The organism is Stenotrophomonas sp. PvP093 (assembly GCF_017876915.1).
Classification (GTDB): domain Bacteria; phylum Pseudomonadota; class Gammaproteobacteria; order Xanthomonadales; family Xanthomonadaceae; genus Stenotrophomonas; species Stenotrophomonas muris.
Genome location: NZ_JAGIOX010000004.1, coordinates 3,447,953 through 3,504,824 on the forward strand (window position 1 = coordinate 3,447,953; position 56,872 = coordinate 3,504,824).

At 67.3% G+C, this 56,872-nt stretch carries 51 protein-coding genes, 1 tRNA gene and 1 pseudogene (2 of these 53 cut by a window edge); 25 read left to right on the plus strand and 28 right to left on the minus strand.

Annotated features, from left to right (window positions below):
* Together J3A72_RS18710 and ffh are read right to left on the minus strand one after the other, a co-directional pair.
* A protein-coding gene (locus J3A72_RS18710; protein WP_075076185.1) for a nitronate monooxygenase crosses the window boundary here: on the minus strand, positions 1-708 show its 5' portion. The gene continues 369 nt to the left of window position 1, outside the view; only the first 708 of its 1,077 coding nucleotides appear in the window; it begins with the start codon at positions 706-708; the stop codon falls past the left edge of the window.
* A 127-nt stretch (positions 709-835) separates the two neighbouring features.
* Positions 836-2,212 carry a signal recognition particle protein gene (gene ffh, locus J3A72_RS18715; RefSeq protein ID WP_014036403.1) on the minus strand — a complete coding sequence of 459 codons (1,377 nt, stop codon included), beginning with the start codon at positions 2,210-2,212 and terminating at the stop codon, positions 836-838.
* Between the two features lie 122 nt (positions 2,213-2,334).
* On the opposite strand from ffh, the gene ccsA reads away from it, so the two are divergent.
* Positions 2,335-3,129, plus strand: coding sequence for a cytochrome c biogenesis protein CcsA (ccsA, locus tag J3A72_RS18720; protein WP_075076184.1), 795 nt, complete (start codon positions 2,335-2,337; stop codon positions 3,127-3,129).
* A gap of 100 nt (positions 3,130-3,229) precedes the next feature.
* Here ccsA and J3A72_RS18725 read toward each other — a convergent pair whose 3' ends face one another.
* The 4 genes from J3A72_RS18725 to radA all read right to left on the minus strand — a co-directional run bounded on the left by J3A72_RS18725 (position 3,230) and on the right by radA (position 9,529).
* The gene (locus tag J3A72_RS18725) at positions 3,230-3,694 is read right to left on the minus strand and encodes a hypothetical protein (RefSeq protein ID WP_075076215.1); all 465 of its coding nucleotides are present in this window, start codon (positions 3,692-3,694) and stop codon (positions 3,230-3,232) included.
* A 107-nt stretch (positions 3,695-3,801) separates the two neighbouring features.
* Positions 3,802-6,108: a tetratricopeptide repeat protein gene (locus J3A72_RS18730; RefSeq protein WP_075076183.1), complete on the minus strand. Its 2,307-nt coding sequence runs from the start codon at positions 6,106-6,108 to the stop codon at positions 3,802-3,804.
* A gap of 48 nt (positions 6,109-6,156) precedes the next feature.
* Positions 6,157-8,016: an ATP-binding protein gene (locus tag J3A72_RS18735; RefSeq protein WP_014646396.1), complete on the minus strand. Its 1,860-nt coding sequence runs from the start codon at positions 8,014-8,016 to the stop codon at positions 6,157-6,159.
* A 136-nt stretch (positions 8,017-8,152) separates the two neighbouring features.
* On the minus strand, positions 8,153-9,529 hold the full coding sequence (gene radA, locus J3A72_RS18740) for a DNA repair protein RadA (protein ID WP_014646395.1): 1,377 nt from the start codon (positions 9,527-9,529) through the stop codon (positions 8,153-8,155).
* Positions 9,530-9,678: 149 nt separating this feature from the next.
* On the opposite strand from radA, the gene J3A72_RS18745 reads away from it, so the two are divergent.
* Complete coding sequence (locus J3A72_RS18745) at positions 9,679-11,736, plus strand: bifunctional diguanylate cyclase/phosphodiesterase (RefSeq protein ID WP_075076182.1); 2,058 nt, start codon at positions 9,679-9,681, stop codon at positions 11,734-11,736.
* Positions 11,737-12,094: 358 nt separating this feature from the next.
* Here J3A72_RS18745 and cyoD read toward each other — a convergent pair whose 3' ends face one another.
* From cyoD to cyoA, 4 genes are read right to left on the minus strand one after another with little or no spacing between them, the layout of a single operon-like run.
* A complete protein-coding gene (gene cyoD, locus J3A72_RS18750) occupies positions 12,095-12,436 on the minus strand; it encodes a cytochrome o ubiquinol oxidase subunit IV (RefSeq protein WP_005415725.1) in 342 nt (113 codons plus the stop codon).
* Entirely contained in the window at positions 12,436-13,074 is a 639-nt protein-coding gene (cyoC, locus tag J3A72_RS18755; protein WP_014646393.1) for a cytochrome o ubiquinol oxidase subunit III, read from the minus strand. The genes cyoD and cyoC overlap by 1 nt, the downstream gene beginning before the upstream one ends.
* Positions 13,071-15,068 (minus strand): cytochrome o ubiquinol oxidase subunit I, encoded by a 1,998-nt coding sequence (gene cyoB / locus J3A72_RS18760; RefSeq protein WP_032956371.1) that lies wholly within the window; start codon positions 15,066-15,068, stop codon positions 13,071-13,073. Before cyoB ends, cyoC begins: the two co-directional genes overlap by 4 nt.
* Before the next feature lie 2 nt (positions 15,069-15,070).
* On the minus strand, positions 15,071-16,111 hold the full coding sequence (cyoA, locus tag J3A72_RS18765) for a ubiquinol oxidase subunit II (protein WP_014646391.1): 1,041 nt from the start codon (positions 16,109-16,111) through the stop codon (positions 15,071-15,073).
* Positions 16,112-16,466: 355 nt separating this feature from the next.
* Here cyoA and J3A72_RS18770 point away from each other — a divergent pair, with 355 nt between their 5' ends.
* Both J3A72_RS18770 and J3A72_RS18775 read left to right on the plus strand, forming a co-directional pair.
* Positions 16,467-17,102: a GyrI-like domain-containing protein gene (locus J3A72_RS18770; protein WP_075076106.1), complete on the plus strand. Its 636-nt coding sequence runs from the start codon at positions 16,467-16,469 to the stop codon at positions 17,100-17,102.
* 13 nt (positions 17,103-17,115) lie between these two features.
* Entirely contained in the window at positions 17,116-17,451 is a 336-nt protein-coding gene (locus J3A72_RS18775) for a hypothetical protein (protein ID WP_075076107.1), read from the plus strand.
* Positions 17,452-17,568: 117 nt separating this feature from the next.
* Here the strand turns inward: J3A72_RS18775 and J3A72_RS18780 are convergent, their stop codons facing one another.
* From J3A72_RS18780 to J3A72_RS18795, 4 genes are all read right to left on the minus strand, one after another.
* Complete coding sequence (locus J3A72_RS18780) at positions 17,569-18,003, minus strand: hypothetical protein (protein ID WP_069117424.1); 435 nt, start codon at positions 18,001-18,003, stop codon at positions 17,569-17,571.
* A 188-nt stretch (positions 18,004-18,191) separates the two neighbouring features.
* Positions 18,192-18,267 (minus strand) — tRNA-Thr (locus J3A72_RS18785).
* A 50-nt stretch (positions 18,268-18,317) separates the two neighbouring features.
* Positions 18,318-19,322 (minus strand): 2-hydroxyacid dehydrogenase, encoded by a 1,005-nt coding sequence (locus J3A72_RS18790; RefSeq protein ID WP_075076108.1) that lies wholly within the window; start codon positions 19,320-19,322, stop codon positions 18,318-18,320.
* Positions 19,323-19,419: 97 nt separating this feature from the next.
* The gene (locus J3A72_RS18795; RefSeq protein WP_075076109.1) at positions 19,420-22,293 is read right to left on the minus strand and encodes an autotransporter domain-containing protein; all 2,874 of its coding nucleotides are present in this window, start codon (positions 22,291-22,293) and stop codon (positions 19,420-19,422) included.
* A 230-nt stretch (positions 22,294-22,523) separates the two neighbouring features.
* Here J3A72_RS18795 and J3A72_RS18800 point away from each other — a divergent pair, with 230 nt between their 5' ends.
* Genes J3A72_RS18800 through J3A72_RS18820 form a run of 5 tightly spaced genes read left to right on the plus strand, consistent with a single transcriptional unit; the run spans position 22,524 to position 28,541 of the window.
* Positions 22,524-23,057 (plus strand): sigma-70 family RNA polymerase sigma factor, encoded by a 534-nt coding sequence (locus J3A72_RS18800; RefSeq protein WP_075076110.1) that lies wholly within the window; start codon positions 22,524-22,526, stop codon positions 23,055-23,057.
* Positions 23,054-24,022, plus strand: a complete 969-nt coding sequence (locus J3A72_RS18805; protein ID WP_075076111.1) for a DUF4880 domain-containing protein — start codon at positions 23,054-23,056, stop codon at positions 24,020-24,022. The genes J3A72_RS18800 and J3A72_RS18805 overlap by 4 nt, the downstream gene beginning before the upstream one ends.
* 14 nt (positions 24,023-24,036) lie before the next feature.
* On the plus strand, positions 24,037-26,835 hold the full coding sequence (locus J3A72_RS18810; protein WP_075076112.1) for a TonB-dependent receptor: 2,799 nt from the start codon (positions 24,037-24,039) through the stop codon (positions 26,833-26,835).
* 45 nt (positions 26,836-26,880) lie between these two features.
* Positions 26,881-27,837: a hypothetical protein gene (locus J3A72_RS18815; protein WP_046429530.1), complete on the plus strand. Its 957-nt coding sequence runs from the start codon at positions 26,881-26,883 to the stop codon at positions 27,835-27,837.
* The gene (locus J3A72_RS18820; protein WP_014646381.1) at positions 27,834-28,541 is read left to right on the plus strand and encodes a hypothetical protein; all 708 of its coding nucleotides are present in this window, start codon (positions 27,834-27,836) and stop codon (positions 28,539-28,541) included. The genes J3A72_RS18815 and J3A72_RS18820 overlap by 4 nt, the downstream gene beginning before the upstream one ends.
* Before the next feature lie 59 nt (positions 28,542-28,600).
* Here the strand turns inward: J3A72_RS18820 and J3A72_RS18825 are convergent, their stop codons facing one another.
* From J3A72_RS18825 to murJ, 7 genes are all read right to left on the minus strand, one after another.
* The gene (locus J3A72_RS18825) at positions 28,601-29,290 is read right to left on the minus strand and encodes a lysoplasmalogenase (RefSeq protein ID WP_053494916.1); all 690 of its coding nucleotides are present in this window, start codon (positions 29,288-29,290) and stop codon (positions 28,601-28,603) included.
* Positions 29,287-31,170, minus strand: a complete 1,884-nt coding sequence (locus J3A72_RS18830) for a M61 family metallopeptidase (protein ID WP_075076113.1) — start codon at positions 31,168-31,170, stop codon at positions 29,287-29,289. The genes J3A72_RS18825 and J3A72_RS18830 overlap by 4 nt, the downstream gene beginning before the upstream one ends.
* 198 nt (positions 31,171-31,368) lie before the next feature.
* Positions 31,369-32,319: a 4-hydroxy-3-methylbut-2-enyl diphosphate reductase gene (ispH, locus tag J3A72_RS18835; protein ID WP_005408565.1), complete on the minus strand. Its 951-nt coding sequence runs from the start codon at positions 32,317-32,319 to the stop codon at positions 31,369-31,371.
* Positions 32,320-32,346: 27 nt separating this feature from the next.
* Complete coding sequence (lspA, locus tag J3A72_RS18840; protein WP_032956391.1) at positions 32,347-32,871, minus strand: signal peptidase II; 525 nt, start codon at positions 32,869-32,871, stop codon at positions 32,347-32,349.
* A complete protein-coding gene (gene ileS / locus J3A72_RS18845; protein ID WP_075076114.1) occupies positions 32,871-35,702 on the minus strand; it encodes an isoleucine--tRNA ligase in 2,832 nt (943 codons plus the stop codon). The genes lspA and ileS overlap by 1 nt, the downstream gene beginning before the upstream one ends.
* Positions 35,699-36,646, minus strand: a complete 948-nt coding sequence (locus tag J3A72_RS18850; RefSeq protein WP_014646375.1) for a bifunctional riboflavin kinase/FAD synthetase — start codon at positions 36,644-36,646, stop codon at positions 35,699-35,701. The genes ileS and J3A72_RS18850 overlap by 4 nt, the downstream gene beginning before the upstream one ends.
* A gap of 75 nt (positions 36,647-36,721) precedes the next feature.
* A complete protein-coding gene (murJ, locus tag J3A72_RS18855) occupies positions 36,722-38,326 on the minus strand; it encodes a murein biosynthesis integral membrane protein MurJ (RefSeq protein ID WP_014646374.1) in 1,605 nt (534 codons plus the stop codon).
* 117 nt (positions 38,327-38,443) lie between these two features.
* On the opposite strand from murJ, the gene rpsT reads away from it, so the two are divergent.
* A complete protein-coding gene (rpsT, locus tag J3A72_RS18860) occupies positions 38,444-38,713 on the plus strand; it encodes a 30S ribosomal protein S20 (protein WP_005408560.1) in 270 nt (89 codons plus the stop codon).
* Positions 38,714-38,878: 165 nt separating this feature from the next.
* On the opposite strand, the gene cgtA is transcribed toward rpsT, so the two are convergent.
* The 3 genes from cgtA to rplU all read right to left on the minus strand — a co-directional run bounded on the left by cgtA (position 38,879) and on the right by rplU (position 40,714).
* Positions 38,879-39,931, minus strand: coding sequence for an Obg family GTPase CgtA (gene cgtA, locus J3A72_RS18865; protein ID WP_014646373.1), 1,053 nt, complete (start codon positions 39,929-39,931; stop codon positions 38,879-38,881).
* A gap of 192 nt (positions 39,932-40,123) precedes the next feature.
* A complete protein-coding gene (rpmA, locus tag J3A72_RS18870; protein WP_005408558.1) occupies positions 40,124-40,387 on the minus strand; it encodes a 50S ribosomal protein L27 in 264 nt (87 codons plus the stop codon).
* Positions 40,388-40,405: 18 nt separating this feature from the next.
* Positions 40,406-40,714, minus strand: a complete 309-nt coding sequence (gene rplU / locus J3A72_RS18875; RefSeq protein WP_005408557.1) for a 50S ribosomal protein L21 — start codon at positions 40,712-40,714, stop codon at positions 40,406-40,408.
* Positions 40,715-41,033: 319 nt separating this feature from the next.
* Here rplU and uvrA point away from each other — a divergent pair, with 319 nt between their 5' ends.
* The 4 genes and pseudogenes from uvrA to J3A72_RS23260 form a co-directional block, all read left to right on the plus strand.
* Entirely contained in the window at positions 41,034-44,027 is a 2,994-nt protein-coding gene (uvrA, locus tag J3A72_RS18880; RefSeq protein WP_049441204.1) for an excinuclease ABC subunit UvrA, read from the plus strand.
* The gene (locus tag J3A72_RS18885; RefSeq protein WP_032956469.1) at positions 44,027-44,434 is read left to right on the plus strand and encodes a thioesterase family protein; all 408 of its coding nucleotides are present in this window, start codon (positions 44,027-44,029) and stop codon (positions 44,432-44,434) included. The genes uvrA and J3A72_RS18885 overlap by 1 nt, the downstream gene beginning before the upstream one ends.
* Positions 44,435-44,531: 97 nt before the next feature.
* A complete protein-coding gene (locus J3A72_RS18890; protein WP_014646370.1) occupies positions 44,532-45,257 on the plus strand; it encodes a hypothetical protein in 726 nt (241 codons plus the stop codon).
* 45 nt (positions 45,258-45,302) lie between these two features.
* A pseudogene (locus J3A72_RS23260) lies at positions 45,303-45,383 on the plus strand (enolase); the annotation flags it as partial.
* A 72-nt stretch (positions 45,384-45,455) separates the two neighbouring features.
* On the opposite strand, the gene J3A72_RS18900 reads toward J3A72_RS23260, so the two are convergent.
* On the minus strand, positions 45,456-45,902 hold the full coding sequence (locus tag J3A72_RS18900) for a copper chaperone PCu(A)C (RefSeq protein ID WP_053494919.1): 447 nt from the start codon (positions 45,900-45,902) through the stop codon (positions 45,456-45,458).
* 34 nt (positions 45,903-45,936) lie between these two features.
* On the opposite strand from J3A72_RS18900, the gene J3A72_RS18905 reads away from it, so the two are divergent.
* The 4 genes from J3A72_RS18905 (at position 45,937) to J3A72_RS18920 (ending at position 49,630) form a co-directional block, all read left to right on the plus strand.
* Positions 45,937-46,713, plus strand: a complete 777-nt coding sequence (locus J3A72_RS18905) for an enoyl-CoA hydratase/isomerase family protein (RefSeq protein ID WP_209572132.1) — start codon at positions 45,937-45,939, stop codon at positions 46,711-46,713.
* Positions 46,714-46,812: 99 nt separating this feature from the next.
* The gene (gene tesB, locus J3A72_RS18910) at positions 46,813-47,721 is read left to right on the plus strand and encodes an acyl-CoA thioesterase II (RefSeq protein WP_005412623.1); all 909 of its coding nucleotides are present in this window, start codon (positions 46,813-46,815) and stop codon (positions 47,719-47,721) included.
* Between the two features lie 4 nt (positions 47,722-47,725).
* Complete coding sequence (locus tag J3A72_RS18915; protein WP_075076116.1) at positions 47,726-48,235, plus strand: pathogenicity-like protein; 510 nt, start codon at positions 47,726-47,728, stop codon at positions 48,233-48,235.
* A 177-nt stretch (positions 48,236-48,412) separates the two neighbouring features.
* On the plus strand, positions 48,413-49,630 hold the full coding sequence (locus J3A72_RS18920; RefSeq protein WP_075076117.1) for a sigma-70 family RNA polymerase sigma factor: 1,218 nt from the start codon (positions 48,413-48,415) through the stop codon (positions 49,628-49,630).
* A gap of 51 nt (positions 49,631-49,681) precedes the next feature.
* Here the strand turns inward: J3A72_RS18920 and J3A72_RS18925 are convergent, their stop codons facing one another.
* Positions 49,682-50,242, minus strand: coding sequence for an EF-hand domain-containing protein (locus tag J3A72_RS18925; protein ID WP_014646365.1), 561 nt, complete (start codon positions 50,240-50,242; stop codon positions 49,682-49,684).
* Between the two features lie 156 nt (positions 50,243-50,398).
* Between J3A72_RS18925 and J3A72_RS18930 the strand changes: the two genes are divergently transcribed.
* Positions 50,399-51,154, plus strand: coding sequence for an arginyltransferase (locus J3A72_RS18930; protein WP_075076118.1), 756 nt, complete (start codon positions 50,399-50,401; stop codon positions 51,152-51,154).
* Positions 51,155-51,192: 38 nt separating this feature from the next.
* Positions 51,193-52,407, plus strand: a complete 1,215-nt coding sequence (locus J3A72_RS18935) for an endonuclease/exonuclease/phosphatase family protein (protein WP_075076119.1) — start codon at positions 51,193-51,195, stop codon at positions 52,405-52,407.
* Positions 52,408-52,490: 83 nt separating this feature from the next.
* Here J3A72_RS18935 and purT read toward each other — a convergent pair whose 3' ends face one another.
* Positions 52,491-53,678 carry a formate-dependent phosphoribosylglycinamide formyltransferase gene (purT, locus tag J3A72_RS18940; protein ID WP_014646362.1) on the minus strand — a complete coding sequence of 396 codons (1,188 nt, stop codon included), beginning with the start codon at positions 53,676-53,678 and terminating at the stop codon, positions 52,491-52,493.
* Between the two features lie 137 nt (positions 53,679-53,815).
* Here purT and J3A72_RS18945 point away from each other — a divergent pair, with 137 nt between their 5' ends.
* Genes J3A72_RS18945 through J3A72_RS18965 form a run of 5 tightly spaced genes read left to right on the plus strand, consistent with a single transcriptional unit; the run spans position 53,816 to position 56,514 of the window.
* A complete protein-coding gene (locus J3A72_RS18945; protein WP_014646361.1) occupies positions 53,816-54,697 on the plus strand; it encodes an SPFH domain-containing protein in 882 nt (293 codons plus the stop codon).
* A gap of 45 nt (positions 54,698-54,742) precedes the next feature.
* Entirely contained in the window at positions 54,743-54,922 is a 180-nt protein-coding gene (locus J3A72_RS18950) for a hypothetical protein (protein WP_014646360.1), read from the plus strand.
* A complete protein-coding gene (locus J3A72_RS18955; protein ID WP_014646359.1) occupies positions 54,919-55,098 on the plus strand; it encodes a DUF4177 domain-containing protein in 180 nt (59 codons plus the stop codon). The genes J3A72_RS18950 and J3A72_RS18955 overlap by 4 nt, the downstream gene beginning before the upstream one ends.
* Before the next feature lie 3 nt (positions 55,099-55,101).
* Positions 55,102-55,695, plus strand: coding sequence for a PH domain-containing protein (locus J3A72_RS18960; RefSeq protein WP_014646358.1), 594 nt, complete (start codon positions 55,102-55,104; stop codon positions 55,693-55,695).
* A 9-nt stretch (positions 55,696-55,704) separates the two neighbouring features.
* Positions 55,705-56,514, plus strand: a complete 810-nt coding sequence (locus tag J3A72_RS18965; protein WP_140222747.1) for a M15 family metallopeptidase — start codon at positions 55,705-55,707, stop codon at positions 56,512-56,514.
* 154 nt (positions 56,515-56,668) lie between these two features.
* Here the strand turns inward: J3A72_RS18965 and J3A72_RS18970 are convergent, their stop codons facing one another.
* On the minus strand, positions 56,669-56,872 hold the 3' portion of the coding sequence (locus J3A72_RS18970; RefSeq protein ID WP_014646356.1) for a DUF423 domain-containing protein. 168 nt of this gene lie beyond the right edge of the window; only the last 204 of its 372 coding nucleotides appear in the window; its start codon lies off the right edge, out of view; its stop codon occupies positions 56,669-56,671.

Genomic DNA, 56,872 nt, shown 5'->3' on the forward strand with positions numbered 1-56,872 from the left:
CCCCAGGGTGAGTGCGGCAGCAATGCCACGGCCATCGGCGATGCCACCGGCAGCGATCACCGGAATCTGCAGGTGATCGGCCAGGCGCGGCAACAGCGCGAACAGCCCGACCAGCTGGCGTTCGGCCATTGCCGGATCAAACGCACCGCGATGGCCACCGGCCTCCATGCCCTGCGCCACCACGGCGTCGGCACCGGCGTCCTGTGCGGCACGCGCTTCGGACAAGGTGGTCGCGCAGGCGATCCAGGCAATGCCGGCGTCCTTCAGCTGCTGCACGTGGCGCGGCAGCAGCACGCCCATGATGGTCGACGCCACCGCCGGGCGTGCCGCAAGCAACGCAGCGAACTGTTCTTCGAAATCGGCAGGCGTGGGGTCGCCGGCGCTGGCCGGCACGTCCGGGCCCCACTGCGCGAGGAATGCGCGGCTGGCGGCCTCGGCAGCGACATCACGGCTCGGTGCGGGGTCCGGCAGCCACAGGTTCACCTGCGCCGGGCCGGTGGAGGTCGCGCGGAAGTCCTCCATCCAGCGACCGATATCGGCCGACGACGACAGCACCGCGCCCATCGCCCCCATGCTGCCCGCATTGGCCAGCGCGGCGGACAACGGTACGGGGCAGGCACCGGCCATCGGTGCCAGCAGGATCGGAACGGAAATGCCAAAGCGCCGGCAGAACGCCTCGACGCGGGAAGTTACAGCGGAACTCTGCATGACGGCCCATCGTTTCGTACAGGCCCCCATGGTGCGCGCGGGACAGGGGAAGAGTCGAGCCTGCTGCTGCGCGCCGCCGCCCGAGCGTGAGCTCGGGCGCTACATCACACTGCGGACGGGGCCGTCATCAACGGAACGGCATGCCGCGGCCGCCCATGGCGCCCATCATGCCCTTCATGCTGCGCAACATGCCCTTCATGCCACCGCCGGCCATCTTGCTCATCATCTTTTCCATCTGCATGTACTGCTTCATCAGCTTGTTGACGTCGGCCGGGGTCACGCCCGAACCCTTGGCGATGCGCGCGCGGCGCGAGCCGTTGAGCAGGTTCGGGTTGCGCCGTTCCTTCTTGGTCATCGAGCCGATGATGGCGATCATGCGCGGCACTTCCTTGCCCTGGCTGACCTGCTGCTTCAGGTGGTCGGGGATGTTGCCCAGGCCCGGCAGCTTGTCCATCAGGCCGCCGATGCCGCCCATGTTCTGCATCTGCTCGAGCTGGTCGCGCATGTCGTTCAGGTCGAACTTCTTTCCCTTCGCGACCTTCTCGGCCAGCTTGGCGGCCTTGTCCTTGTCGACCTGCTGCTCCACCTGCTCGACCAGCGACAGCACGTCGCCCATGTCGAGGATGCGGCTGGCGATGCGGTCCGGATGGAACACGTCCAGGCCTTCCGGCTTTTCGCTGACACCGACGAACTTGATCGGCTTGCCGGTGATGTAGCGCACGCTCAGCGCGGCACCGCCGCGGGCGTCACCGTCGGTCTTGGTCAGCACCACGCCGGTCAGCGGCAGCGCATCACCGAAGGCCTTGGCGGTGTTGGCCGCGTCCTGGCCGGTCATGGCGTCGACCACGAACAGGGTTTCGGCCGGGTTCACGGCAGCGTGCAGGGCCTTGATCTCGGCCATCATCGCTTCGTCGATGGCCAGGCGGCCGGCGGTATCGACCAGCAGCACGTCGACGAACGACTTGCGCGCGTCGTCGATGGCGGCGCGGACGATGGCCTCCGGCTTCTGGTCGGCGCTGGACGGGAAGAACAGCACGCCGACCTGCTCGGCCAGGGTCTTCAGCTGCTCGATCGCGGCCGGGCGGTAGACGTCGGCCGAAACCACCATCACCTTCTTCTTGCGCTTTTCCTTCAGGTGCTTGGCCAGCTTGCCCACCGTGGTGGTCTTGCCGGCGCCCTGCAGGCCCGCCATCAGGATGATCGCCGGAGCGGGCACATTGAGGTTCAGGTCGCTGGCCTCGGCACCCATCACCGCGGTCAGCTCGTCGCGCACGACCTTGATCAGGGCCTGGCCCGGGGTCAGCGACTTCAGCACTTCCTGGCCGACCGCGCGCACCTTGATGCGCTCGATCAGGGCCTGCACCACCGGCAGCGCGACGTCGGCTTCGAGCAGCGCGATGCGCACTTCGCGGGTCGCCTCGCGGATGTTCTCCTCGGTCAGGCGGCCGCGGCCACGCAGGCGCTCGATGGTGCCGGAAAGGCGCTGGGTCAGGGACTCGAACATGCGGCGCAACCTGTCTGAAAGCGGGGGACAATAAGGCAGACAGTATAACGGGTCCGGCTGTCCGCCCGGACTGCGACCACCGGGCCGTCGCCAGCATCACAGGGGTATGCGAAACTGCAACGATGACAATCGTTCTCATCGCCGTCCTGCTCTACCTGGCTGCCAGTGCCCTGCTGGTGCGCGCGCTCGGCCGCGATGAAAGCACCGGCTCCCCCACCTGGCTGTGGCCGGCCCTGCCAGCGATGCTGCTGCATGGCGGTTACCACGTGATGGTGGCGATGCGCACCAACGGCGGGCCGGACATGCACTTCTTCGCCGCGCTGTCGCTGGTCGGCCTGGGCATGGCCTGGCTGACCTCGCTGGTGGGCGCGCGCGGCCGCATGTCGGCGCTGGGCGTGGTGGTGTTCCCACTGGCCGCGGTACTGCTTCTGGCCTATCACGGCTACGGCCACGAGCCGAGCAAGGTGCTGGGCTGGCGCCTGGCCAGCCATGCCTGGCTGGCGCTGCTGGCCTACGCCACGCTGAGCATCGCCGCGCTGCTGGCGATCATGCTGTGGCTGCAGGAACGCGCCCTGCGCCGCCGCGAGTTCCGCCCGTGGCTGCGCGCGCTGCCACCGCTGGCCGACCTGGAATCGCTGTTGTTCCGGGTGATCACGGTCGGCTTCGCGCTGCTGACCCTGACCCTGGTCACCGGCGTGCTGTTCGTCGACGACCTGCTGGCGCAGAAGCTGGTGCATAAGACCGTGCTGAGCGTGCTGTCGTGGATCGTGTTCGGCGTGCTGATGATCGGCCGTCGCCGCTACGGCTGGCGCGGCATGAAGGCGGTGCACTGGACGCTGGCGGCAATGCTGTTGCTGCTGCTGGCGTTCTTCGGCAGCCAGTTCGTGATCGAACTGGTGTTCGGGCATACGCGATAGAAGCGTGCCGCCCAACGGTCGGCACCCACCCCAACATCACCGGGTAGTGCCGGCCGCTGGCCGGCAACTGAACCACGCCCTACGTGGATGCCGCAGACGATCAAGGCAGCGGCTGCGCCAGTATCTTCCGTACCGAGCGTCCACTGTTGGTGAGAATGTCATCGACCTGCCAGCAGCCCTGGCCCTGGCGCACCATCGGCAGACGGGTCACGTAGGCCTTCTTCCATACCGCATAGCGCATCTCGACCTGGCCGGCAGTGGCCGAGGCCTCTTTCCAGCGGTAACGCACCGGGGTTTCAATGTCGCCGTCCTGCGCATCCAGCCACGGGTCGGAATCGATCGTGCAGATGCCCTCTTCGCGCTGCTGGCAGGCACGCTCGCCACGCAGTGCCTTGCCGAACGCCGGGCTGACCAGCGCGGGCGGTGGCTCCAGCAGGTCGCCATTGCCGGTCGTGGCCTCGAACAAGGCACGGGCAACGGCCATGGGTTCCTGGCAGGCCGGTGCGGCCTGCACGGTGGGGGCCAGCAGCAGCCCGGCGATCACGAACATCCCTGTCTTTCGCATGTATTCCATTCCCTGGTGGTGATGATGATCCGTTGTAGAGCCGAGCCCATGCTCGGCTGCTTTCCGCGTGGGCCGAGCGCAGGCTCGGCTCTACAGGAGCGTGCAGCTTACAACCCGTAACGCTCGATCACGTCCAGATGCGGCTGGCGATCCTGGTCACAGGCTTCAGCCAGGCGCAGCCAGCAATGCGGATGCGGCCACGTCGCGGTGTGCTGCTGGAGGAAGCGGTGCAGCGCCAGCGGCGCATGGTCCTGCGGCTGGGCGACGGTGAACAGCAGGCCGGGCAGCGTGCCCTCCTCCCTATCGGGGTCGGTGACGGTGTAGTCCGGGCGGCTGTGCGACCACACCTTCCAACCCTGTGCTTCGGCCGCCTCGACGAAGGCATTCCACGCCTCTTCGCCCGGGTGCGCGCCATCGATCATCCAGCTGCGGGCGAAGCCGCCGCGCTCCAGCACATGCACCTGCGCATAGGTCGGGATGAAATGCTCGCGCGCTTCCTCCTCCTCGGGTGCCGGATGCACCAGTGCGGCATCGAACACCACCCAGTCGCCCACCTGCTGTGCGCGGTTGGACGGCGCATTCTCGACGATGCGCGCGGTCACCGGGCCGCTGCGGCGGGCGTAGTACTCCATCGGTTCGCCGTTCTCTTCGCTGCGGATGATCACCCAGCCCCAAGGCTCGTCGACCACGCCCTCGTGGCTGGACAGCTCCATGCCGATCGCCGCGGCCGAGCGGCGCACCGCGTCCCAGTCGCGCGCCGCGCTGGCCGCACTCATGTGGTCCCAATGCGCGGCGTTCGGCTCGTCCAGCAGCTCCACCAACTGCGCATAGCAGGCCTGGGCCTCGCTGAAGCGGCCGGTTTCCATGTACATGCGCGCCAGCGTGCCGCGCGCGCCGTGCGAGCCCGGAGACAGCTCCAGAAGCGATCGGGCCGCCTGCTCCAGCGCCGGCCAGTCGGACACCCGGCGTGCGCGCTGCACGTCGCACCAGTGCGCGAACACCGGCACGCTGCTGCGGTAGACCTCGGCCAGCTGGCGCAGGCCGTCGTCGTCCCCCTGCTCGGCCAGCCAGCGCATCAGCGTGTAGGCTGCGGGACCATCGTTCTGCGCATGGCTGCGTACGAACCGCCACAACAGCGCTCGCGCCTCGGCCTGCGCGCCGCAGGCGCTCAGCGCCGAGGCGGCCATCTCGGCCAAGGCCTCGTCATCGGGCAGCTGCGCCTGCGCCTGCAGCAACCACTGCGCCTCGCGCTCGGGGTCGCGCGCCTGGTTCTGTTCACCCTGCGCGTCCAGCCATGCCAGCAGCTCGCCGGCCGGCACCGGCAGCGGTGCGACATCCGGCAATGCATCGATGCGTGCCGCCAGGCCGGCCACCAGCGCTGCCGCCCCCCGGTCCTGGCGCAGCTGCGCCAGATGGGTGCGGGCCAGTTCCAGCTGGCGCAGCGCCACCCAGCGCGCACCACGCTGCAGGGCAAGCTCCAGGCTCAGCGCTGCCACTTCGATCAGCAGGCGATGCGATCCGACCCGGGCGAAGTGCTCGATGATCGTGTTGAAGCGCGTGCCCAGGTCCCACGTATTGCGCGCAGGGTCACGCTGGCACAGCGCTGCGGCGGTGTTCGCCCACAGCCGCCAGTAGTTCGGGGTCAGCTCGCTCCACGGCACCAGCTGCTGCAGCGCTTCTTCGTCGCGGCCCAGCTGGGCCAACGCCCATGCCTTGGACAAGCGGCGCGGCACCGTGCAGTTGGCCGGCTCGTACTCCCCGGAGGCGGCCACTTCGGCTTCGCGCTTCTCGATCAGCGCCAGTGCCTCGTCGGCGCGGCCGACAGCGAGCAGGATCTTGATCTGCATCTCCGGGAAGCTGTCGAACACTTCCTTGCCACAGGCCTCCACGGCGTCGGCCTGCGCCTGCAGGTAATCCAGCGCCTCCTGGCCACGGCCATCGTCGAGCAGCGCATCGGCTTTCTCGCAGCTCAGGCACTGGAAGCAGGCCCAGCTGGGATCGATGCGGCCGAGGGTCTCGTCGCACACCTCGATGCGCTCGGGCACCCAGCCCGGGCCATCGATGTTGCCGTAGCAGGCGGCCAGGTCCTGGGTCACGCAGATCGACTGCGGGCATTCCAGGGTGTCTTCGCGGTGTGCCCGCTCGAACAGCGAAACGGCTTCGCCAAGTGCGCTCTCGCCTTCAACACGGTTGCCGACGCGGTTGCGCAGCGCCCAGTGGCCGACGTAGACGTCGACCCAGGGGTTGTCGAGCGCCTTGCCCAGTGCGCGTGCTTCGGGCAGCAGTGCATCGACGCGGTCGATCTGCAGTTCACTGACCTCGTCGGCGAGGCGGTTCAGCAGGTGCGCGTTCTGCGCCTGGCCGGCCTGGCGCAGGTCGCCCTGCAGTTTTTCGACCCAGTTCCAGATGTCCATGGGGTAAGTACTCCTGTCTAGCGAAGGCTGGATGAGAGGGCGCGGTGCTCAGCGCAGCATCTGCTGCAGAGCACCGGCGATATCGGTAAAGGCGCCGTTGAGATCCGGGCCCTGCGTGGCGGTCGTTGCCCGGGCCAAGGGACGGCCCTGCGCAGCGACGATGATCTTCAGCGAGCGCAGCAGGCGCGCCGCCGCTTCGGCCTGCGGGTGGCCCTCGCGCTGGGCGCGCAGCAGCGCCTGCACCGCCGGGTTGTCGAGGTTGAGGTACAGCCGCGAGGGTGCGCGCGATTCGATGCGTGCGGTGAACTGGCGCGCCAGGCGCAGCGCCGCCATCGAAACGCGCTTGTCGTTCTCGTCGTCTTCCAGGCGCTGCTTCAGTTCGGCCTCGCGGTCGGGCACCACCACCACCGGCAGTGCTTCCGGGCTGAAACGCGCCGGCAGCAGCTGCTCGCCATCACCCAGCTGTTCGCGCAGCCATGCGAGCTGCGCGTCGTCGAGGCTGTCATCGCTGCGGAACAGTGCGCGATTGCCCTGCTCGGTGCCGAGTTCAACCAGGCGCAGGCCCTTGGCCTGGGCCCAGCGCCGCAGGAACGGCACCACCGCGTAGCGATGGCCATGCGCGACCGGCACCCCCATCGCGCGGAACAGCATCTCTTCGAAGCCACCGCCATTGTCGAGGATGACATGCACGGCACCGCGCGCCGGCAGGGCACTGGCCGGCAGGTCGCCCTGCGAGGTCGGCACGCGCACATGCTCCATCAGCAGGTCGAACAGGCGGTCATCGCACAGCGCCGCGCCCAGCAGCGCCTCGTTGTGGCGGCTCAATACGCGTCGCCACGCCTCCGGCTGCTGCCGCGCAACGTCGGCCAGACCATCGATCAGCGCCTCCAGCAAGGCATGTTGCACAGCGCGGTACTGGTCATCGCGCTGCAGGTCTTCGCGGCTGGCGGTGGGAGTCAGCCGCGAGGATTCGATCACCCCGCCGATGAAGCCAGCCCACGGCGGCAGCAGGTCACGGGCATCGTCATCCAGCAGCATGCCGCGCACGAACACCGACAGGTTGCGGTTGTCGCTGGTGCCATAGGTGGCACCATCCTGCACCCACAGCAGGCCGGTGGCATCGCTGTTGCCGTCGGCACGCAGCGGCACGGTGACGATCGGCTCGAAATCGTGCTCGAAGCGCGCGGCGAACTGCAGTGCCTGGCGGCGTGCCTGCACCGGGTGCACGGCCACGTCACCCTGCCCCCGCCACGGCGGCGGCTCGGGGTTGAGCGCTTCGGTCGCAGCACCGATGAAGATCGGTTCGGACAGCAGCGCGCAGTAGCGGCCCAGCACCTCGTGCAGGCGCGCCTCGTTGGCCAGCGGCAGGAAGTCCGGATGCAGCTCCAGTTCCACCTCGGTGCCGACCGCACGTGCCGGCACTTCGCTGACGGTGTACTGCTCGGCATTGCTGGACACGTACAGATGGCCCAGCTCCGGCGTCTGGTACGAGGTGGTACGCACGCTGACCCGGCGCGCCAGCACGAAGGCCGACAGGAAGCCGAGGCCGAACATGCCGATCAGGCCTTCATCATCCTCGCCGCCCTGGCGCAGGCCACGGGTATAGCCGACGCCGACGGTGGCCAGGTAGTCGTGGATCTCCTGGCGGGTCAGGCCGGCACCGGTATCGGTGATGCGCAGCACGCCGGCACCGGCATCGACCTGCACCGAAATGCGCGAAGGCACCTGGACGCCGGGCTGCTCGATGCGGCGGCGGATGATCGAGTCGTGCGCGTTCTGCACCAGTTCGCGCAGCGCCACCACCGGGGTGGAATACAGGTGCTTGCCCAGCACCGTCATCAGTCCATTGAGATCGACCCCGGCACGACGGATCTCGGCGTTGGGGGCGGTGAGCGCGGTGTCCTGCATGTAATCGTTTACTCCTGGGCACGGAAAGGCGCCAGAGGGCGCCTTCGTCGAGCGGGAAAAACTAGCACAGCCAGCCTGACCGTTGCCGTATATGACGTATGTAGAGGCAGGCCCCGCAGCAGTCCCCCCCCGTGCCTCACGCCGCGTCGATGGCCTCGGACAGGCGCTCCACCGCGATCACTTCCATGCCTTTCACCGATCCGCCCTTGGGCGCATTGGCCTTGGGCACGATGGCGCGCTTGAAGCCATGGGTGGCGGCCTCGCGCAGGCGGTCTTCGCCATTGGGCACCGGTCGGATCTCACCGGACAGGCCCACCTCGCCGAACGCAATCGTCTTTTCCGCCAGCGGCCGGTCCTGCAGCGAGGACAATACGGCCAGCAGCACCGGCAGGTCGGCGGCGGTTTCCTGCACGCGGATGCCACCGACCACGTTGACGAACACGTCCTGGTCGCCGACCAGCACGCCACCGTGGCGATGCAGTACCGCCAGCAGCATGGCCAGGCGGTTCTGCTCCAGGCCGACCGCGACACGGCGCGGATTCGACAGCGGCGACGCATCGACCAGCGCCTGCACCTCCACCAGCAGCGGCCGGGTGCCCTCGCGGGTGACCATCACGCAGCTGCCCGGCTGATGGGTGCTGCCGCCGGACAGGAAGATCGCCGATGGGTTGGAGACCTCCTTCAGGCCCTTGTCGCCCATCGCGAACACGCCCAGTTCGTTGACCGCACCGAAGCGGTTCTTGAACGCGCGCAGCAGGCGGAAGCGGCTGCCGCTCTCGCCCTCGAAATACAGCACTGCATCGACCATGTGCTCGAGCACGCGCGGGCCGGCGATGCCGCCCTCCTTGGTCACGTGGCCGACCAGGAACACGGCGGTGCCGGTCTCCTTGGCAAACCGGACCAGCCGCGCCGCGCTCTCGCGCACCTGGCTGACCGAACCGGGCGCGGCGGTCAGGCTCTCGGTCCACAGGGTCTGCACGGAGTCGGCCACGATCAGCCGCGGGCCGGCCTTGGACGCATGCTGCAGGATCGATTCGACCCCGGTCTCGGCCAGTGCGTTGACCCCGTCCAGCGGCAGCTCCAGGCGGTGCGCGCGGCCGGCGACCTGCGCCAGCGATTCCTCGCCGGTGACGTACAGCACCGGCAGTTCGGCCGCCATCTTCGCCACCGCCTGCAGCAGCAGGGTCGACTTGCCGATGCCCGGATCGCCACCGACCAGCACCACCGCGCCCTCGACCAGGCCACCGCCCAGCACCCGGTCGAACTCGCCGATGCCGGTGGAGACCCGGCGATGCTCGGTCTGCTCCACGTCCTTCAGGGCGGTGATCTTCGGCGGGTCGATCTTGCCGGCCCAGCCGGCCCGGCGCGAAGCCGGCGCCTTGGCCGCCGCCGCGCTTTCCAGCACGATCTCCGACAGCGAGTTCCAGGCGTTGCACTCGGTGCACTGGCCCTGCCACTTGCTGAATTCGGCGCCGCATTCATTGCAGACGTAGGCGGTGCGGGCTTTTGCCATCGGATGATTTCCAGCAACGGGAACAGGCGTGGCAGGATAGCCGAGCCGGGTCGCAGGTGCTGCGACCACTCAAGTCCTGCCCACCTGCGCCGATAGGGGTCGCGGGCGTGCGCCTTGCGGGCGCCCCTCCCTCCCCCACTGGATTCATCATGACTGGCAGCTACAGTCAGAGCCTGGTCATCATCTCCCTGCTGGTGGCCATTCTTGCTTCGTACACGGCGCTGGACATGGCCGGGCGCCTGGCCACGGCCGAGGGTCGCGTGGCCCGCTGGTGGCTGGCCGGCGGCGCGGCGGCCATGGGCCTGGGCATCTGGTCGATGCACTTCATCGGCATGCTCGCCTTCGACCTGCCGATTCCGGTGGGTTACGACCTTGGCATCACCCTGTACTCGCTGGCGGTCTCGATCGGCGCCTCGGCCTATGCGCTGTGGCTGGTGTCGCGGCCCAGCCTGCCGTGGCGCCGGCTGCTGGCCGGGGCCGTGCTGATGGGCCTGGGCATCGCCACCATGCACTACCTGGGCATGGCGGCGATGCGCATGCAGCCGGGCATCGACTACCACCCGGGCTGGTTTGCCGCCTCCATCGCGGTGGCCATCGGTGCCGCCGGCGCCGCACTGTGGATCGCCTTCCGCCTGCGCACCGAGCGGCGCAACACCCTGCTGCTGCGCGCGCTTGCTTCGCTGGTGATGGGCCTGGCCATCGTCGGCATGCATTACACCGGCATGGCGGCGGCGCGCTTCCCCGAAGGCAGCATCTGTGGCGCCGTCGGCAGTGGCGGCATCGACACGCGCTGGCTGGCGGTGCTGGTGATCGTCACCACCGTGGCCACGCTGGGCATCGCCCTGGTCGCCTCGCTGTTCGACCGGCAGATGCGCGTGCGCACCGGTCTGCTGGCCGATTCGCTGGCGCACGCCAACGACAAGCTGATCCAGGCCGCGCTGCACGACCCGTTGACCCAGCTGCCCAACCGCATGCTGCTGCAGGACCGCATCGAGCAGGCCATCGAGAAGGCGCGGCGCCGCAACCATGCAGTGGCGGTGATGTTCTGCGACCTGGACGGCTTCAAGGCGGTCAATGATGCGTACGGCCACCAGCTCGGCGACCGCCTGCTGGTGGCGGTGGCACAGCGCATCGGCGGCCAGCTGCGACCGCAGGATACGTTGGCCCGCCTCGGCGGCGATGAGTTCGTGATCGTGCTGGCCATCGACATTCCCGACGATGCGGTGGTGGTGGCCGAGCGCATCATCGCCGCGGCCGGCGAACCGTTCCTGCTGGATGCGGCCGAACTGCAGGTCAGCGCCAGCCTGGGCATTGCCCTGTACCCGGATGACGCCGGCAACGAGCGCGAGCTGATGGCCCACGCCGATGCGGCGATGTACCACACCAAGGAAACCGGGCGGAACGGCTACACCTTCTTCACCCCCTCGATGCAGCTCAGTGCCAACCGCCAGCTGCGCCTGCTGCAGGACCTGCGCAAGGCCATCGCCCGCGACGAACTGATCCTGCATTACCAGCCCAAGTTCCCTGCCGCCGGCGCACCGGCCACCGGGGCCGAAGCGCTGCTGCGCTGGCAGCACCCGGAGCTGGGACTGCTGGCGCCGGACGTGTTCATCCCCATTGCCGAGCGCAGCGGCCTGATCCTGCCGATCGGTGACTGGGTATTGGACCGCGCCTGTGCGCAGCTGCGGGCATGGCACCAGGCCGGGCATACGGAATGGACAATGGCGGTGAACCTCTCGCCGCTGCAGTTCGCCTCGCCGGCACTGCTGGACAGCGTGCGCGAGGTGCTGCACCGGCACCGGATCGAACCGGCGCGGCTGACCCTGGAGATCACCGAGACCACGGCGATGAAGGACGTCGATGCCAGCCTCGCGATTCTCAACGACCTGACCGCGATGGGCGTGCACATCGCCATCGATGATTTCGGCACTGGCTATTCCAGCCTGCTGTACCTCAAGCGCATGCCGGCCACCGAACTGAAGATCGACCGTGCGTTCGTGCACGACCTGGAGCGTAATGACGAGGACGCCGCCATCGTCTCGTCGATCATCGCGCTGGGCCGCACCCTGCAGCTGCAGGTGGTGGCCGAGGGCGTGGAGACGCAGGCGCAGCGCGAGTACCTGAGCGAACTGGGGTGTGATCAGTTGCAGGGTTACCACCTGGGCCGACCGATGGACGCCGAGGAATTCCTGCGCCGGGTGGGGTGAGGCGCCAGGTCCGGGGTCGGATCCCTTGCCGCAGGCAAGGGCTCTGACCCCATCCACGCATGGCGTGGATCTCCTGGTAGAGCCGGCCGCTGGCCGGCTTCGCGTAATTGCCGGCCAGCGGCCGGCACTACCACCCTGTGCCGGCCATGCCGGGTCGGATCCCTTGCCGCAGGCAAGGGATCTGACCCCATCCACGCATGGCGTGGATCTCCTGGTAGAGCCGGCCGCTGGCCGGCTTCGCGTAATTGCCGGCCAGCGGCCGGCACTACCAGCCTGGTGGGTGCATGAAACGCGCAACCACAGCGAACAGAAAGGCCGCCCGAGGGCGGCCTTTCTGCGTGGCAACGTCGCGAGGACGTCAGTGCATCATGTGCACGTTCATGTTGTGCATGACCCACAGGGTGCCGATCACGATGATGCCGATCACCACAACGGTGAAGGCCGCAGCGTTGACGTTCCAGCGGCTTTCCGAAGAGCGGTCCAGGTGCAGGAAGAACACCAGGTGGACCAGCATCTGCAGCACCGCGGTGACCGCGATCACCACACCGTTGACGGTGCGCGAGAAATCACCCGACATCACCATCCAGAACGGGATGACGGTCAGCACCACCGCCAGCACGAAGCCGATCAGGTACGACTTCACGCTGCCGTGGCTTTCGCCGCCGGTGCCGTGGTCGTGTGCGTGGTTGTCATGTGCCATTACAGCGCTCCATTGAGGTAGACGACGGAGAACACGCCGATCCAGATCAGGTCCAGGAAGTGCCAGAACAGGCTCAGGCACGCCATGCGGGTCTTGTTGGTCGGGGTCAGGCCGTACTTCTTCAGCTGCACGAACATCACCAGCAGCCACAGCAGGCCGGCGCTGACGTGCAGGCCGTGGGTGCCGACCAGGGCGAAGAACGCCGACAGGAAGGCACTGCGGTCCGGACCGTAGCCCTGATGGATCAGGTGCTGGAACTCATAGACTTCCATGCACATGAAGCCGAAGCCCAGCAGCCAGGTAACCGCCAGCCACAGGAACATCTGGCCAACCTGCTTGCGGTGCATGGCGATCATGCCCAGGCCGAAGGTCAGCGACGAGGTCAGCAGCAGCGCGGTTTCCCACGCCACGAACGGCAGTTCGAACAGGTCCTTCGCGGTCGGGCCACCATCGGTACCGCCTGCCAGCACCACGTAGGTGGCGAACAGCGAGGCGAAGATGAGGCAGTCGCTCATCAGGTACACCCAGAAACCGAAGACGGTGTTGCCGCCGGTGTCGTGGTGCTCGTGGTCGTCATGGCCATGGGCCGCCGCGTGCGCGGCGTGCCCGTGGCTCAGGGTCGAGGTATTGGTGCTCATGCCTTCAGCTCCGACTTCACCAGGCCCTGGGCTTCCAGGTGCTTGCGGTGTTCGTTCTCGATGCGTTCCACCTCGGCGGCCGGGACCCAGTAGTCCACGTCCTGGTCGAAGGTGCGGTAGATGAACGTGGCGATCATGCCGACGAAGCCGACGATGGCCAGCCACCAGATGTGCCAGATCATCGCGAAGCCGAACACCAGGCTGAAAGCACCGATGACAACGCCCGTGCCGGTGTTGCGCGGCATGTGGATGTCGGTGTACTTGGCCGGCTTCGGCCAGGCTTCACCACGCTGCTTGCGCTCCCAGAAATCGTCCAGCTCGGTGACTTCCGGCAGCGTGCCGAAGTTGTAGAAGGCCGGCGGCGAAGAGGTTTCCCACTCCAGCGTACGGGCATCCCACGGGTCGCCGGTCAGGTCGACGGTCTTCTTGCGGTCGCGGATCGAGACGGCCACCTGGATGATCTGGCACAGGATGCCGGCGCCAACGATGAAGGCACCTGCGGCGGCGATCAGCAGCAGCGGCTCATAGGCCGGGTTGACCGTGCTCTGCAGGCGACGGGTCATGCCCATGAAGCCCAGCACGTACATCGGCATGAAGGTCACGTAGAAGCCGATGAACCAGCACCAGAACGCGCACTTGCCCCAGAACTCATTGAGGCGGAAGCCGAACATCTTCGGCCACCAGTAGGTGATGCCGGCGAACATGCCGAACACCACGCCGCCGATGATGACGTTGTGGAAGTGGGCGATCAGGAACAGGCTGTTGTGCAGCACGAAGTCGATGGCCGGGATCGCCAGCATCACGCCGGTCATGCCGCCGATGACGAAGGTGACCATGAAGCCGATGGTCCACAGCACCGGGGTGGTGAAGTGCACGCGGCCGCGGAACATGGTGAACAGCCAGTTGAAGATCTTCACGCCGGTCGGGATCGAGATGATCATCGTCGTGATGCCGAAGAAGGCATTGACGTTGGCACCGGAGCCCATGGTGAAGAAGTGGTGCAGCCACACGATGAACGACAGCACGCCGATGCAGGCGGTGGCGTAGACCATGCCCTTGTAGCCGAACAGCGCCTTGCGCGAGAAGGTCGCGATGACTTCGGAGAACACACCGAACGCCGGCAGGACCAGGATGTACACCTCCGGGTGACCCCAGATCCAGATCAGGTTGATGTACAGCATGGCGTTGCCGCCACCGTCATTGGTGAAGAAGTGCGTACCCAGGTAACGGTCCAGGGTCAGCAGCACCAGGGTGATGGTCAGCACCGGGAAGGCAGCGACGATCAGCACGTTGGTCACCAGGGCGGTCCAGGTGAACACCGGCATCTGCATCAGCTTCATGCTGGGGGTACGCATCTTCAGGATGGTGATGAAGAAGTTGATACCGCTCAGCGTGGTACCCAGGCCTGCGACCTGTAGACCCCAGATGTAGTAGTCCATGCCGACGCTTGGACTGTATTCGATGCCCGACAGTGGCGGGAATGCCAGCCAGCCGGTGGCAGCGAACTCACCGATCCACAGCGACAGCATGATCAGCACCGCACCGGACACGAACAGCCAGAAGCTGAGCGAGTTGACGAACGGGAACGCGACGTCGCGCGCACCGATCTGCAGCGGCACGGCCAGGTTCATCAGGCCGGTGATCAGCGGCATCGCCACGAAGAAGATCATGATCACGCCGTGGGCGGTGAAGATCTGGTCGTAGTGGTGCGGCGGCAGGTAGCCCTCGGAGCCACCGACGGCGATGGCCTGCTGGGTACGCATCATGATGGCGTCGGAGAAACCGCGCAGCAGCATGACGAAGGCGACGATGAGGTACATCACGCCGATCTTCTTGTGATCCACCGAGGTGAACCACTCCTTCCACAGATAGCCCCACAGCTTGAACTTGGTGATCAGGGCGACGACGCCCAGGCCACCAAGAACCGCGCCGATCAACGTCGTCAGGACGATCGGATCGTGGGGGATCGACTCAAGAGAGAGTTTTCCCAACATGTTCATTCTCCCGAACCCGCGTGGCCGGCATGGCCTGCGTGTTCGTGTTCGTTGGCATCCAGGTTTTCACCCGATTCCTTGGAATCATGCGCATCACTGGGGGCATGGCCCTCGTGCGCTTCATGGGTGGCGGCATCGGCAGCGGCGGCACCGGCATGCGAGTGCTTCATGCCGTAATGCTTGTTGTCGCCCATGTGCTTGGCGATGACCCAGTCGAACAGGCCTTCTTCGGTCTTGCCGAAGTAGGTGACCGGATACCACTCGGCGTTGCGTGCTTCACCCAGCGCCTTGAACGAGGCCTTGTCCAGGGTCTGCTCACCGGCGCGGACCTGGTCCAGCCACTGGCGGTATTCGGCATCGGTGACCGAGTAGGCGGTGAAGTGCATCTTGGCGAAGCCCGCGCCGCTGTAGTGCGAGGACATGCCCGGGAATTCGCCGGTCTCGTTGGCGATCAGGTGGAGCTTGGTCTCCATCGCAGCCATCGAGTAGATCATGCTGCCCAGGTGCGGGATGAAGAATGCATTCATCACCGAATCGGACGTGATCTTGAAGTTCAGCGGCGTGTTGACCGGGAACTTGATTTCGTTGACGACCGCCACCTTCTCTTCCGGATAGATGAACAGCCACTTCCAGTCCAGCGAGATCGCCTCGATGGTGACCGGCTTGACGTCCGAATCCAGCGGACGATACGGGTCCAGTGCGTGCGACGAACGCCAGGTCAGGACCGCCAGCACCAGCACGATCATGCAGGGAATGGACCACACCACCACCTCGATCGCCGTCGAGTGGGACCACTTCGGCTCGTAACGGGCCTTGGTGTTGGAGGCGCGATACTTCCACGCGAACGTCAGGGTCATGATGATGACCGGGATGACGACCAGCAGCATGAGCACGGTGGCCGTGATCAGCAGGGTCTTCTCATCCTGGCCGATCTGGCCCTTCGGACTGAGGATGGCCACCGCATCGCAACCGGTGAGCATCACCAGCAACGACAGCAGCAGGCCCGGGCGCAACCAGCGCCCAAGGGTTTTCAACGGAATCATCGGTCGATCCAATTGCGAGGGAATGCCGTTCCCCGTCCCTGCCTGTTCCGGCCAAAAGCCGGTCCCACCGGTCCGGAAGACAGGCAGGGAGGTGGGGTCGAGTCAGCCTTTCAATTTTAGGCCGTCACCCACCATTTAAGAAAGGCATTGACATTGATCGAGCGCAGGAAAGGCCCGATTCTGGCTGCGACACGTTGTCGCACCGCGCAGGTGTGACGGGCCCATGACCCAGGACTGCGTGCCGGCCCCGCGCGCTCGTGGGGCCATTCGCCCTCGTTCGGCAAAGTTACCTGAACCGGTTCAGCGTACTGGCGGGTACCTGGCGTGGGATGCTCTGCACAGGAGGAAGCCCCCGATGGACAAGATCGACTTCAAGAAGCGCGACCGGGCGCTCTATCAACCGCCCGCCGGCAGGTTCGTACCGGTCGATGTGCCGCCCCTGCCCTACGTGATGGTCGATGGTCGCGGCGACCCGAACACGGCCCCCGCCTACCTGCAGGCCGTGCAGTGGCTGTATTCGGTGAGCTATGCATTGAAGTTCGCGCTGAAGGCCGAAGGGCGCGACTACGTGGTGCCACCGCTGGAGGCGCTGTGGAGCGCCGAGGACCCGGCCAGCTTCATCGCGCGACGCAAGGATGAGTGGGCCTGGACCGTGATGATCCGCACGCCTGAGGATATCCGGCCTGCGCAGTGGCAAGCGGTGATCAGCAAGGCGCGCGCGAAGCTGGGGGATGCGCCGCCCAGCCTCCGCCATGAAATCCTTGCCGAGGGCCCCAGCCTGCAGACCTTGCACGTGGGCGCCTACGACGACGAAGGCCCCGTCCTGGCGCATCTGCATGACGAAGTGATGCCCGCACTGGGTTACACCTTCGCCGGCCCCCATCACGAGATCTACCTGAGCGACCCGCGCAGGATCGACGCGGCGCGGTTGAAAACCGTGCTGCGGCAGCCGGTGCGGCCGATCGGGCCTGATGAGGATTCCGGCACATGACACAAGGAATGCCATGCACCTGATCAACCGACTGCTGCACTGGACCACCCTGCCCGCCGGGCGCCGCCTGATGGCCGTGCTGGGTGCCGCGCTGGTGATCGTGCTGGCCTGCAATCCGGATCTGCTGCCGTTGTTGCCGGTGGTGGATGCGCTGGGCCTGGACGTACTGATGCTGTTGCTGGGTGCGCAGGTGGTGGCGGTCCTGCCTTGGGTGCGGGAGCGGGCCGCGCGTGGGATCAGGGTGCTCGCACACCTGCTGATCGGTGCATCGGCCGGAGCAGCAGGTGGCTATCTCCGGCAGCTCGGGTGGTGGCTGGCACGGGGTCCGGTGATCGCTGGACGTAAATGAAGGCGTGTTTCCATCGGTTACGTTGCCGCCCCCCCTTTTCCTTGGGCAGAAACAGAAAGCCCCCGCGAGGGCCGGGGCGTTCTGTTGATGGACCTGCTCGCCTTGCGTGGAGCGCGCCTAGAACGCGGTCGGACCGATCTGAATCACGCCATCATGGGCCAACGCGAGACGGATCTTGGTTCTGCCACCCGCCGTGACCATTTGGGAAATCTCGCGCCTGTGCGCCGATTCATCCCCCCACGAACAGAGACCTTTGCCTGCGAAACTTGCGCTGACAATGCGATTCCCGGCGGGAACAGACAGCGAGACAGACTCTCCCCGCTGCAGATGGGCTGCCAGGGTGCCGTCGATATACAGTGCAAGCGGGCACGCCCCACCAACCGCGCCAACGTCGCGCGTAACAATTACCTGTCCGGAAGCAGTGTCACCGATCCCATTGAAGGCGAAAACCCGCTCGGCGGGCACCGGTTGCGCCTGTTCGGAGCTGATCTGGCGGGTTGCACAGCCGGCAAGAACGACGCACGCAATCAGACTCACCACGATCTTCTTCATGAGATCCCCCGTTTATTGAAACTGTGTTGCCCGGTCCAGCGCCGCAAGCAATACACCTTGGCAATGTTAACCCCGACCAAGCAGGTACATGCCCGCGGTTCCATCGGACGCTGGCGCGGGCCCTGGGCCGGCGCCAGCACAGCCCAAACAAAAAGCCCCGACCAAAGGCCGGGGCTTTTCATTGCAACTGGTGCCGGAAACAGGAGTCGAACCTGCGACCTACGCATTACGAATGCGCCGCTCTACCAACTGAGCTATTCCGGCGTAGCCCGCGATTTTACGGGCTGGGCGCCCCGGCGGTCAATCCACCCCGCTCAGCTCACCTCCACCCGGTTCGCACACACCCGCCCCTCCGCAAAATCCCGCAGGTTCCCCAACGTGATCGCCGAGATCTCCTGCAGCGCCTCCACGGTGAAGAAGCCCTGGTGGCCGGTCACCAGCACGTTGGGGAAGGTCATCAGGCGTTGGAAGGCCTCGTCGTCGATGATCTCGCCGGAAAGGTCCTGGAAGAACAGCGCGCTTTCCTGCTCGTAGACGTCGATGGCCAGATGACCCAGCCGCCGCGATTTCAGCGCGCGGATCACCGCTTGGGTATCCACCAGCGCGCCGCGCGAGGTGTTGACCAGCATCGCGCCGGTCTTCATCCGCGCCAGCGAGGCGTCGTTGATCAGGTGCTGGGTATCGGGCGTCAGCGGGCAATGCAGCGATACGATGTCGGCCCGCGCCAGCAGTTCATCCAGACCAACCCTGTCGCCCACGCCGGCAAAGGCCGGCGACGGATACGGATCATGCCCCAGCACGGTGCAGCCCATGCCCTTGAAGATGCGCGCGGTGGCCAGGCCGATCTTGCCGGTGCCGACGATGCCGACCGTGCGCCCATGCAGGGTGCGCCCGAGCAGGCCATCGAGCATGAAGTTGCCCTCGCGCACGCGGTTGTAGGCGCGATGGGTCTGCCGGTTGAGCGTCATCACCAGCGCCAGCGCGTGCTCGGCCACGGCTTCGGGGGAATAGGCCGGCACCCGTGCGACGAACAGGTCCAGCGCTTTCGCGGCGGCCAGGTCCACATTGTTGAAACCGGCACAGCGCAGCAGTACGGCGCGTACGCCCAGCGCATGCAGCGCGTGCAGTACCGGCGCGTCGAGGCGGTCATTGACGAACACGCAGACGACGGCGCAGTCCTGTGCCAACGCAGCGGTATGCACGTCCAGCGCGGCATCGAAATACACGAACGCAAAGCCCTGCCCGGCCGCATCGCGCTGGTTGGCCTCGTCGAGGAAACGACGATCGTAGGGGCGGGCACTGAAAACGGCGATCTGCATGACGGGGCCTGGCTGGATTTCCCTGCCGACCATACCGCAGCACCTGCCCTGATGGGATGGCCCCGGCGATACGCATATCGCCGGGGCCGGGTACCGCTTAGAACCGGTAGCCCAGGCCCAGCATCACGCCGTTCTGGATCTGCCCGTCGCGGCGCTCACCCACGTAGTCGGCCATGATCGACAGGCGCTCGCTGGCGCGACTGGTCACGCCCACGTTCCAGGCCAGTACCTGCTCGCCCACGGCCTGGCTGCTGGCGCCAAACACCAGGTCCGGGGCCGCAGCAAAACCGGTGCTGTAGCGCGCCTGTGAATCGCCCAGCTCCTTCTGCCAGACGACGCGGGCACGCGGGGTGATGCGCTCGCCGTTGTTGCCTTCGAAGGTCTTGAACAGCTGCACGCCGGCACCCACGCGGATGCTCTCCAGGCTGCCGCCGCGCCCCACCAGCGCACCAGCGCCCTGCCCTTCGTTGAAGCGGGTGGCCGAGGTCCGCGCGTAATCCACCACCGGCAACAGCGGCTGGATCACCAGTCCCTTGCCGGTGGTGAAGGAGAACGCATGCTCCACCCGCGCCGAGATCGCGTCGTTGCTGTATCGGGCGCGCAGTGGCTGTTGCAGGCCATCGATGGCCGAAAGGCTGCGGCGGGTATCGTGGCGCAGGTCGGTGTAGCGCACGGCCGCCGACAGGTAGCCACGCGAATAGGTCGCATCCAGGTAGCCGCCCACATCCAGCGCGCGCACGTCGCCACTGAAACCGGAGCCATCGCTGGCCTTGGTCGACATGTCCGCGGCGGCCACGCTGACGCCGAGGGTGACGCGGTCATCGGCCACGTGCGTGTCGGCACCGACCACGATGCCGCCGATGTTATGGCTCAGGCCGGCCACGCCACCGTCGGCGTCGATGCGGCCATGGCTGGCGAAACCGCGCGCCCACAGGCCACGGCTGCCACCCGCCGCGCGGCTGTCGCCAGCAGCCTCGCCGGCCGGCTCGACCAGATGCATGGCCAGCTGGTTGAACAGGCTGCCATGGCGCATGCCCGGCTGCGCCGACACCGACTGCGCCGCCTGCGAGGCCAGGCCATCGGCATCGCCGCCACTGCGCATCGCCGCCTGGTGCTGCTGCACCACGTTGCCGATGCTGCCCAGCAGTGCATTGTCGGCCAGGCGCAGGCTGGCGTGTGCATCACCGCGCAGGGCGCCGGCCTGCTGTGCGATCACAGCGCGGTCGGCGAACTGCAGTGCGCCGAGCAGCGACTTCAGGCCGCTGTCCTGGCGATCCGATGCAGCTGCCAGCGCGCGCCCCAGTCCATCGCCGGAGGTGCCGTTGGCAAACAGGCCCAGCTGATCGAAGCCCGGGTTGGCGGTCAGCCACAGCCCGTCGGCCGTCTGGTTGACGTTGAAGCTGAGCAGCGAATTGTGGCGCGGGCGGAATACTTCGCCCGCGGTGATGCTGGCGCTGTAGCCGGTGTCGCCCAGTCGCACGGCATCCTGGAAGCCGCCCTGGTAGATCGGCCCTTCCACCAGATCGCGGCGGTAGGTGCCGGCATAGAAGCCCTGGGCGACGTTCAACGCCAGGTGTGCGCCCTGCGCGATCACCAGCGCCCCCTCTTCGGCACCGCCATCGTAGAAGCTGCCGACACGCAGGCGGCCACTGCCGGTGCCACCGGCCTCGGTAACATCGAACAGCACCTGCCCGCCGGGCATGATGTTGACGTAGCCGTGGGTCACCAGATCACCGCCACGCGGCATCAGCGTGCCGAACACGCGCAGGCGGTTGAAGCCGTCTTCGCGCCAGGACGGGCCGGTGCCATCCAGCAACGCATCACTGTCGGTGCCGACCGATGCGATATCGCCATGGCCAACCACCACGCTGCCGGGCATCACCCGCAGCTCGGGGGTACGCAGCGCGCCGCCCTCCAGCGCGATGGTGCCGTTGTCGACCAGCATGAAATCGGCGCCGGTGGTTTCGGCGGTGCGCCAGGTGGCGCCATTGCTGACACGGATCACGCCGGCGGAGTTGGCCAGGGTCGAGGTATCCAGATCGGCCAGCCGCAGCTGCCCGCGCAGTTCGTCCTGGAGGTCGGGGTCGGCAAGCAGCTGCTGCAGCGACTGCGCGCCGATGCCGTTCGGCCCCCGCGTGGAGACGTTGTACAGGCTCACCGCGTAGTTGATGTAGGTGCTGGCCCAGTCGGTGTTCCAGCGCGCGAAATCGTCGTCGACGAAGGCCTGCAACTGGCGCGCGGTGCGCAGGTAGCCCGGATTGATGTCGCCGCTGACGTTGCTGGTCACATGCAGGGTGTCGCCCGGATCGCGATAGCCTGCCGTGTTGATGATGTTGTTGCCGCGGATGTCCTGGCCCGGGAACGACTCCAGCTTGCTGCCGCTGCCATCCGGATCGAAGGTGACCGATGTACCCGTGGTGCGCGCCGGGTCGCGGAACACCAGCAGGCCATTGGGCCGCACCACCTCATACATGGCCTTGTGCAGCAGGCCGGCATCCATGCCGCCGCCATAGTTGCCGGTGTAGATCTGGGTCATGCGCGGCGACGGTGCGTAGGTGATCCTGCCACCACTGCTGGCGGCATGGATCTGCACCGAATCGACCAGCGGCAGGTCGCCGCCGAGATAACGGTTGACGCCGCCGGACTGCATGATCGAGCAGGACGAAATGCAGTGGCCGGATACGATCGTGTCCAGGCCCTGGGTGCGGATCACCGCCTGCAGCCACTCGCCGGCGATCAGCGCGCCACCGTTGGACGTGCGCAGCACGACTTCGCGGATCGGGCGTCCTTCGGCCTGCGCCTTGGCCAGCAGCGCGGGCAGCGCCACCACATCGGCAACGGTTACGCCGCCGCTGAGGAAGACGCGATCGTCCTGCACGTGATAATTCATTGCCATGACGTCATCAACCGCCGCCATGGCGGTGATGCCCAGCAACGCTGCCAGGGCCAGGCTCAACTTCGAATGCTTCATGTGTTCTCTCTCCACCCGCAACGCACGGGTCGAAAGTTCAACGTCCGGACGGTGCGCCCTCCCCCAGTGCAGCGCCCCTCGAAACATGAACGCATTCACAATGGATTCGTGGGCCACGCACACTCTTCCCCATCCGGTCATCGTCGCGTAAAACTCGAAGACGTACCCGCCACCGACGTCCGAGGCCAGCCCTGTCCGCCCCCTCTCCTCTGATCCATCGCGCGCCGGACCTGTCCGCGCCGGCGGACGCGTTCATTGCGTTCGTGCGGGAGGAACGCGCGCCGTTGTGTGCGTTCCTGCGCACGCGCGGTGTCGGGCCGGAGGATGCCGAGGACATCGCGCAGGACTGCATGGAGCGGCTGATCCGCTATCGCGCGCACAGTGCCGACGAGCTGCGGCTGCTGCTGTATCGTATCGCCCGCAACCGCCTGGCAGACCGCGGCCGTTCGTCGCAGTCGCGGCCGCATCTGTCCCTCGCCGAACATGATGGCGGCAACGAGCCTTCCAGCACGTCGCCCGATCCATTGCGCCAGGCCGAGTCCGGGCAGATGCTGTCCCTGCTGCGGCAGGCCCTGTTCAAGCTGCCCGAGCGCGCGCGCGAGGTGTACCTGCTCAACCGGATCACCGGCATGAGCTACACGCAGATCGCGCGGCACTGTGGAATTACTGCCAAGACCGTGGAAAAACACATCGCCCGCGCCCTGCAGGGCCTGCGCCAGGAACTCGGAACGGATCCGCTGCACAACGACAGGGACAACGGATGAGTCACGCCAGGCCCAGGGAAGATACGCAGCTGTTCGAACGCGCCAGCGCCTGGGTGGCGCGGCTGGAGGCTCCGGACTGTACGCCGGGCGAGCGCGAGACGTTCGAGGACTGGTTGGCCGAGGACCCGGCCCATGTTACTGCCTGGGTCCAGGCCGAGACCCTGTTCCAGCAGGGCGAGGAACTGGCCGCCGACCCGTGGCTGCGCACCGCCGCGGCACGTGCGGCACGGCCGGCGCCGCGTCGCTGGCTGCCGGCAGTGGCCGCTGCCGCAGGCGTCTGCCTGGCCATCGGGATCGGCTGGATGATTGCCGTCGACGGCAACCCCACGCCGCTGCGCTACGCCAACGATTCCCACCAGCCCCGGCTGCAGACGCTTGCCGATGGCAGCGTGGCCACGCTGGATGCGGGCACCACCCTGCACGCCCGTTTCGGTTGGCGCCATCGCAACCTGGTGCTGGAACGTGGCCGCCTGCAGCTGCAGGTCGCACCGTCGGGCAAGGCCCTGCAGCTGCGCGCCGGCGACAGCACCATCCGCGACATCGGCACCACCTTCCAGGTGGAACGCCTGCATGATGGCCTGGTTGAAGTCGCACTGCTGGAAGGTGCGGTGGAAGTCAGCAGCGGGGGCACCCAGCACACCCTGGCGCCCGGCCAGCAACTGCAGGTACTGCCGTCGGGCCGCATCCAGCCCGGTCCGGCACTGTCGTCCAATGCCGCTGCTGAAGGCTGGCTGCAGGGACAGCTGGTGTTCGATGCCACACCGCTGTCGATCGTGGTCGAGCGCATGAACCGCTACGGCCACACGCCGCTGGTGATCGCCGATCCGGAAATCGCCAGCCTGGCGGTAAGCGGCACCTTCCGTGCCGGCGACGCGCAGGAACTGCTGTCGGCACTGGAACTGGGCTGGTCGGTGGCTGGCCAGACGCGACCGGATGGCGCGCTGGAACTGCGCCGCACGTACTGAGGAGGCCTGCGGTGATGGCAGTACCGGGCGCGCTGCAGGGGGGGCTGCTGCTCCGCACCCTGTTCTGCCTCGCGTTGGGCATCCCCGCGCTGCCGTCTGCCGCTGCGGCCGAGCAGGCGGGCACCCTGGAGGTCGATGTTGGCTCAGGCCCGCTGGCGCCGGCCCTGCAGCAATGGGCGCGACAGAGCGGCATTGCCCTGCTGTTCGATGCGCGTGAGCTGGATGGCCTGCGCACGGTCGGCACTCATGGCCACCGCGATGCGGCCGCGGCCCTGAAGGAACTGGTCGCGGGCATGCCGGTGAACATCCTGCGTACGCCTGCTGGCGGATTCGTCGTCCGCCGCACCCGCCCCGCGCCACCATCGCCACCGTCGGTCGCGGCACGCGCCACGCCCGCAGCAGGTTCGCCACACAAGTCCGCCAACGCGCCGCCGCAGGTGGAACTGGCGCCGATCCATGTCACCGGCAGCCGGCTGCCGCGCACCTCCGTGCAGACCACGCTGCCGGTCACCATCATCGACCGCGATGACATCCTGCGCAGCGGCTACGGCAGCCTGTTCGACCTGCTGCGGCACTTGCCGGGCATGAACGGGCACCCGGCGATGAGCACCTCGCGCAGTGGCGATTCGCAGTACCTGCCGGTGGGTGCGGCCACCACCACCAGCCTGGACGGCATGGGCCCGCGTGCGACCCTGTTCCTGGTCAATGGCCGGCGCCTGCCACGCTATCCCATGGTGTCGCTGGAACAGGGTGGGCTCACCGATCTTGGGGGAATTCCGCTCAGCTTCGTCGAACGCATCGAGCTGGTACGTGGCGGCGCCTCGGCCATCTATGGCGCCGACGCGATGTCCGGCGTGGTCAACATCATCCTGCGCGACCAGGCTGACGGCCCGGAAGCCATGCTGCAGACCGGCCTGAGCGGGCGCGGCGACGCTGGCCAGTATCGCGTGCAGGCGGCCACTGGCGGCGTGCGCGACGGAGGGGACCGCTGGTTCGCCGGCATCGACCTGCACCGCATCGACCACGTGGCCGGTGATCGCCGCCAATGGCATGCGGAAACCTCGCAGTACCTGATCGGCGCGTTCCGCGATGGACGCTACTGGCCGGCAGAACGCTGCGAAGGCCCATTGACGCGGCGCGATGGTGCCTGCTGGTTCGACAGCGCCCGACCACGCTCGCTGCAACCGGCCTCGGATACCGCCTCGGCCTACCTGCGCTACCGGCATGAGCGCGGCGAAGGTCGCTATGCCTACGCCGAGGCGCGGGCCAGCCACAACCGGCAACGCTTCGACCTTGGTCCAACCGCCGTTGCCATCGGCCTGTACGGGTTCACCTTCAACAGCGTGCTGCGCGAAGCTGGCAACGTGCGTCCGCATGTACGTGCCACCGACGCCGACGTCACCTTCGGCATTGGCCGCGACCAGGGCCGGCGCAGCTGGGATGCCGGCATCAGCGCACAGCGCAGCGATGTCAGCCTGTCCACGTCGGGCACCGTGCGCGCCGAGCCCCTGCTGCGGGTCGCCGAGACACTGGATTTCCTGCCCGGCTTCACCTCGTTGCCGGCGGGCGCGGCCGAGCAGTTGTTCCCGTCGATCCGCAATCGCGGGCGCACCGAGCAGTGGCAGGGCTGGTGGGGCATGCAGCGGGAGCTGATGCCATTGGCCGGCGGTGCTGCACAGCTGGCCACCGGCATCGACCTGCGCCAGGAGCGCTGGACCTCGCATCCCGACGCCCTGCTGAGCCAGGGTGACCTGGCGCTGGGCCTGCCGCAGGAGCAGCGCCACCTGGCGCGCCGCAGTGGCGGCGCCTACGCCGAACTCGGCCTGCCCCTGGCGCACACGCTGCGCATGGACCTGGCCGCACGCTGGGACCGCGACGGCGACTACCAGGCCTTTTCGCCCCGCGTGGGCGTGCGCTGGAGCCCCACGCCCCGGTGGTCCTTCCTGCTTGCCAGCGGGCGCGGCTATCGTGCGCCCAGCCTGTTCGAACAGCGGCGTCCCCCGGGCTACTTCGGTGCGATCGAGCTGCCGGCCTCCAGCGCCCTGCCCGACTGCGCGCAGAGCAGCGGCAACGGGCGCTGCAGCGTCACCGTGGACGTGGTGGAGAACGATGCGTTGAAGGCCGAGCGGTCGCGCAGCCATTCCCTGGCCGCGACCTGGACGCCGACCGATACGTTCTCGCTGTCACTCACCCACAACATCGTCGAACTGCGCAACGAGATCCTGGCCCTGCAACCGGCCGACGCGGTGTGGAACCCCGGCACCTGGGAGCTGGACGAGGACGGCCACCTGAGCAACCTGCGCCTGTCCTTCGACAACATCGGCCGCACCACCTCGCGCAACTTTGTACTGCGCGGGGAGTACCACATCGATACCGGCAACACCGGCCAGTGGCTGTTCTCGCTCGATGCGCTGAAGCAGCAGGAACTGCGCCGCGAACGTGGCCATGATGCAACGGTGGACCTGCGCGGCCATGTCACGCCGACGATGGCCGCCGTGCTGAACGTGCAGTGGCAGAACAGCAACTGGGACATCGCCCTGCGCGGCAACCAGGTGGGGCGCACGCGCGCCTGGCTGCCCGGTGCGGAATGCCCGGAGGAACAGCGCGAGCAGAACCACTGCATGAACCCCCGGCAGCTGCGCTGGAACCTGCATCTCGCACGACGCCTGGGGCCGCGCGTGGTCGCCGCGCTGGACGTGCACAACGTGCTCGACACGCAACCGGTGAACTATCTGGTTGGCAACGGTGGCCAGATGCCGGGGCTCGACGATCCGCTCGGCCGCTACTTCCTGCTGACCCTGCAGATCCGCTGAGCGTAGTACCCTACGCGCCCTGTTCCATCGGTTCCCCACCACCCCATGAAGGCCTATCTCTGGTTCTGGGGCGCGTTCCTGCTGTTCTTCGCGTTGCCCTTCCCCTGCATCCTCTATGTCGGCACGTCGTGGCCGGTGCAACTGGCCGACCGCAGCGCGCCATGGCTGGCCCTGCTGCTGCTCGCGCTGTCGGTGATCCTGTGGCTGGCCCTGCTGCTCGCCTTCCTGCACTACCTGCTGCTGGGCCCGCCGCGCGCGCTGCATCGGGTGCGCACCATCCTGGCCGGCGGTGAGCCGCGCGACGCGTTGATCGAACAGGCCGAGCAGACCGGCGTGCACGTGCGCGGCTTCGCGCAGTGGAAGCTGCAGCTGGGCTTCCAGAACCTGTCCGGCACGCCCATCAACGAACAGATGCTGGTGGTGGACAGCAAGCCGCAACTGCAGCGTTTCGTTGCCGGCCAGCGTATCGAGGTACGCCTGAGCCGGATGCCGGGCGCGTTCCCCAACGTGGTGCTGGAGGGTGCCCAGCCTGAACTGGATGTCGCCAGCCTCTGGCGTCGTGGTGTCGGCGCAGCGATCGGCATCGTGGCGGTGGCCAGTGCCTATGTGGCCGCCTATCGGCTGCAGAGTGAGGGACTGGGCTGGACCTTCCTGTCGCTCGGTCATCCGCTGCTGGTGTGCCCGCTGGTGTTGTGCGGCTACGCGCTGGGCCTGCGCCTGCTCGGCCGGCTGCTGCAGGCCGACGCCCGCGGTGACGCGCTGAAGTATCGCGGCATCGGCGTGGATGCGAAGGTGCTGAAGCTGCGCCAGACCGGCACCTATCTCAACGAGCAGCCGCAGGTGGAGTTCCAGCTGGAGTACATCGACCGCGAAGGTGGCGTGCAGCAGGTGAGCGTGCGCCGCTTCATCCCATTGATCGAGCTGGCCAATCTTCCGCGCGAGCGGGTCACGCTGTTGTACGACCCGGAAGATCGCCGCAACGTTCGCCTGGAGGGTGTATGAAGCAGCCGCCCTCGACCCGGCTGGTGTTCTCCGTGGTGTTGCTGGTGCTGGCCGGCGTCGCCGTGGCAGGCGGAGCCCTGCAGACGCTGGGCGAAACACTGGGCCATTCGGTGCAGGCCGACAGCGCAAGCGCGCCGATCGCCATGCCGCCAGCGCGCGAGAGGCCCGCTTCGCTCGCGCCGATGACCGAGCCGCGGTTGCCGCCGGTGCCCGAACGCAACAACCGGTTGTTCGATGCGGACTACCTGCTGGCCGCCCGCCAGGCACTGGAACAGATGCCTGCGCTGGCCGGGCACCGGCTGACGGTATTCCACAGCATCCACTTCTACGACGATGGCCGGATCAATCTGGACCTGGTGGATCCGCAGCAGCCGTCGCGCGTGGACAGCTACCACTTCGAACGCGGCCAGTGGCGCAAGGGCGACCCGGTCAATCCGCAGCGCTTCGCGCCCACCATCACCCTGCGCCGCAGCAGCACGGCGCTGGCCAACATCGATTTCGAGGCGGTGCCGCGCGTGGCCCAGGCACTGCAGGCACAGCGCAACGCATTGATGGGCACTCCCGGTGAAGTCGGCCACGTCTATGTGATCGTGCGCAAGGGTGGCACTCTGGTCTGGCTGCCGGACGAAGTCGCCGGTGATCGCCAGTCCGCACGCCTCTCTTTCGACGCACAGGGCCGTTCCGGCAACGCGACCCTCCGATAGTCAACGCGAAAAGGGGACGGAGGGGATTAAGTCGTTTGTGCCTTGGTGCCGTCTGCGACTTAATCCCCTCCGTCCCCTTTTTGCTGTTTCACGGAGCGGGCGATGGCGTACTGCGCGCCGTAGTAGGTGGACAGCACCAGCAGGCTGGCCAGTGGCAGGCCGCCGGCGAAGCGGTCCCAGGCCAGCAGCGAGTCGCTGGCGACGAACAGCAGCGCACCGGCGGCCGCCCAGCGGGAGCTGCTGGCATCCACGGCATCGGGCTTGGGGCTGCGCCACTGCCGCGCCAGGGCGAGCACCGCCATCGATGCCAGCACCAGCACGTATGCCAGCACCGGAATGCGCATCGGTGCGGGCAGGTGCGGCCACAGGCCAAGCACGTTGAGTACAGCGAACGCGCCGAGGAAGACGCTGGCGGCAAGCAGGCCACGTCCGGCACGCAGGCCATCGCGGAAGGCGACGATGTAGCAGAGGTGCGCCAGCAGGAACGCGACCAGCCCCGGCACGAACGCATCCACCGGCAACATCAGCGCGATATCCCCCACGCACGACAGCAGCATGCCAGCCAGCACCGCGCGTCGGTAGAACGGCTGCGCTGGATCATGCACGCGCCAGGCGATGGCAGCGATCAGCAGCGTGGTGGTCGGCTTGGCCAGCCAATGCAGCCAGCGCCCGTCGCCGTGCAGGAACGCACCGAGGATGGCGAGGATCGCCATCAACAGGATCACGCCATCGCGGGCGCGCGGTTTCATCGTGCCTTCCACAGGTCCGCAAGGCGGTCAGGCTTGCCGGCGATACGCTCCAGCACCGGGTACTGCAGGCCATCGTGGTAGGCGATGTTCATCGTTTCGATGCGGTCGAACTGCTTCACCAGCAGCACGATCGGCGCCTTGTCCTTCGCCGCCGCAGCTACCGCATCCTTCAAGCGCTGGCTGCTGTACTCGCGCCCACCAACGGCAATCACCTTCATGCCCGGCGCCAGGCCGGCATTGAACGCCGGGCTGTCCCAGATCACGTCGCCGACCACACCGCTGTCGAGCACGGTCGCACCCAGCGAGTACGCCAGCAGCGCCGCCTTGGCGCGTTTTTCCTGTGCCTTGTAGGCGTCGTTCGGCGTATCGCGGTAGACCAGCTTCCAGCCCGCCAGTTCCAGGCCGCCGGTCAACGAACCGTGGCCGTCCAGGCGCCCGCGCAGGAACGTCGCCCAGTCATACAGCGCTATGCCGTTCAAGGTCGCGACCACGTCGTTGAAGGTGTACGGGTTGACGTCCCAGTCGCCGTTGCCCACGCCGAAGAACGCACGTGCGAAGTCATCCAGGCTGCGCCGGTTGCCGCTCAGTTCGCGCAGCTTGCCCTCCACTTCCAGCCACAGCATCTGGCCGCCGGAGTAGTAGTCCTCGCTCATCTGATAGTTGCGGTAAGGCAGCGTGCGGCGCTGCGCGATGGTCGGGTCATTGGTGGTGTCCTGCAGCGGCCGCCAGGCCAGGCCCGGGCGACCACGGTCATAGGTCGCGGCCACGTTGGCCAGCATGTCGCGCGCCTGCGCGGTCGACCACAGCCCTGAACGCGCCGCCAGCACCTGGCCCCAGAACTGGGTCTGGCCTTCGTAGACCCACAGCAGGCTGTCGCCCATCGGCGTGTTGAAGTTGGCGGTGGCGAGATCCGCGCCGCGACGGTACTTGCCGTTCCAGGAATGGGTGTACTCGTGCGGCAGCAGATCGCGCATCCACGCGTTGTTGTCCCACTCGGTGAAGTAGCCCGGGTCGGCGCTGTTCTCACTGGAACGGTGATGCTCCAGGCCGATGCCGCCGAGGCGGTCCGTCAATGCCAGCAGGAACTCATAGTGGTTGTAGTGCCGCGCGCCGTAGAGCTTGTCGGCCTGCTGCACCAGCGCGCGGTGCATCGTGATCTGCGCCTCGCTCGGCTTCAGCGATTTGGCGTCGTCGGCAAACACGTTGAGGTGCACCGGCACCTTCGCGCCCGGATCGAGATCGATGCGCTGGTAGTGCTCGCCGGCAAACAAGGGCGAATCGACCAGATGGTCATAGGAGATCGGCTTGAACACCACGGTGTCACCGTCGCGGCGCGCGGTCTCCAATGCAGTGGCGAACGACCAGCCTTTGGGCAGGGTAACGCTGGCCTGCGCCTGCAGCTGGCGCGCGTCGATGCCGGCCGGATACAGCGAGTTGGCGTTCCACTGCAGGTTGAGCATTTCCGGGGTCATCACCACCCGGCCCTGGCTGCCGCCCTGCGAGGACAGGAAATCGAAGTGGGCGACGATCTCGCTGGCGCCCTCGGGCACGTTCACCTTGAACGCATAGACGTTGTACTGATCGCGCTGCCAGGCCAGCGGCTTGCCGTTGGCGGTCACGCGCAGGCCGGCCAGCTTGTCGATCGGGCCGGTGGGCGAATGGTTGCCGGGAATCCACTGCGGGTACAGCAGGGTCATCGGGCCGGGCTTGGCCGGCACGGTGGCGGTCACCTTGAAGATGCGCCGGGCCAGATCGCGCGCGTCCACATCGATGCGCAGCAGTCCTGGGGCTGCCGCGTTGGCCGGTGGCGAGGTCTGCGCAAGTGCAGGCGTGGCCGCCAGCGCGAACAGCAACGACATTGCCAGGGCTCGGGTCTTCATCAGGCAGTTTCCAACAACGGGGAATCCTCCGATGCTAGGCCTGTGCCATGGCCGGCCCCATGGCCAAAGGTCATGGGCGGTGCGCCCACCCGGCCATGCCAAAGGCGTGCGAACCAAGGTTCGCACCCGCCAGATCAGTTTCGGTTCGCACCCACACCCGGTAGTGGCGGGCCGTACCCGGCAGACGTCCTTCCGCGGTCAGTCGACCAGGCGCAACCGCAGTTCCTTCGGCAGCGCGAACACCATCGATTCCGGTTCGCCGTCCAGCTCGCCCACGCCGGTGGCGCCCAGCTCGGCCAGACGCGCCAGCACGCCATCGACCAGCACCTGCGGCGCCGAGGCGCCGGCGGTCACGCCGATGTGCTGCTTGCCTGCCACCCATGCCGGGTCGATCTCGTGCGCACCATCGATCAGGTACGATTCCACGCCTTCGCGGCGGGCCAGCTCGCTCAGACGGTTGGAGTTGGAGCTGTTCGGCGAACCGACCACCAGCACCAGGTCGCAGCGCTTGGCCAGGTCGCGCACAGCATCCTGGCGGTTCTGCGTGGCGTAGCAGATGTCGTCGTTCTTCGGGCCCTGCATCGCAGGGAACCGCTCGCGCAGCGCATCGATGATGCCGCGCGTGTCATCCACCGACAGCGTGGTCTGGGTGGTGTAGGCGAAGTTTTCCGGCTGGTTGATCTGCAGCGTCGCGACCTGCTCGACATCCTCGACCAGGTAGATCTGCCCGGTCCCGGCTTCGCGGTTCCACTGGCCCATGGTGCCCTCCACTTCCGGGTGACCGGCGTGGCCGATCAGCACCACGTCACGGCCGGCACGGCAGTGGCGCGCGACCTCGAAGTGGACCTTGGTCACCAGCGGGCAGGTGGCGTCGAACACCTTCAGGCCACGGCGCTCGGCTTCCTGACGCACGGCCTGGGACACGCCATGCGCGCTGAAGATCACGGTGTTGTTGTCCGGAACCTCGTCGAGCTCTTCGACGAAGATCGCGCCGCGCTGCTTCAGGTCGTCGACCACGAAGCGGTTGTGCACCACTTCATGGCGGACATAGATGGGCGCGCCCAGCGTTTCGATCGCGCGCTTGACGATCTCGATCGCACGATCGACACCGGCACAGAAACCACGCGGGTTGGCGAGCAGCACATCCATCAGTTCAGTCTCCCGGCGGCAGCCGGCTTACGGTTTCGGGTTGGCATTATCCGCCTTTTTGGCGGACTTTCCGTCGAACAGGCCAAACAGCGCGATGCCGACGGCACCCACCACGATGGCCGAGTCGGCGATGTTGAACGAGGGCCAGGTGTAGCTGCCCACATACCACTGGATGAAGTCGACCACGTGGCCGTGCACCTGGCGGTCGATCACGTTGCCGATGGCGCCACCGATGATCAGCGCATACGGCACCGCGGCCTTCCAGTTGCCGCGGGCGGTGCCGCGCAGCCACCACGCCATCAGCCCGCTGATGGCGATCGCCAGCGCGGTGAAGAAGTACTTCTGCCAGCCACCGGCGTCGCTCAGGAAACTGAATGCCGCGCCGGTGTTGTAGGTGCGGTACCAGTTCCAGAAGCCGTCGATGACCACCACCGGCTGGAACTCCGGCAGGCTGGACAGCACCCAGGCCTTGGACCACTGGTCCAGGCCGATGATGGCCACCGACAGCAGCAGCCAGACCAGGGCGTTCGGATGCGGACGGGGCGCGGCCATCAGAACCAGCTCCGCACTTCGCCGGCGCCGGTCACGTTGCTCACGCAACGGCCGCACAGCTCGGGATGGTCGGCGTTGCTGCCGACGTCGGCGCGGTGGTGCCAGCAGCGCACGCACTTGGCCTTGGTGGTCGGCTGGGCGCTGACGAACACCTCGTCGGTGGTCGCCGGGCGCACCTGCACGTCGCCACTGATGAACAGGAAACGCAGTTCATCGGCCAGCGGCTGCCAGCGCGCGGCCTGTTCTTCGCTGGCGGCGATGGTGATCTCCGCTTCCAGCGCCGCACCGATCGCACCGTTGGCGCGCATCGGCTCGAGCACCTTGGCCACCTGCTCGCGCACGGCCAGCAGCTGGTCGAAGTCGGTGGCGTTGAGCTGGGCATCGGCCGGCAGCGGCGCCAGGCCGTCGTACCAGGTGGTGAACAGCACGTGGCCGGCGTGTTCGCCCGGCAGGTAGCCCCACAGCTCGTCGGCGGTGAAGGTCAGGATCGGCGCAACCCAGCGGGTGAACGCTTCGGCGATGTGGTACATCGCGCTCTGTGCCGAACGGCGACCGTGCGAATCGGTCGGCATCGTGTACAGGCGGTCCTTGGTCACGTCCAGGTACAGCGAGCCCAGGTCCACGCTGCAGAAGTTCAGCAGCAACTGCACGATCTCGGCCATGTTGTAGCCGTCGTAGGCCGCCTTGATCTTCTCCTGCAGCTCCCACGCGCGATGCACGATCCAGCGGTCCAGCGCGACCATCTGGTCGAGCGGACGCAGGTGCTGGGCCGGATCGAAACCGTCCAGGTTGCCGAGCAGGAAGCGTGCGGTGTTGCGCAGGCGGCGGTAGGCGTCGGCGTTGCGCTTGAGGATCTCCTGCGACAGCGACATCTCGTTGCTGTAGTCGGCCGAGGCGATCCACAGGCGCAGGATGTCCGCGCCCAGCTTGTTCATGATGTCCTGCGGCTCGATACCGTTGCCCAGCGACTTGGACATCTTGCGGCCGTGCTCGTCCACGGTGAAGCCGTGGGTCAGGCACTGCTTGTACGGGGCACGCTTGTCGATCGCCACGCCGGTCAGCAGCGAGGACTGGAACCAGCCGCGGTGCTGGTCGGACCCTTCCAGGTACAGGTCGGCCGGCTTGCCGAAGCCACGCGCGGCGAGCACGCCTTCATGGGTCACGCCCGAATCGAACCAGACGTCGAGGATGTCGGTGACCTTCTCGTAGTCGGCCGCGTCGGCACCGAGCAGTTCGGCGGCGTCCAGCGAGTACCACACGTCGATGCCCTCGGCTTCGACGCGGTCGGCGACCTGCTGCATCAGTTCCACCGAACGCGGATGGATCTCGCCGGTCTGGCGGTGGGTGAACAGTGCGATCGGCACGCCCCACGTGCGCTGGCGCGAGATGGTCCAGTCCGGGCGACCGTCGACCATGCTCTGGATGCGCGCCTTGCCCCAGGTCGGGAACCAGCCGACGGTGTCGATGGCGGCCAGCGCATCGTTGCGCAGGTTGGCCTTGTCCATCGAGATGAACCACTGCGGGGTGGCGCGGAACACCACCGGCGTCTTGTGGCGCCAGCAGTGCGGGTAGCTGTGGCGGATCGGATGGAACGCCAGCAGCGAACCGTTGTCGCGCAGCACGCCGACGATGGCCTCCTGCGCCTTCCACAGGTGCTGGCCCGCCAGCACCACGTCACCGGCCGGCGGGGTCGATTCCAGGTACACGCCGCGGCCGTCGATCGGAGTGACCTGGCCAGCGTTGTACTTGTCCAGCAGGCCGTACTTCTGGCTGACCACGAAGTCTTCCTGGCCGTGGCCGGGGGCGGTGTGCACCGCACCGGTACCGTCCTCGTCGGAGACGTGGTCGCCATTGAGCACCAGGATCTCGCGCTCCGGGTAGAACGGATGCGCCAGCAGCTGGTTTTCCAGCGCAGCGCCGGTGGTTTCACCGTGCAGCACCACTTCGTCCACGCCATAGCGCTGCAGCGCGCGCTCGGCCAGGGCCGCGGCCAGCACCAGCCAGCGGCGCTTGCCGTTGTGGGCCGGGCCTTCGGCCAGCACATAGTTGATCTCCGCGCCCAGCGACACCGCCAGCGAGGCCGGCAGCGTCCACGGCGTGGTGGTCCAGATCGGTACGGCCACTTCGACGTCGACCGGCACGCTCACGCCGAACGCCTGGCCGATGGCCTGCGCATCGCGTGCGGCGTAGGCGACGTCGATCGCCGGCGATTCCTTTTCCTGGTACTCGATCTCGGCCTCGGCCAGCGCCGAGCCACAGTCGAAGCACCAGTACACCGGCTTGGCGCCGCGGACCAGGTGGCCGTTGGCCACGACCTTGGCCAGCGCGCGGATCTCGTTGGCTTCGAAATCGAAGCTCAGGGTCTTGTACGGGTTGTCCCAGTCACCGGTCACGCCCAGGCGCTTGAAGTCCACGCGCTGGATGTTGATCTGCTCTTCGGCGAACTCGCGGCACTTCTGGCGGAATTCGACGGCGTCAAGCTTGGTGCCGACCTTGCCCCACTTCTTCTCGACCGCGATCTCGATCGGCAGGCCATGGCAGTCCCAGCCCGGCACGTAGGGCGCATCGAAGCCGGCCAGGTAGCGCGACTTGACGATGATGTCCTTCAGGATCTTGTTGACCGCGTGGCCCAGGTGGATGCGGCCGTTGGCGTATGGCGGGCCGTCATGCAGCACGAACAGCGGGCGGCCGGCGGCGTTGTCGCGCAGCTGCTGGTAGAGCCCCTGCTCTTCCCACCGCGCCAGAATGCCCGGCTCGCGCTTGGGCAGGTCGCCGCGCATCGGGAATTCGGTGGCTGGCAGGTTCAGGGTGGTCTTGTAGTCCTGGCTCACGCAGTGGCTCGCAATCTATGTTCGGAAAGGATGGCGCGCGCCTGTTCGGCGTCGCGGTGCATCTGGTCGGTCAGCGCCGCCAGATCATTGAATTTCTCTTCGTCGCGCAGCTTGGCGACGAACTCCACGTCGATGTGGCGGCCGTACAGGTCGCCCTGGAAATCGAACAGGTGGGCTTCCAGCAGCGGCTCCACGCCCTCCACCGTCGGCCGCGTACCGAAGCTGGACACCGAAGGCCAGGGCTGGTCGAACACGCCGTGCACCCAGGTCGCGTAGATGCCCGACAGTGCCGGGGTCTTCGGGAAGCGCAGGTTGGCGGTGGGGAAGCCCAGCGTACGGCCGAGCTGGCGCCCGCGCACCACCCGCCCGCTGATCGCGTAGGGGCGGCCGAGCAGGTCGTTGGCGCGGGCGAAATCGCCCTCCTGCAGCAGCTGGCGGATGCGGGTGCTGGAGATGCGCTCGCCATGCAGGTCCACCGCTTCGATCTCGCCCGCGGTGAAGCCGAGTTCGGCGCCCATCTCCTGCAGCAGTGCCAGATCACCGCGGCGGCGGTTGCCGAAGCAGAACTCGGGCCCGATCCACACTTCGCGGGCGCCCAGCCGGTGCACCAGCAACCGGCGCACGAAGGTCTCGGCCGGCATCGCCGCCATCGCCGCGTCGAAACGCAGCAGGCCGATCGCATCGACGCCGAGCTCGCGCAGGATCTCGACCTTGCTGCGCGCCAGGGTCAGCCGCGGCGGCGGCGTGCCCTGGGCGAAGAATTCACGCGGCAGCGGCTCGAATGCCACGGCCACTGCGGCCACGCCCAAGGCGCGCGCGCGGGCAACCGCGTGGCGGACCAGCGCACGATGGCCCAGGTGGAGGCCGTCGAATGCACCGATACAGACCACGCTTCCGTTGGGGAACAGCTCCCCGCCCTCGACGCTTCTGAACAGCCTGCTCATCAACTCTCGTTCCGGCCCGACCGGGGCCGCCGCTTCAATGGTGTAACCCTGAAGTATAGCCGCCACGGACCGCGATCAATGCCCGCGCAGGTCGCGCGGGCGGAAGCCCATCGCCAGCATGGCCACCACGTAGGTCGCGCCGCCGCCGCCGACCAGCAGCATCAGGCCACCGATACGGTGCCATTTGTCCATGCCGGTGAAGTCGGGGACCCAGTGCAGCAGGGCCAGCAGCACGCCGACCATGGCCACGCAGGCCACCCCCAGCCGCACCAGATAGCCGCCCCAGCCCGGCCGCCGCTGGTAGACGTCGGTCTTGCCCAGCCAGTACCAGAGCAGGCCCAGGTTCAGGTAACTGGACAGCGCACTGGCAATGCCCAGCGCCAGGTGCAGGCCCGGCTGCTTGCCGATCGCCGCCATCACGCCCTGCGCCTTCAGCGCGTCGGGCACCATCACCTGGTACAGCACGGCCAGCAGCGCGAAGTTGAACACCATGTTGGCCACCAGCGCGGCCACGCCGGCACGCACCGGGGTCTTGGTGTCCTGCCGCGCATAGAACGCCGGCAGCACCACTTTCAGCAGCGCGAACGCCGGCAGGCCGAAGCTCAGGCCGTATACCGACAGGGCGGTCATGCGGGTATCGAACGCGGTGAACTGGCGGTACTGGAACAGCGTGGCGATCAGGGGCTCGGCCAGCAGCACCAGGCCCAGCATGGCCGGCACGGAAATCAGCAGGGTCATGCGCAGGCCCCAGTCCAGCGAGCGCGAGAAGCCTTCGCGGTCGGTGCTGACGTGGTGGCGGGCCAGCGCCGGCAGGATCACCGTGCCCAGCGCCACGCCGAACACACCCAGCGGCAGCTCCAGGAAGCGATCGGCCAGCGACAGCCAGGACTGCGAGCCGTCGGTCAGCTTGGCCGCGATGAGGGTATCCAGCAGCAGGTTGATCTGCGCCACCGACGAACCGAACAGGGTCGGCACCATCAGCGTCAGCACCTTGCGCACGCCCGGATGGTTCCAGCCCCAGCGCGGCAGGGTCAGCAGGTTGATGCCCTTCAGCGAGGGCAGCTGGAACAGCAACTGCAGGAGGCCGGCCGCCAGCACCGCCCAGCCCAGCGCCAGGATCTGCTTCTCCGGGGTGCCGCCCAGCCGCGGCGCCAGCCACAGCGCACCGGCGATCATGCACAGGTTGAGGATGACCGGGGTCAGCGCCGGCATCGCGAAGCGCTGGAAGCTGTTCAGCGCACCGCCGGCCAGCGCGGTCAGCGACACGAACAGCAGGAACGGGAAGGTCAGGCGGAACAGGTCGACCAGCAGGGTCTGCTTGACCGGGTCGGTGTCAGCACCACTTGAGAATGCCACCGCCAGCTGCGGCGCGAAGATCAGCGCCAGGGCGGTGACCAGCATCAGCACCCCGCCCAGGGTGCCGGCGGTCCGGGACATCAGCTCACGCAGTTCGGCGTGGCTGCGGGTCTCCTTCACCTCGGTGAACACCGGCACGAAGGCGGTGGAGAAGGACCCCTCCGCGAACAACCGGCGCAGGAAATTGGGTATCCTGAAGGCAACCCAGAACGCATCGGTAACCGCATTGGTGCCGAACGTGGTAGTGATCACCTGATCCCGGACAAGTCCGAGAACCCGCGAGACCATGGTCATGCTGCTGAACGACAGCAGGCCCCGCAACATCTTCGGTGAACTCACTCAGCGTCCCTCTTGACAATCGACTTGACGTGCATTTCTCGGGCCATCATACTAGCTAGCTTGCTGTTCCCATAACACCGATTTTTTCAGGAAACCACCACCGTGGCCAATATCAAGTCCGCCAAGAAGCGCGCCAAGCAGACCGTCGTGCGCAACGCGCGCAACGTGGCTCAGCGCTCGATGCTGCGCACCGCTGTCAAGAAAGTGATCAAGGCGCTGGACGCCAACGACGCCGCCGGCGCCGAAGCCGCCTTCGCCGTTGCCCAGCCGATCCTGGATCGCTTCAGCGCGCGTGGCCTGATCCACAAGAACAAGGCTGCTCGCCACAAGAGCCGCCTGAACGACCGCATCAAGGCCCTCAAGGCCGCCTGATCCGGCGTTGCCGCCCTGCCCTTCGGGGTTGGGCAGCAGACAAAAGCCCGGCCCCGGCCGGGTTTTTTGTTGCCTGCGGTTTACCGGGATTGCCGGCCAGCGGCCGGCACTACCAAATGAAAAACCCGGCCGAAGCCGGGTTTTCCGCATGGAACCACAACGGCATCACTGCGCGTTGCGGGCTTCCAGCTCGTCTTCCTTCTGGCGATCGAAGAAGGCCATGATCCGGCTCATGATCGGGAAGGTACCTTCGCGGCCCAGCGCGGAAACCAGGAACCACGGCTCCTTCCAGCCCAGCTCGGCGACGATCTGCTCGGCCGCGGCCTGCGCCTCGTCTTCGAACATCAGGTCAGCCTTGTTCAGCACCAGCCAGCGCGGCTTGTTCAGCAGCTCCGGATCGTGCTTCTCCAGCTCGCGTTCGATCGCACGCACCTGCTCCACCGGCGAAATGCCCTCCACGCCGCCTTCCATCGGCGAGATGTCCACCAGGTGCAGCAGCAGGCGGGTGCGCTGCAGGTGGCGCAGGAACTGCGCACCCAGGCCGGCGCCGTCCGCAGCGCCTTCGATCAGGCCCGGAATGTCGGCGATCACGAAGCTGCGGTGGTTCTCCACCTTCACCACGCCCAGGTTCGGGTACAGCGTGGTGAACGGGTAATCGGCCACCTTCGGCGTTGCCGCCGAAACGGCACGGATCAGGGTGCTCTTGCCGGCGTTGGGGAAGCCCAGCAGGCCGACATCGGCCAGCAGCTTCAGCTCCAGCTTCAGCGTGCGCTCTTCGCCCGGCTCGCCCGGCAGCGCCTGGCGCGGCGAGCGGTTGGTCGAGCTCTTGAAGTGCATGTTGCCCAGGCCACCGCGACCGCCCTTGGCCACCAGCAGGCGGTCGCCGTGCTGGGTCAGGTCGCCGATGACTTCATCGGTGGCAACGTTGATGACCACGGTGCCGACCGGCACGGTGATGGTCAGGTCTTCGCCGCCCTTGCCATAGGCCTGGCGGCCCATGCCGTTCTCGCCGCGCTGCGCCTTGAAGATACGCTCATGGCGGAAGTCGACCAGGGTGTTCAGGTTTTCGTCGGCGCGGATGTACACGCTGCCGCCCGCACCGCCGTCGCCGCCGTCCGGGCCGCCGAGCGGAATGAACTTCTCGCGACGGAAGCCAATGCAGCCGTTGCCGCCGTTGCCGGCGAACACTTCGATTTCTGCTTCGTCTACCAGTTTCATTGTTTCGATGCCTGCGATGGGCACGACCTGCTGGCCGCCACCTTGAATGTCATGCCGGCCGGGGCCGGCAACCCGGCCCAGCCGGTCTTGCTTCAACTCTAACGAAAAGCCCCGCCGAAGCGGGGCTCTCCATGCAGCGTGCTCTTCATCCAGCACGGCCATGCCGCGGCACGGGTGCCGGCGATGCCTGGATCAGGCGTCGGCCGAGACGATGCTGACGGTGCGACGCTTCTTGGCGCCCTTGACCGAGAACTCCACCTTGCCGTCCACGAGGGCGAACAGGGTGTGGTCACGGCCCAGGCCAACGCCGGTGCCCGGGTGGAACTGGGTGCCGCGCTGACGCACGATGATGTTGCCGGCTTCGATGGCCTGGCCGCCGAAGATCTTGACGCCCAGGTACTTCGGGTTGGAGTCGCGACCGTTGCGCGAGGAGCCTACGCCCTTTTTATGTGCCATGACTGCTTCTCCTGATGCTTAGCCGGCGATGCCGGTGATCTCGATTTCGGTGTAGTACTGACGGTGACCCTGACGCTTCATGTGGTGCTTGCGGCGACGGAACTTGATGATCCGGACCTTGTCAGCACGACCCTGGGACAGGACCTTGGCGGTGACGGCAGCGCCCTTCAGCGCATCGCCCAGCTTCACGCCGTCGCTGTCACCCAGCATCAGGATGTTGTCAAACTTGATCTCGCTGCCGACTTCGACTTCGAGCTTTTCAATGCGGAGCTTTTCGCCCTGCGCCACGCGGTATTGCTTACCGCCGGTGACCAGTACTGCGTACATGACCAGGCCTTCCTCTGTAGTTATTGTGGTCTGAGCTGCCGCCATCGAGGGCGGACAGGAGCGGAATTGTACGCAGATCAGCGGGCGCGGGTCAAGTCAACCCCCGAACGCCGCGGGGGTGACGGCTCCGGGACGGGGTCAGATCCCTTTTCACCCCGTGAAAAGGGATCTGACCCCTGCCTGACGGCCTGTCTCACCAGATGAGACATCGGGCTGGCATTGTCGCCCATTGCCCCCATCTGGTCACCTCGGTAGGCTGACCGATTGCCGTTCCCTGCTGGCCCGGCACCCAGCGAACGCCCCCACAACCGGATCCCCCATGGCGATGGATTTCATCCGCATCCGCGGCGCGCGGACGCACAACCTGAAGAACCTCGACCTCGACCTGCCCCGCGACAAGCTGATCGTGATCACCGGCCTGTCCGGCTCGGGCAAGTCCTCGCTGGCGTTCGACACCATCTATGCAGAAGGCCAGCGCCGCTATGTCGAGTCGCTGTCGGCCTATGCGCGCCAGTTCCTGAGCGTGATGGAAAAGCCGGACCTGGACCACATCGAGGGCCTGTCCCCGGCGATCTCGATCGAGCAGAAGTCGACCTCGCACAACCCGCGTTCGACGGTCGGCACGATCACCGAGATCTACGACTACCTGCGCCTGCTGTACGCCCGCGTCGGCACCCCGCGCTGCCCGGACCACGGCTATCCGCTGGAGGCGCAGACGGTCAGCCAGATGGTCGACCAGGTGCTGACCCTGGACCCGGAACAGCGCTACATGCTGCTGGCCCCGGTCATCCGCGACCGCAAGGGCGAGCATGCCCAGGTGTTCGACCAGCTGCGCGCGCAGGGTTTCGTGCGCGTGCGCGTGGACGGCGAGCTGCATGAAATCGATGCGGTGCCGCCGCTGGCGCTGCGCCAGAAGCACACCATCGAGGCGGTGATCGACCGCTTCCGCCCGCGCGAGGACATCAAGCAGCGCCTGGCCGAGAGCTTCGAAACCGCGCTGAAGCTGGGCGACGGCATGGCCTCGGTGCAGAGCCTGGACAGTGCCGACGCTTCGCCGACGCTGTTCTCCTCCAAGTACTCCTGCCCGGTCTGCGATTACTCGCTGCCGGAGCTGGAACCGCGCCTGTTCTCGTTCAACGCACCGATGGGCGCCTGCCCCGGCTGCGACGGCCTGGGCATGGCCGAATTCTTCGATCCTTCGCGCGTGGTGGTGCATCCCGAGCTGTCGCTGGCCGCCGGCGCGGTGCGCGGCTGGGACCGCCGCAACGCCTATTACTTCCAGCTGATCGCCTCGCTGGCCAAGCACTACCGGTTCGACGTCGACGCGGCATGGAACTCGCTGCCGCAGAACGTGCAGCAGGCCGTGCTGTACGGCAGCGGCGATGAGGCGATCACCTTCACCTACTTCACCGAAGCCGGTGGCCGCACCCAGCGCAAGCACCGCTTCGAGGGCATCATTCCCAACCTCGAGCGCCGCTACAAGGAAACCGAATCGCCGGCGGTGCGCGAAGAGCTGTCCAAGTACATCAGCGAACAGCCGTGCCCGGAATGCCATGGCGCGCGCCTGAACAAGGCGGCACGCAACGTGTTCGTGGCCGACCGCCCGCTGCCGGAGCTGGTGGTGCTGCCGATCGACGAGGCGCTGAAGTTCTTCAGCGAACTGAGCCTGCCGGGCTGGCGTGGCGAGATCGCCGCGAAGATCGTCAAGGAAATCGGTGAGCGCCTCGGCTTCCTGGTCGATGTGGGCCTGGATTACCTCACCCTGGAACGCAAGGCCGACACCCTGTCCGGTGGCGAGGCACAGCGCATCCGCCTGGCCAGCCAGATCGGCGCCGGCCTGGTCGGCGTGATGTACGTGCTCGACGAGCCGTCGATCGGCCTGCACCAGCGCGACAACGAGCGCCTGCTCGGCACCCTCACCCGCCTGCGCGACCTCGGCAACACGGTGATCGTGGTCGAGCATGACGAGGATGCGATCCGCCTGGCCGACTACGTGCTGGACATCGGCCCGGGCGCGGGCGTGCATGGCGGCGAGATCGTCGGCCAGGGCACCCTGCAGGACATCCTGGAGGCACCGCGCTCGCTGACCGGCCAGTACCTGTCGGGCAAGCGCGCGATCGAGATCCCCGCGCGCCGGCACAAGCCGAACCCGAAGATGACCCTGCACCTGCGCGGGGCCAGCGGCAACAACCTCAAGGGCGTGGACCTGGCGATTCCGTCGGGCCTGCTGACCTGCGTGACCGGTGTGTCCGGCTCCGGCAAGTCCACCCTGATCAACGACACCCTGTTCTCGCTGGCCGCCAACGAGATCAACGGTTCCTCGCACCCGATCGCCCCGTACAAGGAGATCGATGGCCTGGACCTGTTCGACAAGGTGGTGGACATCGACCAGTCACCGATCGGCCGCACCCCGCGTTCGAACCCGGCCACCTACACCGGCCTGTTCACCCCCCTGCGCGAACTGTTCGCACAGGTGCCCGAAGCGCGTGCGCGTGGCTATTCGCCGGGCCGTTTCAGCTTCAACGTGCGCGGTGGCCGCTGCGAAGCCTGCCAGGGCGACGGCCTGATCAAGGTGGAGATGCACTTCCTGCCGGACGTGTACGTGCCCTGCGACGTCTGCCATGGCAAGCGCTACAACCGCGAGACGCTGGAGATCCTCTACAAGGGCTTCAACATCAACGACGTGCTGGAAATGACCGTCGAGGATGCACTGAAGCTGTTCGAGCCGGTGCCGTCGATCGCACGCAAGCTGGAAACCCTGGTCGACGTCGGCCTGAGCTACATCAAGCTGGGCCAGAGCGCGACCACGCTGTCCGGTGGTGAAGCGCAGCGCGTGAAGCTGTCCAAGGAACTGTCGCGCCGCGATACCGGCCGCACCCTGTACATCCTCGACGAACCGACCACCGGCCTGCACTTCCACGACATCGAAGCGCTGCTGGGCGTGCTGCACAAGCTGCGCGACGAAGGCAACACGGTGGTGGTGATCGAGCACAACCTGGACGTGATCAAGACCGCCGACTGGATCGTCGACCTGGGTCCGGAAGGCGGCCACCGCGGTGGCACCATCCTGGTCACCGGCACGCCGGAAGACGTGGCGGCCTGTCCGCAGTCGTATACCGGCCAGTTCCTGGCGCGCATGCTGCCGTCCACCAGCGCGCGCCCGGAACAGCCGGCTGCCGTGGCCAACAAGCCCGACGCCCGCCCGCCACGCAAGGTGAAGCCTGAGAAGCCGGCCAAGGTTGCCAAGAAGGCCGCGGCCGCCAAGAGCACCGGCAAGGCCAGCAAGAGCACATCGAAGAAGAAGGACGCCTGATGAGCAGCGAACACAAGATCCTGGCCCGCATCCCGATCAGCGTGCGCTGGCGTGACATGGACAGCATGGGCCACGTCAACAACGCCAAGTACATTTCCTACCTGGAAGAAGCGCGCGTGCGCTGGATGCTGGGCGTGGACGGCGTATCGATGACCGACCGCATCGCACCGGTGGTGGCCGCGACCAACGTCAATTACCGGCTGCCGATCGTGTGGCCCAACGACATACTGGTCGAGCTGTTCGTCGAGCGCCTGGGCAACAGCAGCGTGACCATCGGCCACCGCATCGTCGACCAGCAGGACGCGTCGAAGCTGTATTCCGACGGCAACGTGGTGGTGGTGTGGATGGATACGCAGACCGGCAAGAGCGCGCCGCTGCCGGAGGCGATCCGCAGCGCCTCCACTTGACGCGCCCTGGTAGGTGCCGACCTTGGTCGGCACGCTTTGGCTGCAATGAGGTTGCCGGCCAGCGGCCGGCACTACCGATCCCATTCAATGGACTGACATGATCCACCAGACTGAACTGCGCGACCTGCTGCCCGGCATGGTCCCCTTCCCCACCGACGTCTTTCCCGCCGACCAGGCCTGGCTCGGCCAGCACCTGCTGCCGCTGCTGAAGATCGACCTGGGCGTGCTGCGGCCGGAGCTGGCCGGCCAGGTGGCGACGATGCTGTGCCCGATCGAGCCGTACGACGGCTGCATCGGCGAGACCACCGAAGAACACCACAACGATTTCACCGGCACCAACTGGATCGCCTTCGAACTGACCGCCGGCAACGAGATGCGCTTCCTCGGCAATGAGGGCTATTTCATCGGCGAGGCGGTGCAGGACAAGGATGCGCAGGAGCACATCGCGCAGATGCGCGACAGCTACGCCAAGGCCCGCGATTACCATGCCGCGCACGGCCGTCTCGCCTGCTACTCGCGCTACGGCAAGGGTGAGGCCAGCGAACGCGACTACCTGGATACGCTGGGCGGGCCGATAGGCTTCGGCAACTGGACCGAGACCGCGGAGATTCCCGCGGCCTTCGAACTGGGCTTCACCGACGCTGCCGATGACCCAAACGCTGCGGACGATGCCGAAACGGTGATCATCACCCGCAACGGCAACAAGTTCTTCGCCGTGGCCGGCGTAGCCGGCTACAACTGGTGCGCCACCGGCGCCGATGCGATCGTGATGCTGTACGAGCCGGAAAGCCGCACCGTGCTGTTCTCGTACGACTGGTCGTAAGGCCCTTTGATCGTGCCGGCCAGCGGCCGGTACTACACGATCCTCTGCGCCACCGGCGCCGACGCGGTCGAGATGCTGTACGAGCCGGAAAGCCGCAACGTGCTGTTCTCGTACGACTGGTCGTAAGGCCCTGCGGTAGTGCCGGCCGCTGGCCGGCATTGCCCGTGCTGCCGGCCAGCGGCCGGCACGACCATCCCGCTACGGCGCAGCCTTGCGTACGGCCAGCGTCGCACTTGCTTCGCCGCCGCCTTCCAGCTGCAGCCGTAGCGGCACCGCCTGCCCCTCCTTCAGCGCGCCCTTGCCCTGCATCAGCATCAGGTGCAGGCCACCGGGCTTGAGCTCGGCACGTGCACCCGGCGCCAGCGGCAGGCGCTCGATCGCGCGCATCCGGCTGACCCCATCCGTGATCGTGGTTTCGTGCAGCGACACATCATTGAAACTGCTGCTGGTCGCGCCGGTGATCACCACCGCCTTGCCGCAGCCGTTGTGGATGACGCCGTAGCCAGCGGTCATCGGCATTGCCGGATTCGGTGGCAACCGCGCCCAGCCCTGATCCACCGTGACGCAGCCCGATTCCGCCGCCGAGGCCGATGCTGCGGCCGCACACAGAACCCACAGTACGCCAACGAATGGTTTGGTTATCATCGCCCAGGTTCCTTCTTCGCAACGAGACCGCAGCATGACGACGCTCATCGAGGTGATCAACCATGGCCCCATCCGCGAACTGCGCCTGGCGCGGCCGCCGGTCAACGCACTGGACACCGACCTGTGCCGGCAGTTGATCCATGCCATCGAGCTGGCCATGGCCGAAGACGCGCACGGCATCGTGCTGTCGGGCAGCCAGCGCATCTTCACCGGCGGCATGGACGTGCCGCACCTGCTCTCGCATGGCGATGACAAGCACAAGCTGCTGGACACCTGGAACGCCTTCTTTGGCGCCGTACGCACGCTGGCCGAGAGCCGCATCCCGGTGGTCGCGGCGATCACCGGCCACGCCCCGGCGGGCGGCTGCGTGCTGGCCCTGTGCTGCGACTACCGGGTGATGGCCCGCAGCGCCGATCCGTCGCGGCCATATGCCATCGGCCTGAACGAGGTGCAGGTGGGCCTGATCGCGCGGGAGGGCATCCAGCGCCTGCTGCGCCGTGCGGTGGGCGTGCACCGCGCCGGCGTGCTGCTGACCACCGGTTCGCTGGTACCGGCCGAACAGGCGGTGCAGATCGGCCTGGTGGATGAGCTGGCAGAGGGGGACCTGGTGGTGGCACGCGCGATTGCCTGGCTGCAGGACCTGCTCAGGCAGCCGCGCCAGCCGATGCTGCTGACCCGCGCCATCGCCCGCGCCGACCTGCACGTGGCGCTGCAGCCGGACCTGATCCAGCTCGACCGTTTCGTCGAGGCCTGGTTCGCCCCGGACGCACAGAACGCCCTGCAGGCCCTGGTAGCCCGGCTGGGCAAATAGCGGTTGCCCCGCCCGGGGTCAGATCCCTTTCGCCGGGCGAAAGGGATCTGACCCCTGACCGGTATAATCAGGCCCTCTTTCACTGCTGTGGCCGCCCCCTTGAACGACACGCCCGAACCCGTCGTCTCCGAGCTGATCGACCTGCTCACGCTGGAGCGGCTGGAGGACAACCTGTTCCGCGGGCAGAGCCGCGACATCGGCACCAAGTACGTGTTCGGCGGGCAGGTGCTGGGCCAGGCGCTGGCCGCGGCACAGGCCACGGTCGACAACGGCCGCCACGTGCACTCGCTGCACGCCTATTTCCTGCGCGCCGGCAACATCGACCACCCGATCGTCTACGACGTGGACCGTACCCGCGACGGCGGCAGCTTCTCGGTGCGCCGGGTCACCGCGATCCAGCACGGCAAGGTGATCTTCTTCTGCGCGGCATCGTTCCAGCAGGCCGAGACCGGCGCCGAGCACCAGCACAAGATGCCCGAGGTGCCGCAGCCGGAAGACATCGAACCGAACCGGCCGCTGCCGGCCGAAGTGCTGGAGCGGCTGCCGATCAAGGTGCAGCGCTGGCTGTCGCGCGGCGGCCCGTTCGAATTCCGCCACGTCTACCCGCGCGACGAACTGAACCCGCCCAAGCGCCCGCCCTACCACCAGGTGTGGCTGCGCCTGAGCGAGCCGGTCGGCGATGCTCCGGAACTGCACCAGGCCCTGCTGGCCTATGCCTCGGACTTCCACCTGCTGGGCACGGCGACCTTCCCGCACGGCATCAGCTACTACCACCCGCACGTGCAGATGGCCTCGCTCGACCACGCGATCTGGTTCCACCGCCCGTTCCGTGCCGACGACTGGCTGCTGTACTCGCTGGACAGCCCCAGCGCGCAGGATTCGCGCGGCCTGGCCCGCGGCCAGTTCTTCACCCGCAATGGTGTGCTGGTGGCCAGCACCGCGCAGGAGGGCCTGATCCGCGTGGTTCCCGACCAGGCTGCCGCGGCCGCCGTGCCGGCCAAGGAGTAAACCCATGCGCCAGATCTTCAGCAGCCAGCGCGTGGAAACCGTCGAAGGCGTGGCCGAGCTCCTGCGCGGGCATGGCATCGACGTCAAGGTGACCAACGGGCGCTCGTACAAGACCCGTCGCCGCGGCCAGTTCAGCTATACCGACCTCGGCAACGCCAACGCCTACCCGGCGGTATGGATCGTGCGCGCCGACGACCAGCCGCGTGCACGCGAGATCCTGCGTCAGGCGCGCCTGCTCGACACCACCCGCCGCGACCATCCGACCGCCGAGTTCGCCTTCCGCGACACGCCGGAACAGGGCAGCGGCGGCCGCAGCTGGGCCTGGCGCATCCGCATCGCCCTGCTGGTGGTGATCGCCGGCGTGGCGCTGGTGATCGGCCTGCGCCATCGCGGTGCCCCGGCCCCGGCAGCACCGGCCCCTGCCCCGCAGGCCCAGCCGCAGCAGGCGCAACCGGCCCCGCAGGCCGCACCGGAAGAGGAAGAAGTCCGGGTCCGCATCCAGCCATCGAAATAGCCCACGGGTCGTACCCGCCGCTAGCCGGCAACTGCAAAAAGGGGACGGAGGGGATTAAGTCGTTTGTGGCACAAACGACTTAATCCCCTCCGTCCCTTTTTTGTCAGCACAGAAAGTCGGTCACATTGGGCGCGCGGCTCCGTCATGGGACACAATCCCAGCAGGAGAGCCGCCGCCATGACGACGTTCGCCGCATCGATCGACCAGACCCTGGAACGCGAACTGCCCGCCGCCGCCAGCGGTTGCCAGCATGCCTACGGCCGCATCGTGCTGGCCTGCCAGAACACGGTCACCGCCATCGCTCTGGCCATCACCCGCGACCGCCAGGCCAGCGAGGACATCGCCCAAGAGGCCTTCGTGAAGGGCTGGCAGCAGCTGCACCAGCTGCGCAGCGCGACCAGCTTCCTGCCTTGGCTGCGGCAGATCACCCGCAACCTGGCCCGCGACTGGCTGCGCGCCCAGCGTGGGCGGCCGCTGACCGGCGAGGCGGCCGAGGTAGCGATGGGCATGGCCGCCGACCCGTCGCCGGGCGCGGCTGACCGCCTGCAGCGGGTGGAGGAAGAGATCGCCGCCGAGGACATCATCTCCACCCTGCCCGCCGACAGCCGCGAAGTGCTGTTGCTGTACTACCGCGAGGGACAGCGCTCGCAACAGGTCGCCGACCTGCTCGGGCTCAGCGATGCAGCCGTGCGCAAGCGCCTGTCGCGTGCACGTGCCCTGGTGCGCGAAGGCCTGCTGCAGCGCTTCGGTGAATTCGCCCGCAGCAGCGCGCCGAGCGCTGCATTCGCCACCGCCGTGGTGTCGATGGTGCTGGTGGCCGCGCCCGGCACCGCCAGTGCAGCGGTGCTGCTCTGCACCGGCGTCGGCATCGGCGGCAGCAAGCTCGGCCTCGGCGGCGCCAGCGTTGCCGGTGGAACCGCGATGGGCTCGTTGACCGCCACCCTGGGCCAGCTGCATGTGTTGCCGGCCGAAAGCTGGGGGGCGGTCATTGGTGGCGTTGCCGGTGGCGCGATCGGCAGCTATCTCGGCGGGCGCTTCCTGATGTCGTACACCGAAACTGCGGCAGAGCGGGCCGATGTGCGCCGCTTCCTCTACCTCAACATCACCACCGGCATGTTCTGGTGCCTGGCGATCCTGCTGGCTGTGGTGCTGCAGGCACCGGTCTGGACGCAGCTGACGGTGCTGGCGGTCGGGTTGGGCGTGGTCAACTACCAGTGCCTGGTGACGCTGCAGCGGGTGATGGCGCCGATGATCGCGCGCGATTCGGCGCGGCGCGGGCGAACCGGCATCAACTGGAAGTTCGAATCGATGTACGGCCGCACCGCCATCATCGCCATGAACCTGATGGTCATTGCGCTTGTGGCGTACTCGCTGATGCGCAGCGGCCGCTTGTAACGGACAACGCCGGCAGTGCCGCCGGCGTTGTCGTCATCACTGCATTGACCCTCAGCGCTGCGGCTTCGGTGCGCCGCCGTCGCGCGGACCGCCATGGCGCGGGCCACCATGCATCGGGCCCTTGGCCGCATCAAACTCGGCCTTGCTCAGCTGGCCGTCCTTGTTGGTGTCGGCGGCGGCGAACCAGGCATCACGATGCTGCTTCATGCGCAGCTCGCGGTCGGCCTTGTCCAGGTAGCCGTCCTTGTTCAGATCAAGCTGGTCGAAGCGCGCGGCCAGGCGCGGATCGGCCTTGGCTTCCTCGCGGCTGATGCGGCCATCCTTGTTGACGTCCAGCGCGGCCCAGCGCTCACCGCCGTGGCCACGACGGCCATGCTGCCAGCGCGGCAGCTCGTCGCGCGAGAGCTTGCCGTCCTTGTTCTTGTCCAGCTCGTCGAACTTCGCGGCCAGGCGCGGGTTGGCGGCCGCCTCGCTGCGGTCGATCACGCCGTCACCGTTGGTGTCCAGCTTGGCCGGGCGCGGTGCCGGCGTGGCCGGGGTGTCGGCCGCCAGCGCGATACCGGATGCGGAGGTGCCGAGCAGCAGGGCCAGCAGCAGGGGGGTACGGATCATGAGGTCACTCCTGGGGATGGGAACAGCGTCGGGGTGATCACTTCACCCTCGGGGGACAACAACGCCCGGGCGCGACGTCGGTTGACGCTACTGCCGATTCCATTCATCCGGCGGACAGTCGCCGCCACTGCGACAACCTGGGGCTATGCTGTGCCCATGGCGATACATGGCGACAGAGACGACGAACTGCGACTTTTCCAGACCGGCGAGCACCCCTGCGGGTACTGGTCGGACCGGGTGGCACGCGACCTGGTGCTGGACCCGAACGACCGCCGCCTCGGCGCGCTCTATCCACTGGCACTGAGCTGGGGCTTCCGCCGCAGCGGCGACCTGGTCTACCGGCCGCATTGCGCGCACTGCCAAGCCTGCGTGGCGGTGCGCATCCCGGTGGCCCGCTTCGCCCCGGACCGCAGCCAGCGCCGCTGTGCCACCCGCAATGACGACCTGGAGGTGCGGATCACCGCCGCCACCGCCCGCGATGACCTGTTCGCGCTGTACCACCGCTACCTCACCCACCGCCATGCCAACGGCGGCATGGACGACCACGGCCCGCACGAGTTCGAGCAGTTCCTGATCGGCAGCTGGTCGCACACCCGCTTCATGGAGATGCGCCTGCCCGGCCACGACGGCCAGCCCAGCCAGCTGCTGGGGGTAGCGGTGACCGACGTCACCGAGCACGGCCTGTCGGCGGTCTACACCTTCTTAGACCCGGACCACGCCGCGCGCGGGCTGGGCACCTTCGCGATCCTGCAGCAGATCGAGTGGGCGCGCCGCGAGGGCCTGCCGCACGTGTATCTGGGCTACTGGATCCGCGGCCACCAGAAGATGGACTACAAGCGCCGCTTCCATCCGCTGGAAGCCTACGATGGCCGCCGCTGGCACGATTTCGACAAGGATCTGGACGGGCGCTGACAAACCGCTGACACCGGGCCGGGTGCACAATACGGCCCATGAACATGACCCGCCGCCATCCCCTGATCCTCGCCCTGGCCCTGCTCTGCGGCGCCACCGCCCCTGCCTTCGCCACGTCCCCTGCGATGACCGAAAAGCCGTCCGCTGCGCTGCGCCTGGCCACCTACAACACCTCGCTGTACTCCGATGACGCCGGTGGCCTGATCAAGGAGCTGGAAGGCGACAGCGAACACGCGCGCAAGATCGCCGCAGTGCTGCAGCAGGTGCGCCCGGACCTGGTGCTGCTGAACGAATTCGACTTCGACGACGCCCATCGCGCCGCCGACCTGTTCCAGAAGCGCTACCTGGAGGTCGCCCAGCCCGGTGGCGGCAAGCCGCTGCACTTCGCCTACCGCTATCTGGCCCCGGTCAACACCGGCGTGCCCAGCGGCCTGGACCTGGACAACAACGGCGTGGTCGGTGGCGAAGGCCGCAGCCGCGGCAACGATGCCTGGGGCTACGGCCTGCACCCGGGCCAGTACGGCATGCTGGTGCTGTCGCGCTACCCGATCGACGAAGCCAGGGTGCGCAGCTTCCAGCTGCTGAAGTGGAGCGCGATGCCCGGCGCGATCCGCCCGATCGACCCACGTACCGGCCAGAGCTTCTACAACGACCATGTGTGGTCGCAGCTGCGCCTGTCGTCGAAGTCGCATTGGGACGTGCCGGTGAAGACCCCGGCCGGCGTGGTGCACGCGCTGGTGTCGCACCCGACCCCGCCGGTGTTCGACGGCCCGGAAAAGCGCAACGCGGCGCGCAACCATGACGAGCTGCGCCTGTGGCAGGAATACCTGTCCAAAGGTGACAAGCCGTGGCTGTGCGATGACAAGGGCCAGTGCGGCGGCCTGGCCCAGGACGCGCGCTTCGTGATCCTCGGCGACCTCAACAACGACCCGGTCGATGGCGATGGCCGCCATGAGGCGATCGTCGAACTGATCGAGAACGCCCGCGTGCTGCGCTACCCCACCCCGCGCAGCGTCGGTGGCGAGCAGACCAGCCTGGCCTATGCGGCCAAGGGCATCGAGCGCAAGGGCGCACCGTTCCATGCCACCGGCGATTTCGGCCCGAAGTCCGGCACCATGCGCCTGGACTACGTACTGCCCTCGACCGGTTTCGAATATGTCGGCAGCGGCATCTTCTGGCCGGCCAATGAAAGCCCGGAAGCGAAGATCGCCGACGGCAGCGACCACCACCTGGTGTGGGTGGACGTGCGGTAGAGTCGACGGCCCTGAAAAGGGGACGGAGGGGATTAAGTCGTTTGTGGCACAAACGACTTAATCCCCTCCGTCCCCTTTTTGCTTTACGGGCGCAGTTCGACGCCGATGGCGTCGGCGGCATCTCGCGCGATGGCGCGCGCCTCGTCGATGGTTTCCGCGCGCGCCAGGGTGACACCGACGCGGCGATGGCCATGCACGCTCGGCTTGCCGAACAGGCGTACGGCAGTATCCGGCACCTGCAATGCAGCGGCGACGTTGTTGAAGTACGGCACGCCCTCGCCGTGTGCCAACAGCGCGCACGACGCCGACGGGCCGCTCTGGCGGATCACCGGGATCGGCAGGCCGAGGATGGCGCGCGCATGCAGCGCGAACTCGCTCAACTCCTGCGATACCAGCGTCACCAGGCCGGTGTCGTGCGGGCGCGGCGACACTTCGCTGAACCACACTTCGTCGCCCTTCACGAACAGCTCCACGCCGAACAGGCCCCAGCCGCCGAGGTCATCGGTGATCGCGCGCGAAATCTCTTCGGCACGCGCCAGTGCCGCGCTCGACATCGGCTGCGGCTGCCAGCTTTCGCGGTAGTCGCCATCCTTCTGCAGATGGCCGATCGGCGCACAGAACGAGGTGCCACCGGCATGGCGCACGGTCAGCAGGGTGATCTCGTAATCGAAATCGATGAAGCCTTCGACGATGCAGCGGCCGGCACCGGCGCGGCCACCGGTCTGCGCGTAGTCCCAGGCCGGGGCGATGTCCGCCTCGCTGCGCAGGGTGCTCTGGCCCTTGCCCGAGGACGACATCACCGGCTTGACCACGCACGGCAGGCCGATGGCGGCGACGGCAGCACGGTATTCCGCCTCGGTATCGACGAAGCGGTACGGCGAGGTCGGCAGTCCCAGGGTTTCGGCGGCCAGGCGACGGATGCCTTCGCGATCCATGGTCAGGCGTGCGGCGCGCGCGGTCGGGATCACCCGCAGGCCCTGCTCCTGTTCCAGCTGGACCAGGGTCTCGGTGTGGATGGCCTCGATTTCCGGCACCACCAGGTGCGGCTGCTCCTGGGCGATCAGCGCCCGCAGCGCCATCGCATCGAGCATGTCGATCACGTGCGAGCGGTGCGCGACCTGCATGGCCGGGGCGTCGGCATAGCGATCGGCGGCGATCACCTCCACGCCCAGCCGCTGCAGCTCGATGGCCACCTCCTTGCCGAGTTCGCCCGAGCCCAGCAGCAGCACGCGGGTGGCGGAGGGGGACAACGGCGTTCCAAGCTTGGCCATGGCGGTTCCAGCAGCGATGTGAAGGCGGGAGGGCATTCTAGCTGGCCGGGCACCCTGACCATGGCATCCGACGAACGGTAGTGGACAGGTGATATCACTTTGATATCTTAAATTTGAACCCTCAAGGACGTACCGCCATGAAAGAGAAGTCGCTGTCTTCCCTCAACGGCCTCGGCACGCTGGTCGGCGCCCTGCTCGTCGGCCTCGCCGGCGCCGCCCTGTTCGTGGTGGGCGTGGCAGCCAAGGCCAGCACCGGCTCGCCCAGCCTGCTGCTGATGCTGCTGGGCGCCCTGCTGGTGGCGCTGGGCGTGTTCATCCTGGCCGGTCTGTACACCATCCAGCCCAACCAGGCGGCGGTCCTTAGCCTGTTCGGCAAGTACGTGGGCACGGTGAAGGACAACGGCCTGCGCTGGAACAACCCCTTCTTTGCCAAGCGCCGGGTCAGCCAGCGCGTGCGCAACTTCGAGAGCGGCAAGCTGAAGGTCAACGAGCTGGACGGCAGCCCGATCGAGATCGCCGCGGTGATCGTCTGGCAGGTGGTCGACGCCTCCGAGGCCGTCTACAACGTGGACGACTACGAGAGCTTCGTGCACATCCAGTCCGAATCTGCGCTGCGTGCGATGGCCACCAGCTATCCCTACGACCAGCACGAAGACGGCCAGCTGGCCCTGCGCAGCCATGCCAGCGAGATCTCCCAGCACCTGAAGAACGAGCTGGCCGAACGCCTGGCCGACGCCGGCGTGCAGGTGATCGACGCACGCATCAGCCACCTGGCCTACGCCGCCGAAATCGCCCAGGCGATGCTGCAGCGTCAGCAGGCCAACGCGGTGATCGCCGCACGCACGCGCATCGTGGCCGGTGCGGTGGGCATGGTTGAAATGGCCCTGGCCGAACTGCAGAAGAACGGCGTGGTGCAGCTGGATGAAGAACGCAAGGCGCACATGGTCAGCAACCTGCTGACCGTGCTGTGCTCGGACCGCGGTACCCAGCCGATCGTCAACGCCGGTTCGCTGTACTGAACCACCCTCGCAACGGGGTGCCCCACCACCCCGCCAGGAGCTTGCATGAGTGAGAAGAAAGCCTACCCGCTGCGCATCAATGCCGACGTCCTGGCCGCCGCGCAACGCTGGGCTGACGACGAGCTGCGCAGCCTCAACGCACAGATCGAATACGTGCTGCGCGACGCCCTGCGCAAGGCAGGACGCCTGCCGAAACCCACGCCATCTTCGGGGGACAAGGAATGAGCAAGCGCTGGAGCTACCAGACGATCGAGGTCAAGACGTCCATGATGGGCCAGCTCAAGGCCGAGGACATCCAGAGCGAACTGAGCCGCCAGGGCCAACTGGGCTGGGAGCTGGTCAACATCATCATCCCCGCACCGATGCGCCCGGCGATGCTGGTATTCAAGAAGGAGGCCTGAGCCATGGGTGCCAGCGATCCAAAGCAGTACGAGGTGGCCGAGAGTTCGCCGTTGCGCGTGCTGTGGATCGTGCTGCCCCTGCTCGCCGCCTTCGTGGCCTGCCTGTATGCGCAGTTGTACAAGGCACCGGCCACGGCGCCCTGGATCGAAGTAACGCTGTCGCCGCCCTGGTTCCGGATGGGCGGCAGTGCCGCCTGGAGCCTGCTGGTGATCGCCGCGCTCGGCATCGGGTTGGGCGCGGCGTTCTTCCGCCGCCGGGTGGAACTGGCCGACGACGTGCTGGACGTGCGCTCGACGATGTACCGCCGCCGCGTTCCGGTGGCACAGCTGCGGCTGGACCAGGCCGAGGTGGTCGACCTGCAGCGTGACCGCCGCTATGGCATTCGTTTCAAGACCAATGGCTATGCGATGCCGGGCTTCTATTCCGGCCACTTCCGCCTGCAGGGCGGCGGCAAGGGGTTCGCGCTGGTCACCGACCGCACGCGCGTTCTCGCCCTGCCGGTCAGCGATGGCAGCACGCTGCTGCTCAGCCTGGAGCGGCCGCAGGTGCTGCTGGACGCACTGCGCAAGGTGGCCGCACCGGCGCCTCGGCGGTAAGCTGCGGCGATGCAACGACGCGCCCCCCTGCTGATCAATACCGAGGCCATCGAGCTGTGGCCCGCCCACCTGCTGCGCGCACGAAGCAACCTGGATGCCCGCCTGCTGTCGCAGGCACAGTGGGTGCTGCGGCGCAAGCGCGATGGCCGCTATCTGGCGGCGGTAACGACGCATGGCGTGCATTCGCTGGTGCCACGCCTGCCGCGCGAGCCCGGGGCCGAGGACGCACTGGCGCTGCTCGATGCAGCGGCGGCACGTCCGTTCGGCGCTGCGCTGCAGGAACAGTGGCTGCCGCTGGCCGGGCTGCAGCAGCGCCTGCAGCAGCTCGGCCTGGACCCGCAACGCTACGCCGACGACAGCGGCCTGCCGCTGGAGCCCGAACCGTGCCTGCTGCATTTTGCCGGCCGCGACCGCTTCGCCCGGCCGCTATGGCTGCGCCGTGGCGCCGCGCAGGGCTGGCGACGGATGCGACTGCACGCGGCACGGGATGGCATTGCGCTGGACGCGATCTCCGGCTTCCGCAGCCATGCCTACCAGCTGGGCATCTTTGAACGGAAACTGGCGCGCGGCCTGAGCGTGGCGGAGATCCTGAAGGTCAATGCCGCCCCGGGTTTCAGCGAACACCACAGCGGCCACGCGCTGGACATCGGCACACCGGGCGACGCCCCGGCCGAGGAATCATTTGAAGCCACCGACGCGTTCGCCTGGCTGCAGGTGCATGCCGGCGGGCATGGCTTCCATCTGAGCTACCCACGCGACAACCCGCACGGCATCGTCTACGAACCCTGGCACTGGTGCTGGAGGCCGGCCAACAGCTGAGCCCCTCGTGGCGCCCGCACGCGGAATGGAACGAGAGAGCGAAGACAAAAGCGGGCCGCTTCGCTCGAAGCCGAGCATGGCTCGGCTCTACAGCAGCTGCCGCGCAACGCCCCCATGTCGTGCCGAGCCATGCTCGGCTGTACCCGGATTGCCGTCACCGCCTCAACGCATTGATCGCCAGCACCACCCAGCCGGCCATCATGCTGGTGCCACCGATCGGCGCCATCCGCGTCGGCCACTGCCACAGCGCCCCGCCCACCAGGCTGCCTGAAAACAACAGCACACCCAGCAGCAGCACGTACAGCGCCAGGTGTGCGATCGCCCCGTGCGCGCGCGGCCCGAGTGCCACCAGTACCGC

Coding starts and splice junctions, on each gene's coding strand:
- ffh (WP_014036403.1), bottom strand. CDS start 2,212: ATGTTCGAGTCCCTGACCCAGCGCCTTTCCGGCACCATCGAGCGCCTG.
- ccsA (WP_075076184.1), top strand. CDS start 2,335: ATGACAATCGTTCTCATCGCCGTCCTGCTCTACCTGGCTGCCAGTGCC.
- J3A72_RS18725 (WP_075076215.1), bottom strand. CDS start 3,694: ATGCGAAAGACAGGGATGTTCGTGATCGCCGGGCTGCTGCTGGCCCCC.
- J3A72_RS18730 (WP_075076183.1), bottom strand. CDS start 6,108: ATGGACATCTGGAACTGGGTCGAAAAACTGCAGGGCGACCTGCGCCAG.
- J3A72_RS18735 (WP_014646396.1), bottom strand. CDS start 8,016: ATGCAGGACACCGCGCTCACCGCCCCCAACGCCGAGATCCGTCGTGCC.
- radA (WP_014646395.1), bottom strand. CDS start 9,529: ATGGCAAAAGCCCGCACCGCCTACGTCTGCAATGAATGCGGCGCCGAA.
- J3A72_RS18745 (WP_075076182.1), top strand. CDS start 9,679: ATGACTGGCAGCTACAGTCAGAGCCTGGTCATCATCTCCCTGCTGGTG.
- cyoD (WP_005415725.1), bottom strand. CDS start 12,436: ATGGCACATGACAACCACGCACACGACCACGGCACCGGCGGCGAAAGC.
- cyoC (WP_014646393.1), bottom strand. CDS start 13,074: ATGAGCACCAATACCTCGACCCTGAGCCACGGGCACGCCGCGCACGCG.
- cyoB (WP_032956371.1), bottom strand. CDS start 15,068: ATGTTGGGAAAACTCTCTCTTGAGTCGATCCCCCACGATCCGATCGTC.
- cyoA (WP_014646391.1), bottom strand. CDS start 16,111: ATGATTCCGTTGAAAACCCTTGGGCGCTGGTTGCGCCCGGGCCTGCTG.
- J3A72_RS18770 (WP_075076106.1), top strand. CDS start 16,467: ATGGACAAGATCGACTTCAAGAAGCGCGACCGGGCGCTCTATCAACCG.
- J3A72_RS18775 (WP_075076107.1), top strand. CDS start 17,116: ATGCACCTGATCAACCGACTGCTGCACTGGACCACCCTGCCCGCCGGG.
- J3A72_RS18780 (WP_069117424.1), bottom strand. CDS start 18,003: ATGAAGAAGATCGTGGTGAGTCTGATTGCGTGCGTCGTTCTTGCCGGC.
- J3A72_RS18790 (WP_075076108.1), bottom strand. CDS start 19,322: ATGCAGATCGCCGTTTTCAGTGCCCGCCCCTACGATCGTCGTTTCCTC.
- J3A72_RS18795 (WP_075076109.1), bottom strand. CDS start 22,293: ATGAAGCATTCGAAGTTGAGCCTGGCCCTGGCAGCGTTGCTGGGCATC.
- J3A72_RS18805 (WP_075076111.1), top strand. CDS start 23,054: ATGAGTCACGCCAGGCCCAGGGAAGATACGCAGCTGTTCGAACGCGCC.
- J3A72_RS18810 (WP_075076112.1), top strand. CDS start 24,037: ATGGCAGTACCGGGCGCGCTGCAGGGGGGGCTGCTGCTCCGCACCCTG.
- J3A72_RS18815 (WP_046429530.1), top strand. CDS start 26,881: ATGAAGGCCTATCTCTGGTTCTGGGGCGCGTTCCTGCTGTTCTTCGCG.
- J3A72_RS18820 (WP_014646381.1), top strand. CDS start 27,834: ATGAAGCAGCCGCCCTCGACCCGGCTGGTGTTCTCCGTGGTGTTGCTG.
- J3A72_RS18825 (WP_053494916.1), bottom strand. CDS start 29,290: ATGAAACCGCGCGCCCGCGATGGCGTGATCCTGTTGATGGCGATCCTC.
- J3A72_RS18830 (WP_075076113.1), bottom strand. CDS start 31,170: ATGAAGACCCGAGCCCTGGCAATGTCGTTGCTGTTCGCGCTGGCGGCC.
- ispH (WP_005408565.1), bottom strand. CDS start 32,319: ATGGATGTGCTGCTCGCCAACCCGCGTGGTTTCTGTGCCGGTGTCGAT.
- lspA (WP_032956391.1), bottom strand. CDS start 32,871: ATGGCCGCGCCCCGTCCGCATCCGAACGCCCTGGTCTGGCTGCTGCTG.
- J3A72_RS18850 (WP_014646375.1), bottom strand. CDS start 36,646: ATGAGCAGGCTGTTCAGAAGCGTCGAGGGCGGGGAGCTGTTCCCCAAC.
- murJ (WP_014646374.1), bottom strand. CDS start 38,326: ATGTTGCGGGGCCTGCTGTCGTTCAGCAGCATGACCATGGTCTCGCGG.
- cgtA (WP_014646373.1), bottom strand. CDS start 39,931: ATGAAACTGGTAGACGAAGCAGAAATCGAAGTGTTCGCCGGCAACGGC.
- rpmA (WP_005408558.1), bottom strand. CDS start 40,387: ATGGCACATAAAAAGGGCGTAGGCTCCTCGCGCAACGGTCGCGACTCC.
- rplU (WP_005408557.1), bottom strand. CDS start 40,714: ATGTACGCAGTACTGGTCACCGGCGGTAAGCAATACCGCGTGGCGCAG.
- uvrA (WP_049441204.1), top strand. CDS start 41,034: ATGGCGATGGATTTCATCCGCATCCGCGGCGCGCGGACGCACAACCTG.
- J3A72_RS18885 (WP_032956469.1), top strand. CDS start 44,027: ATGAGCAGCGAACACAAGATCCTGGCCCGCATCCCGATCAGCGTGCGC.
- J3A72_RS18890 (WP_014646370.1), top strand. CDS start 44,532: ATGATCCACCAGACTGAACTGCGCGACCTGCTGCCCGGCATGGTCCCC.
- J3A72_RS18900 (WP_053494919.1), bottom strand. CDS start 45,902: ATGATAACCAAACCATTCGTTGGCGTACTGTGGGTTCTGTGTGCGGCC.
- J3A72_RS18905 (WP_209572132.1), top strand. CDS start 45,937: ATGACGACGCTCATCGAGGTGATCAACCATGGCCCCATCCGCGAACTG.
- J3A72_RS18915 (WP_075076116.1), top strand. CDS start 47,726: ATGCGCCAGATCTTCAGCAGCCAGCGCGTGGAAACCGTCGAAGGCGTG.
- J3A72_RS18920 (WP_075076117.1), top strand. CDS start 48,413: ATGACGACGTTCGCCGCATCGATCGACCAGACCCTGGAACGCGAACTG.
- J3A72_RS18925 (WP_014646365.1), bottom strand. CDS start 50,242: ATGATCCGTACCCCCCTGCTGCTGGCCCTGCTGCTCGGCACCTCCGCA.
- J3A72_RS18930 (WP_075076118.1), top strand. CDS start 50,399: ATGGCGATACATGGCGACAGAGACGACGAACTGCGACTTTTCCAGACC.
- J3A72_RS18935 (WP_075076119.1), top strand. CDS start 51,193: ATGAACATGACCCGCCGCCATCCCCTGATCCTCGCCCTGGCCCTGCTC.
- purT (WP_014646362.1), bottom strand. CDS start 53,678: ATGGCCAAGCTTGGAACGCCGTTGTCCCCCTCCGCCACCCGCGTGCTG.
- J3A72_RS18945 (WP_014646361.1), top strand. CDS start 53,816: ATGAAAGAGAAGTCGCTGTCTTCCCTCAACGGCCTCGGCACGCTGGTC.
- J3A72_RS18950 (WP_014646360.1), top strand. CDS start 54,743: ATGAGTGAGAAGAAAGCCTACCCGCTGCGCATCAATGCCGACGTCCTG.
- J3A72_RS18955 (WP_014646359.1), top strand. CDS start 54,919: ATGAGCAAGCGCTGGAGCTACCAGACGATCGAGGTCAAGACGTCCATG.
- J3A72_RS18960 (WP_014646358.1), top strand. CDS start 55,102: ATGGGTGCCAGCGATCCAAAGCAGTACGAGGTGGCCGAGAGTTCGCCG.
- J3A72_RS18965 (WP_140222747.1), top strand. CDS start 55,705: ATGCAACGACGCGCCCCCCTGCTGATCAATACCGAGGCCATCGAGCTG.